Annotated in this window: 36 protein-coding genes and 2 tRNA genes (2 of these 38 cut by a window edge); 25 read left to right on the top strand and 13 right to left on the bottom strand. The window is 48.0% G+C overall.

Going from position 1 to position 57,671, the window contains the following annotated elements:
- Positions 1–4,213 carry the 3' portion of an FG-GAP-like repeat-containing protein gene (locus tag BLR32_RS26725; RefSeq protein WP_089836413.1) on the top strand. It extends 53 nt beyond the left edge of the window, so 4,213 of the gene's 4,266 nt are visible here — the last part of the coding sequence; its start codon lies off the left edge, out of view; its stop codon occupies positions 4,211–4,213.
- A gap of 181 nt (positions 4,214–4,394) precedes the next feature.
- On the opposite strand, the gene BLR32_RS26720 is transcribed toward BLR32_RS26725, so the two are convergent.
- Positions 4,395–4,468 (bottom strand) — tRNA-Arg (locus BLR32_RS26720).
- 476 nt (positions 4,469–4,944) lie between these two features.
- On the opposite strand from BLR32_RS26720, the gene BLR32_RS26715 reads away from it, so the two are divergent.
- Positions 4,945–5,484: a hypothetical protein gene (locus BLR32_RS26715; RefSeq protein ID WP_089836411.1), complete on the top strand. Its 540-nt coding sequence runs from the start codon at positions 4,945–4,947 to the stop codon at positions 5,482–5,484.
- Between the two features lie 246 nt (positions 5,485–5,730).
- On the opposite strand, the gene BLR32_RS26710 is transcribed toward BLR32_RS26715, so the two are convergent.
- Positions 5,731–5,804: transfer RNA gene (locus BLR32_RS26710), tRNA-Arg, on the bottom strand.
- A gap of 148 nt (positions 5,805–5,952) precedes the next feature.
- Between BLR32_RS26710 and BLR32_RS26705 the strand changes: the two genes are divergently transcribed.
- The 8 genes from BLR32_RS26705 to BLR32_RS26670 all read left to right on the top strand — a co-directional run bounded on the left by BLR32_RS26705 (position 5,953) and on the right by BLR32_RS26670 (position 12,168).
- On the top strand, positions 5,953–6,426 hold the full coding sequence (locus BLR32_RS26705) for a 23S rRNA (pseudouridine(1915)-N(3))-methyltransferase RlmH (protein ID WP_089836409.1): 474 nt from the start codon (positions 5,953–5,955) through the stop codon (positions 6,424–6,426).
- A gap of 45 nt (positions 6,427–6,471) precedes the next feature.
- Complete coding sequence (locus BLR32_RS26700) at positions 6,472–7,095, top strand: rhomboid family intramembrane serine protease (protein WP_245705528.1); 624 nt, start codon at positions 6,472–6,474, stop codon at positions 7,093–7,095.
- Positions 7,096–7,181: 86 nt separating this feature from the next.
- Positions 7,182–8,057 carry an STAS domain-containing protein gene (locus tag BLR32_RS26695; protein ID WP_089836407.1) on the top strand — a complete coding sequence of 292 codons (876 nt, stop codon included), beginning with the start codon at positions 7,182–7,184 and terminating at the stop codon, positions 8,055–8,057.
- Positions 8,050–8,448: an STAS domain-containing protein gene (locus BLR32_RS26690; protein ID WP_089836405.1), complete on the top strand. Its 399-nt coding sequence runs from the start codon at positions 8,050–8,052 to the stop codon at positions 8,446–8,448. The genes BLR32_RS26695 and BLR32_RS26690 overlap by 8 nt, the downstream gene beginning before the upstream one ends.
- Positions 8,429–8,839, top strand: a complete 411-nt coding sequence (locus BLR32_RS26685) for an anti-sigma regulatory factor (protein WP_089836403.1) — start codon at positions 8,429–8,431, stop codon at positions 8,837–8,839. Before BLR32_RS26690 ends, BLR32_RS26685 begins: the two co-directional genes overlap by 20 nt.
- Positions 8,824–9,849, top strand: coding sequence for an ATP-binding SpoIIE family protein phosphatase (locus BLR32_RS26680; RefSeq protein ID WP_089836401.1), 1,026 nt, complete (start codon positions 8,824–8,826; stop codon positions 9,847–9,849). Before BLR32_RS26685 ends, BLR32_RS26680 begins: the two co-directional genes overlap by 16 nt.
- A gap of 208 nt (positions 9,850–10,057) precedes the next feature.
- The gene (locus BLR32_RS26675) at positions 10,058–11,674 is read left to right on the top strand and encodes a sensor histidine kinase (RefSeq protein ID WP_089836399.1); all 1,617 of its coding nucleotides are present in this window, start codon (positions 10,058–10,060) and stop codon (positions 11,672–11,674) included.
- A gap of 41 nt (positions 11,675–11,715) precedes the next feature.
- Positions 11,716–12,168: a response regulator gene (locus BLR32_RS26670; protein WP_089836397.1), complete on the top strand. Its 453-nt coding sequence runs from the start codon at positions 11,716–11,718 to the stop codon at positions 12,166–12,168.
- A gap of 11 nt (positions 12,169–12,179) precedes the next feature.
- Here the strand turns inward: BLR32_RS26670 and tilS are convergent, their stop codons facing one another.
- Positions 12,180–13,517 (bottom strand): tRNA lysidine(34) synthetase TilS, encoded by a 1,338-nt coding sequence (gene tilS, locus BLR32_RS26665; RefSeq protein WP_089836395.1) that lies wholly within the window; start codon positions 13,515–13,517, stop codon positions 12,180–12,182.
- 10 nt (positions 13,518–13,527) lie between these two features.
- Positions 13,528–13,836, bottom strand: coding sequence for a tetratricopeptide repeat protein (locus BLR32_RS26660; RefSeq protein WP_089836394.1), 309 nt, complete (start codon positions 13,834–13,836; stop codon positions 13,528–13,530).
- 51 nt (positions 13,837–13,887) lie between these two features.
- Between BLR32_RS26660 and BLR32_RS26655 the strand changes: the two genes are divergently transcribed.
- The 4 genes from BLR32_RS26655 (at position 13,888) to ispE (ending at position 17,256) form a co-directional block, all read left to right on the top strand.
- Entirely contained in the window at positions 13,888–14,628 is a 741-nt protein-coding gene (locus BLR32_RS26655; protein WP_089836392.1) for an electron transfer flavoprotein subunit beta/FixA family protein, read from the top strand.
- Between the two features lie 69 nt (positions 14,629–14,697).
- Positions 14,698–15,663: an electron transfer flavoprotein subunit alpha/FixB family protein gene (locus tag BLR32_RS26650; protein ID WP_089836390.1), complete on the top strand. Its 966-nt coding sequence runs from the start codon at positions 14,698–14,700 to the stop codon at positions 15,661–15,663.
- A 104-nt stretch (positions 15,664–15,767) separates the two neighbouring features.
- A complete protein-coding gene (locus tag BLR32_RS26645; RefSeq protein ID WP_089836388.1) occupies positions 15,768–16,370 on the top strand; it encodes a bifunctional nuclease family protein in 603 nt (200 codons plus the stop codon).
- Between the two features lie 64 nt (positions 16,371–16,434).
- Complete coding sequence (gene ispE / locus BLR32_RS26640) at positions 16,435–17,256, top strand: 4-(cytidine 5'-diphospho)-2-C-methyl-D-erythritol kinase (protein WP_245705527.1); 822 nt, start codon at positions 16,435–16,437, stop codon at positions 17,254–17,256.
- 288 nt (positions 17,257–17,544) lie between these two features.
- Here ispE and rplT read toward each other — a convergent pair whose 3' ends face one another.
- Positions 17,545–17,889, bottom strand: a complete 345-nt coding sequence (gene rplT, locus BLR32_RS26635) for a 50S ribosomal protein L20 (protein ID WP_089836384.1) — start codon at positions 17,887–17,889, stop codon at positions 17,545–17,547.
- Positions 17,890–17,938: 49 nt separating this feature from the next.
- Complete coding sequence (gene rpmI / locus BLR32_RS26630) at positions 17,939–18,136, bottom strand: 50S ribosomal protein L35 (protein WP_089788140.1); 198 nt, start codon at positions 18,134–18,136, stop codon at positions 17,939–17,941.
- Between the two features lie 440 nt (positions 18,137–18,576).
- Here rpmI and BLR32_RS26625 point away from each other — a divergent pair, with 440 nt between their 5' ends.
- Together BLR32_RS26625 and BLR32_RS26620 are read left to right on the top strand one after the other, a co-directional pair.
- Positions 18,577–32,580 (top strand): T9SS type B sorting domain-containing protein, encoded by a 14,004-nt coding sequence (locus tag BLR32_RS26625; protein ID WP_143011603.1) that lies wholly within the window; start codon positions 18,577–18,579, stop codon positions 32,578–32,580.
- 139 nt (positions 32,581–32,719) lie between these two features.
- The gene (locus tag BLR32_RS26620) at positions 32,720–34,639 is read left to right on the top strand and encodes a carbohydrate-binding protein (RefSeq protein ID WP_218124257.1); all 1,920 of its coding nucleotides are present in this window, start codon (positions 32,720–32,722) and stop codon (positions 34,637–34,639) included.
- Positions 34,640–34,715: 76 nt separating this feature from the next.
- Here the strand turns inward: BLR32_RS26620 and serA are convergent, their stop codons facing one another.
- Positions 34,716–35,954: a phosphoglycerate dehydrogenase gene (gene serA, locus BLR32_RS26615; RefSeq protein WP_089836380.1), complete on the bottom strand. Its 1,239-nt coding sequence runs from the start codon at positions 35,952–35,954 to the stop codon at positions 34,716–34,718.
- A gap of 303 nt (positions 35,955–36,257) precedes the next feature.
- On the opposite strand from serA, the gene BLR32_RS26610 reads away from it, so the two are divergent.
- The gene (locus BLR32_RS26610; protein WP_089836378.1) at positions 36,258–37,445 is read left to right on the top strand and encodes a serine hydrolase domain-containing protein; all 1,188 of its coding nucleotides are present in this window, start codon (positions 36,258–36,260) and stop codon (positions 37,443–37,445) included.
- A 3-nt stretch (positions 37,446–37,448) separates the two neighbouring features.
- On the opposite strand, the gene BLR32_RS26605 is transcribed toward BLR32_RS26610, so the two are convergent.
- Complete coding sequence (locus tag BLR32_RS26605) at positions 37,449–38,429, bottom strand: cation diffusion facilitator family transporter (protein ID WP_089836376.1); 981 nt, start codon at positions 38,427–38,429, stop codon at positions 37,449–37,451.
- Positions 38,430–38,607: 178 nt separating this feature from the next.
- Between BLR32_RS26605 and BLR32_RS26600 the strand changes: the two genes are divergently transcribed.
- From BLR32_RS26600 to BLR32_RS26585, 4 genes are read left to right on the top strand one after another with little or no spacing between them, the layout of a single operon-like run.
- Positions 38,608–42,021 (top strand): SusC/RagA family TonB-linked outer membrane protein, encoded by a 3,414-nt coding sequence (locus tag BLR32_RS26600; protein WP_089836374.1) that lies wholly within the window; start codon positions 38,608–38,610, stop codon positions 42,019–42,021.
- A gap of 16 nt (positions 42,022–42,037) precedes the next feature.
- On the top strand, positions 42,038–43,495 hold the full coding sequence (locus tag BLR32_RS26595; protein WP_089836372.1) for a RagB/SusD family nutrient uptake outer membrane protein: 1,458 nt from the start codon (positions 42,038–42,040) through the stop codon (positions 43,493–43,495).
- Positions 43,496–43,515: 20 nt separating this feature from the next.
- Complete coding sequence (locus BLR32_RS26590) at positions 43,516–44,364, top strand: zinc-binding metallopeptidase (RefSeq protein ID WP_089836370.1); 849 nt, start codon at positions 43,516–43,518, stop codon at positions 44,362–44,364.
- Positions 44,365–44,374: 10 nt separating this feature from the next.
- A complete protein-coding gene (locus BLR32_RS26585; RefSeq protein ID WP_176842442.1) occupies positions 44,375–45,691 on the top strand; it encodes a DUF4302 domain-containing protein in 1,317 nt (438 codons plus the stop codon).
- A 55-nt stretch (positions 45,692–45,746) separates the two neighbouring features.
- Here the strand turns inward: BLR32_RS26585 and BLR32_RS26580 are convergent, their stop codons facing one another.
- The 5 genes from BLR32_RS26580 to BLR32_RS26560 all read right to left on the bottom strand — a co-directional run bounded on the left by BLR32_RS26580 (position 45,747) and on the right by BLR32_RS26560 (position 52,888).
- Positions 45,747–48,782, bottom strand: a complete 3,036-nt coding sequence (locus BLR32_RS26580) for a sensor histidine kinase (protein WP_089836367.1) — start codon at positions 48,780–48,782, stop codon at positions 45,747–45,749.
- A gap of 18 nt (positions 48,783–48,800) precedes the next feature.
- Positions 48,801–49,193 carry a response regulator gene (locus BLR32_RS26575; protein ID WP_089836365.1) on the bottom strand — a complete coding sequence of 131 codons (393 nt, stop codon included), beginning with the start codon at positions 49,191–49,193 and terminating at the stop codon, positions 48,801–48,803.
- Positions 49,194–49,324: 131 nt separating this feature from the next.
- The gene (infC, locus tag BLR32_RS26570; protein ID WP_089836363.1) at positions 49,325–50,023 is read right to left on the bottom strand and encodes a translation initiation factor IF-3; all 699 of its coding nucleotides are present in this window, start codon (positions 50,021–50,023) and stop codon (positions 49,325–49,327) included.
- Between the two features lie 207 nt (positions 50,024–50,230).
- Positions 50,231–52,171 carry a threonine--tRNA ligase gene (gene thrS, locus BLR32_RS26565; protein WP_089836361.1) on the bottom strand — a complete coding sequence of 647 codons (1,941 nt, stop codon included), beginning with the start codon at positions 52,169–52,171 and terminating at the stop codon, positions 50,231–50,233.
- A 153-nt stretch (positions 52,172–52,324) separates the two neighbouring features.
- On the bottom strand, positions 52,325–52,888 hold the full coding sequence (locus BLR32_RS26560) for a DUF3347 domain-containing protein (protein WP_089836359.1): 564 nt from the start codon (positions 52,886–52,888) through the stop codon (positions 52,325–52,327).
- Positions 52,889–53,001: 113 nt separating this feature from the next.
- Between BLR32_RS26560 and BLR32_RS26555 the strand changes: the two genes are divergently transcribed.
- The 4 genes from BLR32_RS26555 to BLR32_RS26540 form a co-directional block, all read left to right on the top strand.
- Positions 53,002–54,987, top strand: coding sequence for an ABC-F family ATP-binding cassette domain-containing protein (locus tag BLR32_RS26555; protein ID WP_089836356.1), 1,986 nt, complete (start codon positions 53,002–53,004; stop codon positions 54,985–54,987).
- A gap of 81 nt (positions 54,988–55,068) precedes the next feature.
- Complete coding sequence (locus tag BLR32_RS26550) at positions 55,069–55,755, top strand: response regulator transcription factor (RefSeq protein WP_089836354.1); 687 nt, start codon at positions 55,069–55,071, stop codon at positions 55,753–55,755.
- The gene (locus BLR32_RS26545; protein WP_089836352.1) at positions 55,752–57,155 is read left to right on the top strand and encodes a sensor histidine kinase; all 1,404 of its coding nucleotides are present in this window, start codon (positions 55,752–55,754) and stop codon (positions 57,153–57,155) included. Before BLR32_RS26550 ends, BLR32_RS26545 begins: the two co-directional genes overlap by 4 nt.
- Before the next feature lie 96 nt (positions 57,156–57,251).
- A protein-coding gene (locus tag BLR32_RS26540) for an efflux RND transporter periplasmic adaptor subunit (RefSeq protein ID WP_089836350.1) crosses the window boundary here: on the top strand, positions 57,252–57,671 show its 5' portion. Its footprint extends 246 nt past the window's final position; 420 of the gene's 666 nt are visible here — the first part of the coding sequence; its start codon is at positions 57,252–57,254; its stop codon lies off the right edge, out of view.

Here is a 57,671-nt window from a genome sequence, read left to right as displayed (position 1 = left end):
ACCCTGTACCTTGTTTTTGGCTTTTGCCAGCGCCCAAAAACCTGTTATCGCCAGCTTTTCTCCTGCATCTGGTCCTGCCGGAACAATCGTCACTATCACGGGTTCAAATTTTGGTTCAGTTGCCTCGGAAAATATTGTCAGCTTTGGTGCGGTCAGAGCGCAGGTGTTGAATGCCAGTAGCACACAGCTTTCCGTTAGCGTTCCTGGTGGCGCCACCTATCAGCCGATCACTGTTGTGACGAATGGCCTTACCGCCTTTTCGGCACAGCCTTTCATGGCGACCTTTCCCTCTCACGCAAACGTTTTCTCGGCGCTCTCATTTGCTCCGGCAGTCGATATCCCAACCGGGCCGATACCCTATTCAGTGGTGATTGCCGACTTTAACGGGGATGGACGTACGGATGTGGCCACGGCTAACTATGATACCGGCGATGCTTCTTCGGTCACGATATTGCAGAATAGCGGTGGAAATGGGAAGCTGGCTTTTGCTGCTAAATTTAACTTAGCGTTGCCCGCGAACTCGGGGGCCTATTCCATTACTGCTGCCGATCTTGACGGAGATGGAAAACCTGAGCTCATCGTCGCTAATAACTTAAGTTACACTGCTTCTGTATTCAGGAATACCAGCAGCGTCGGAGCGATATCCTTTGCGGCAGGTATTCAGTTTGCCACGGGAAACGGCACATTCAGCGTCAGCGTGGGCGATCTGGACGGAGACGGCAGGCCCGATCTGGCCGCCAGCAACTATTTGGCCGGTACTGTTTCGCTTTTAAGGAATACCAGTGTCTCCGGGACGATTTCGTTTGCACCTGCGATCGATGTACGGACGGATGTTGGCCCAAAATTCGTGTCTATCGGGGACCTCGACGGAGACAATCGTCCCGATCTGGTAACTGCCAACGATTTGAGTAAGACCATTTCCATTCTACGAAATACCAGTAGTCAGGGTAGCTTGTCGTTTGCCACTATGCAAAACGCAAGTGTAAGCGGAGCGCCCGACAATGTTGCCATTGGCGATCTCGATGGAGACGGTAAAAATGACCTTGCCGTGTCCGACAATACCAATAGTTTGCTTCACCTGTACCGAAGCACGGGCAATTCCGGAAGCATTGCGCTGGCGGATGGTATCGATCTTTATCAGCCTTATCCAACAAGATTCGTTAGCATCGGAGATCTCAGCGGCGACGGGAAACCTGACCTGGTCAGCGCTACCCAATTCGGCGTTTATCTTTACCAGAACAATTCTACCAGCGGTACGATCTCATTTGTCAACCCCTACTTCTATTATGTGTATACTCCTGGCACCCTGCAGGTAGGAGACCTGGACGGCGACAATCTACCCGATATCGTAGCAAGCAATATGGTTGCCAACGGTATATCTATCTTCAGGAACCGGATACCCTATCCTCATATAAGTTCGTTCTCTCCGGCTACGGCCGCCCAGGGACAAACCGTATCGATCAAAGGATCGAATTTTACCGGAACGTCCCGGGTCGATTTCGGGGGAATGCCTTGCACCTCGTTTGTTGTGGACGGTGATACAAGCATAACAGCCGTTGTGGGAGGAGGCGTATCGGGGCATATTACAATTACTAACGGTGTGGGGACGGATAGTGCCGATAATTTTGTCTTTGCCGGCCCACCTGTCGTAAGTTCATTCACTCCCAATATAGGTTTTGTGAGTGCTTCTATATCCATTACGGGCTATAATTTCACTGGCTGCACCGGTGTCAGTTTTGGTGGCCGGCCTGCAGCATCTTTCACTGTCGTGTCGCCCACCAGCATCACAGCCCTTGTAGATAGCGGCGCCACGGGCGATGTAGCAGTGTCGACGCTTTATGGCACCGGAACAAAAGCAGGATTTACTTTCATCCTGCCGCCGGTTATTTCGTCGTTTACACCTTCTTCAGCAAAGAATGGAGATACTGTAATAATTACGGGTGAGAATCTGGCGACCGCCACGAATGTTTCTTTCGGGCCTTTGCCAGCTGGCTCTTTTTCAGTGGTGTCGCCCACCTCGATCAGCGCCGTGGTCGCCGCAGGTTCAACCGGTGCGGTTACGGTCAGGACAATCGGCGGGTCGGCCAGTCTGAACGGATTCAAATTTATAACCGGTCCTCCACCTGTGATCAGTTCATTTAGCCCGGTGTCCGGTTCAACAGGGACAACGGTTGTCGTTCAGGGCTTGAATTTTAATACCACAGCGGCCAATAATGTCGTTTATTTTGGGGCTTACAGGGCTCAGGTTAGTGATGCTTCGGCCAACTCTCTGACGGTGATTGTCCCCGCGGGAGCCCAATTCGGTCCGATAACGGTCATCAATACCGGTAATGGTCTTCAGGCTGTTTCCCAGGGATTTTTCACACCGCTGTATAGTAAGACAGTTGCCATCGACAGCAATACATTTGTGTCTATGCAGCATTTTAACGATGACTACCAATCCTGGAATAGTACCCTGGCAGATTTTGACGGAGATGGGAAAATGGATGTAGCTGGAGAATCGCTCAGCAGTACTGTTTCAATCAAGAGAAATACGAGCTCGCCGGGAGATCTCTCATTTGCTCCGGAGCAGCATTACCATATCACGTCTCCCTATGCCGGCGGTAGCTTTGTAGGGCCTATAACCGCAGCGGATATAGACGGGGATGGGCGGATGGATATCGTTGCAGTAGATTATATTGTGAATGACCTCTGTTATATCGGCGTGCTGCGGAATACGAGTACGCCCGGGCAGATCAGTTTTGAAGATGAGGTTAAATTCGAAGCGGTGTACAATGCCTTTGCCCTGACCGTTGCAGATGTGGATGGAGACGGTCGGCCGGATATCCTTGTTCAGGGACAGGGCGCTTCCGGCGTTCTGCTGAACAACAGCAGCATCGGGGTAACATCCTTTTTACCCCAGCAGGATTTTCCTTTCGGGGCAATTGCCGCCTGTGGCGACTTTAATAACGACGGTAAAATCGATTTGGTAAACAGCGGTGATTATTTTTCCAGCCATCCTTTTTCAATTCTGGAAAACACCAGTTCGGTCGGGATGCCCAACTTTACAAGAATACCTCTTTTCACCCCTGAGTATGAGCATGATCCTATCCGCGTTTCCGTTGCTGATCTGGACGGCGATGAAAAGCTCGATCTATTGATCGCTAATGGGGATGGCGCCAACTTTGGTTTTAGGACTACCTGTCGTAATACAGGTACGGGCAGTACTATTTCATTCGACGTAAACGAGACTGCACTTCCAAAGGTCATTCAAACTGGTGTAGCCGGGGATGTTGATGGGGATGGAAAACCGGATATGGTCGTAAGTAATGCCTATGATTTAACGGTCGGGGTTGCAAGGAACACCAGCACTCCCGGGAATATCTCCTTTGCCGATAATTTCTGGAATCCTTCAAGGATGTGGTCAAGTGTCCTGAATGTAGCGGATATGGACGGAGATGGAAAGGCGGACCTTGTTATGAGCGGCTATGGCAGCGATTTAGGTTTTTCGGTGCTATTGAACAGTGGAGGCCAGCGTCCTTCGATAAAGGCAGTTGGAGATGCCGCTTTTTGTAAGGGAGACAGCGTTCTATTGGTGTCTTCCCTCCCTTATTCCAATCAATGGTATGAAAATGGGCTAGCCATTCCTGGCGCCAATAATGAGTCGCTGATGGTGCACAACGGGGGTACTTACACGACTGCTACCAGTACATCGGAACCATCGGATGCCCTGCTCGTGACGGTTCGTCCTATTCCGGACAAACCGTCCATCTCCTGGAGTGCCACGGCAGGTATGGTTTCATCCGCAGGCGTGGGCAACCAATGGTACACAGACAGCCCAAGGGCTGTTATTAACGGCGCTGTCGCCCCCACATATAAGCCGGTTACGGAGGGTTACTATCTGGTACAGGTTACCCAGGACGGCTGTGTCAGTCCGTTCTCTGATGCATATCATTATTTGTTCAATGGCCCCGCCGGTACGACGTCGAACGGTGCGGTGAAGGTTAGCCCTAATCCGACCGTGGATTTTATTACAGTAATGATCCAGGCGGATACTACGGATATATATACCGCAGAGTTGTTTGGCATGGATGGACAGGCTAGGTTGACTGTCTCACCGATAGTGAGTGGAGATAGGATTGATTTGTCGGGACTGCCGCCAGGTATGTACTTTTTGAAGGTGACGGGAACCAGTGGGAAATTTCGGCGGGGGGTTACAGTGATAAAACGATAGGATAATGTTCCTGCATCGATAAACTAAGCCAGGCTTGCTCACATTGAAACCCGAAACGCATGCTTCCTATTACGTTGGGGCGTGTGTGTGAATTGGAAATAAAATACGGAAATGCAGGCCTGGCGATAGTTTCAACATAAAATAAAAAGGGGATAACTACGTATGTAATTATCCCCTTTTGTGACTCCGTCTGGATTCAAACCAGAAACCTTCTGATCCGTAGTCAGATGCTCTATTCAGTTGAGCTACGGAGCCATTCCCGTGATTGGGATTGCAAATGTAGAGAAAAAATTGAAATGACCAAAAAGATTTTCAATCTATTTTGAGTCCTATGGAATGCCTTAAAAGGATCTGCTTACATGAGAAACACGACACATAAAAAAGAAAATCTTCATACGACCAAATTCTAATTTCCCCTCCCCTCGCATCTCCATCCTGAACCGAATGGCTTTAACAATTCGGAATCCGCATATCAAAATGAAAGACCTCCCAGGCGTGGTTCCTCCTTTCTTCGGTACCGAAGTACTACCTATGACTTGCGATGAACTTACTAAAAGGGTATTAAGACGACATTTAAAGGACATAAAAAGGGTATCTATATATCATTACGATATTGAAGTAATATCAAGGTAACCTTTTAATACTATTTTAGTGACCATTTAATAAATAATAGGTATATTCGAGGTATACGAACAGTACACTTGTAACTATTAACCTCAAAAAACCTTTTCATGGCCATTGTTACAGACAATGTTCTCCTGAAACTTGTACGGGGCACCCTCGGCAAACAATTCACGATCTACGAACGGAATGGGCAGATTATTATGGCGACGAAACGCGGCCCTTCAAAGAAAAAGCCTACACAAAAGCAGTTAGAAGCAAGGCTTAAGATGAGCATAGCTTCGGCACGTGCGCAGCGGGCGTTGGCCGATCCGGAGGTGAAAGCCTACTATGCATCGCTGGCAGGGCCAGGACAAAATGCCTATAATGTAGCAGTGAAGGATGCTTACCGCAGTCCTGAGGTCCAAAGTATCAGATTAGAAAATGAGGAGGTTGTAGTGACTGCCAAAAATGAGTTCCGTGTAGCAGAAGTGGAGGTAACGGTAGTAGACGCTGCCGGTGTTGTTAAAGAGAGCGGGCTGGCAGTTTTAGGCTGGAACGGAGTAGATTGGCATTATAAAGCCACTGCGCTGCCTGCAGGCGGTAAAGTCAGAGTGTCGGTGGTAAGTCTGCCCGAGAAGCAAACGGTGAAGGAATTGCTGCTTACGTAAAAAACGTCTTCACGTTTGCCAAGGGTCTCTTTCTCGTTGGGTTTTGTTTGCACAGCTGAAATATTCTCCTTTGCGCGAAAGCGCGAATTATCCTGCTATGAGTTATTTCCTCGTTAAAGTGGGTAGGCGTAGCTTTGCTCCCCAGGTTTTCAACTTGATCCCGAATGCGCTTGATCCAGGATCTGGATGCTTTATTCAATGTAACCAGTGCAAAAAAAAGCCCCACATGAAGTGAAGCTTTTTTTGTGACCTCGTCTGGATTCAAACCAGAAACCTTCTGATCCGTAGTCAGATGCTCTATTCAGTTGAGCTACGAAGCCATTCCCGTGATTGGGATTGCAAAGGTATGAATATTTCCGTAATCGCCAAATATTTTAAATATTTTTTTTGTTTGATTCATAAGCAGCGGGTTACGTACATTTACCAGCCGCTTAGTGGACGGGACATTTATCAAAAATAAGCCTAAAGGTGAAAATACAACTCTGGAGTATCGGAAAGGAAAACGACCCTTACATAAAGGATGGCATCGCTGTTTTTCAAAAGCGTTTGCAGCATTATGTAGATTTTGAGCTGAAACTGATACCCACGGTAAAACAGGCGGCCAGTCTCTCCATTCCTGAATTAAAGAAACAGGAAGGTAAAATGATCCTGGATATGCTCCAGCCGCAGGATTATCTTGTTGCCCTTGATGAATATGGTAAACTGCAGACGACACTGCAACTGGCTGATTTTCTTCAACAAAGGGCGAATGCTGCTACAAGACAGGTCATTTTCCTGATCGGAGGCGCCTTCGGACTCGATGCCAGCGTACTCGAAAGAGCACAGTTCAAATTATCGCTCTCTCCCCTCACCTTCCCTCACCAGCTGGTCAGACTTATCATGACCGAACAACTTTACAGGGCTTATACCGTATTGAACAGGGAGAAATATCATCATCAGTAAAAAATCAGTATAATTACATTCTCATCAATTAAACTATTCGTTAGAATGGAACTGGACATGACAATCAGCATAGCGATCATCATTCTCACCTGCATCATTTCTATTACATCATTTAACAATGACCGGCGTATAGATGACCTGAGCATGTGGCCGTACATGGTAAAAGAAAAGAATCAGTACTACAGGTTCATCACATCCGGATTTGTACATGCGGATTTTATGCATCTTGGCTTCAATATGTTCACCCTCTTTTTCTTTGGTAGCTTCATTGAAAAGATGTTTCTCCTCGTATTCAACGGCAAGTTATATTATCTGCTGTTTTATGTACTGGCACTCATTCTTTCAGATATTCCCACTTATCTCAAGCATAGGAACAATAGTGGTTACAGGACTATTGGCGCATCAGGCGCTGTTTCAGCAGTAGTATTTGCGGCTATTCTTTTTCAGCCCTGGGCTAAGATCCTGGTGTTCTTTATTCCCATGCCTGCAATCCTTTACGGTATAGTATATCTCGGCTATACGATTTATCTCTCCCGCCGTGGCAGTCATGACGGTATTAATCATGATGCCCACCTATGGGGTGCAGTATTTGGCATCCTTTTCCCGTTAATATTTGAACCAAGGATTGGTTTAATTTTTCTTGATCAGCTGATGCACGGCTATAGATGAGATAACAGCTTCATCCTTTTCCGGTTTGCTTTTTGCCAGAGGTACAATGGACAATTTGTACCAATACAGCAAAACAAGCCACACGCATGAAGCTAGACACAGCTAAAATTTTACAGAAAAGGAAAAAGCAGATTCTCGAATTGTGGATGAAGAATCAATTAGTGGATTTTTCTCTACGGGAAGACCTTATGTCGAACGAAGAACTGTCAGTACAGTCAGAAGAACTTGTAAATGTTTTATTACAAACTTTAAGCAATGACAACCTGGAAGATGTACAATCTGCATCTTTCGAACCACTGTATGAAGTCCTGGAAACTATTTCCCGTTCCCGTGCTAAAATGGGCTATTCTCCCAGGGAGACCGGCACCTTTGTTTTTAGCCTGAAAGATGCCCTGCTCAACGTACTCCAGCAGGAGATCAAAAATGATCCTGTTCAGCTGCTTGACGAGAGCATGAAAGTGAGTAAACTGATCGACAGCCTTGGTATTGTTACTTTTGAAACTTTCATTAAAGGGAGAGAAGAAGTCATTCTGCGCCAGACTGATGAAATAGCGGAGATCTCCACTCCTGTTATCCGCGTATGGGATGGCATTGTAGCCATGCCTATCATTGGTACACTGGACAGCGCCCGTACACAGGTAGTAATGGAAAACCTGTTGCAGGAAATTGTTGCTACATCCAGCAGCATTGCAATCCTGGATATTTCAGGTGTGCCCGCTGTGGATTCTCTCGTTGCACAGCACCTCCTAAAAACTGTAAGCGCTACCCGGCTGATGGGTGCAGAGTGTATCATCAGCGGTATCCGTCCTGAAATAGCTCAGACTGTCGTTCACCTCGGTATAGACCTCTCTGGTATTGTTACGAAAGCAACCCTCGCCAGCGCGTTAAGGCATGCCTTTTCGCTGCTGCAGCTGGAGGTCAGAAGACCAATTGTAAAAACAAAAGCAGGCATTGATGGATAAAATACCGATTCTTAAAATTGGTCATTTTCTCATGGTGGCCATTCAGGTGGATTTGTATGACCGGCTTGCACTCGGCCTGGAATCAGACCTGGTGCAGGCGGTAAGTAAAACAGGCGCCAAAGGCGTGTTGATAGATATTTCATCTGTTTCCATAGTCGACTCTTTTATGGGCCGCATACTGGGGAATATAGCCGGCATGAGCAAGATACTGGATGCTGAAACAGTGATAGTTGGCATGCAGCCTGCTGTAGCTATAACGTTGGTAGAACTGGGTTTACCATTGAAGGGTGTGCAGACAGCGCTGAATGTCGAAAAAGGCATGGAACTCCTGCAGAAAAAAATACAGATCACCGAAGAAGAAGAAATTGAAGATGATAGTACTCTCCAGTGACAATATGCGTATAGCGAAGGAACTGGATATGGTGGTCTTCAGAAACAGGTTGAAAGAGTTTGCTGTCAAAATCGGCATGAGCCTTGTCAATCAGACAAAACTGATCACTGCCGCCAGTGAACTTTCCAGGAATATGCTCCGTTACGCCGGAGGTGGTGCAGTGCTCATTGAAATAGTAAACGGCCAGCGACAAAATGGGGTGCGCGTCACCTTTTCAGATACAGGTCCGGGTATACCCGATATAGACAAGGCCATGAAAGATGGCTTCTCTACCGGTAAAAGCCTTGGATTGGGACTACCGGGAGCCAGGCGTCTGGTGAACGATTTTGATATTAAAAGTACGGTGGGTAAAGGAACTACCATCACAATCACTAAATGGAAGAATGGGTAACCGGACGGCATATCAGTTTCAGTTTAGATGACAGAAGCTATCTGGCCATTCTGAAACGTGAGGTGCACCGTCTTTCAATACAATGCGGACTGACAGACAAGAGAGTGGCCGAGATCGATATCGTCGTTGCTGAAATAGGATCCAATATCATCAAACATGCAGGAGGCGGAGAAGTACTGGTGATGCTTACCGATACTCCCCAGCCAGCTATAGAGATCCTGGCCATAGATAGTGGTCCCGGTATTACAGATCTGGCCAGAATGATGCAGGATGGAATATCAACTGCCAAAACGCTCGGCCACGGACTGGGAGCCGTCAAACGTCTGTCAGACTTCCTTCAGATCTATTCTGTAAAGGGCTGGGGTACTATACTGGTATCAAGGTTCTTTATCAAACCGGCAGAACAATATCCCCCCAAACCCGGTGCTGAGATCAGGACCCTACTCATTGCAAAACCGGGAGAAAGGGTATGCGGTGATGACTATTATGTTCGCTCTGACAGGGCCGGCATAAGGGTTTTCCTGGGAGATGGACTGGGTCATGGCGTGGAAGCGAATAAAGCCGTTGCTGCTGCTGTCCATTCTTTTCGCTACTGTATGCTCTCCGACCTGGGCGAAGTACTACGCCAGATGCATGACGATGTAAAACGTACCCGCGGCCTTGTAGGCACTATAGCAGTTTATAGTAATAAAACCCAGACATGGAAGATCTGTGGAGTGGGAAATATACATGCACGTATGCTGACAGCTGCCACATCCAGGACCTATCTTCCGTACAATGGTATCATAGGACATAACATGCCCCGTACTATAAACGAACAGGAAACAGCTCATATGCAGGGAAAAGATCAGGTGCTCATTCTGTGCTCCGATGGGATAAGGACCCGCTGGGACATGATGAAGTATCCGGCCATTTTCAGGTATGATATGTCAGTACTGGCTGCCGCTATCTATAAGGATAATGCACGTAAGACTGATGATATGTCGATAGTAATTGTTAAAGTGAAGTAGCGATAAACACAGATCACGCTGGAAACTGGTATGGATCCGGTATTGGTGCATAAAGGCATCATGACTGATGATATGTCGATAGTAATTGTTAAAGTGAAATAGCGATAAACACAGATCACGCTGGAAACTGGTATGGATCCGGTATTGGTGCATAAAGGCATCATGACTGATGATAGTCGATAGTAATTGTTAAAGTAAAATAGCCGCAATGCAGGAAATAACCCGGATCACGCTGGAAACTGATATGGACCTGGTACTGGTGCATAAACGCATCATGAAACTCGGAGAGCTGGCCGGACTATCCCTTGCATCACAGACCACCTTTGCAACTGCCGTGTCTGAGGTGTCAAGACATGTCATAGAGTATGGATACAATGCCGTTCTTATACTGGCTATCAGAAGTGATATAAAGGAACCGGAACAGTATCTCGTTGCACAGGTGCTGGACGGGAATCCGAATCTTACAGAGAAGATCAACGAGAACCTGGTGTATGCCAGGAGACTCGTTGATCGGTTCTCTCTCGAACGTGAAGACAAAGGGATTGAGATCATGCTGGAATACAGGATCCCTGGGATACAGAAGATCAATAACGGCAGGATCCGGCAATGGATATCCGCTTTCAGCGTGGAATTGCCTTTATCTCCGTACGACGAGATAAAACGTAAGAACAAACAGCTGCTGGAACTGGCCGAAAAGCTAAAGGAAAGTGAAACACAGTACAGGGAAGTAACCAATGCCCTTCCGTTGATGATATTCAGCCTGAACGACGAGGGTCAGGTTCTTTACGCTAACAGCTGGATGAAATCGTTTACGGGTTATGATATCAGTGAACTGAACGAAAGTAAATGGCGCCTGGTGGTCCGCGAGGAGATCTTTGCCCGCGCATGGGAACACTGGTACATGCACCGGACGGCAAACAAACCACTGAGGAGGGAAATAGAACTGAAGAATTATGCAACGCAGGAATATATCTGGCACCTGCTTTCCCTGGCGCCGATGATCAATGAGAACGGAGAAACATTGTACTGGATAGGCTCCCTGGTAGACATTCATGCACAAAAGGTCATGGAACAGACATTGAGGGACAATAAAGAACTGCAGGAAACAAAGTTGCTGCTGGAAGAAAAGATCAGAGAACTGAACCGCAGCAACCAGGAACTGGAACAGTTTGCCTATGCGGCATCACACGACTTACAGGAGCCACTGCGAAAGATCGTTTACTACAGCGACTACCTGAGCAGGTATTATACAGAACTGATAGACGACAGGGGAAAGCTTTTTCTGGGCAATATGATAGGCGCCAGTCAGCGAATGACGCGGCTGATCCATGATCTGCTGAACTTTTCGAGGATATACAGGGAGAGCCTGCACCTGGTGAAAACAGATATGAATGTACTTGCTGCTGAAGCCATGAAGGATCTGGATGTAGCCATCAAAGCAAAATGTGCACGCATAGATGTGGCGCCTCTGCCTGTGTTATCGGTATATCCGATGCAGATGCGCCAGTTGTTTCACAATATCCTGTCCAATGCGCTCAAGTTCTCCGACGAACAGCGTCTACCTGAAGTGAAAGTGTATGCAGCAATGAGAGAAACACAGATACAATTGATTTTTGAAGATAACGGGGTGGGATTTGAAGAAAAATACCTGGATAAAATGTTCAGCTTATTCCAACGGTTACACTCCCGCGAAAAATATGCAGGCACCGGTATAGGACTGGCTATGTGCAAGAAGATCGCAGATCTGCACAACGGGTCCATTACCGCCAGCAGTACACCGGGAAGAGGTGCAAAGTTCATTCTGACCTTACCACTGGTGGCATAGCGGGACATTAGTTTTTTATCTAAAGAAAGAATTTATTAGTTATGGAGAGTATTGTGAAGATATTACTGGCAGATGATGACATGGAGGATCGTTTCATCATGCAGGATGCCTTTAATGCGATTAATCTGCCGGAGGTGCCCCTCCTGGTAGAAGATGGAGAGAAGGCACTGGAATACCTTGCTAATACACATGCAAGCGCAGGCGTTATGCCTTCTCTTGTGGTACTTGATCTCAATATGCCACGTCTCAGTGGTACACAAACCTTGCGGGAACTGAAAAGCCAGCTCGCCTATAAAGACATTCCTGTAATTATTTTCTCTTCTTCACTAAATGTGATAGAAATGCACGAGTGCAAACAACTGGGAGCATTGTCTTACATGGTAAAACCATTTACGTATGAGGAGTATCTTTCTTCAGCGCAACATTTTTATGATTTCTGTCTGAAGAAACATTCCTTTCCCGAGTTCAATAGCCTCATCAATAATTTCAAATAAAAGGGAAGCCTTTACAGGGCTTCCCATTCTATCGTCAGGAGTTCTTTTGTCTGATCAGTGATCTTAAACCTGTCATCTATCCGCAATCCTACTACCCATACTACCCGCTTTGCCGATTCGAGTACCCAGGTATTCTCTTTCTGCGGCAGCGACAATTTCTGATCGATAAAAAAGCGGCTTAACTTCTTTTTCTTTCGCATACCTAAAGGATAGAAATAGTCTCCCTGTTTCCATTTTCTAAGTATTAAAGGATACTGCAACGAATGCCTGTCCAGGCAGGCGATATTGGAAGCCGCAGGAATAATGGTTGTCTCTTTCCTTTCGTTTGTTTTCAGTCTGAGTACACCACTTGCTGTGGCTACAGCAGTACGATCTTTTTCAATCACAATAACCGGCGCTTCTTCTTCCGCCAGCCGTGTAACAAGTAACCATTGCCTGTCGCGTATAATACGGTGCGAGCCTGTCTCTACCAGTTTCCCGGAGCTGCTGTTCAGCAATTCCAGTACCTGTGGCAATTGTGCGGGTGTACAGCCATATTGCCTGAATATTTCCCAGGCAACAGTTTCCATAGGAATTGTTTTCTGCAGTTTCAGCACTGGTATCATGTACATGTTCCCCTTCTCCTCCACCAGCCTTTTGATATGTTTCTCAACCGCCTGTGCGTATAGTATTTCCGCTTCGCGGAAACGCGCTATGCTGCCTGCGATATTGCCAACCACACCAGGATAGGCTTCCTGTATGACGGGAATCACCTTATGTCTGAAAAAATTACGTGTATATTTGGTCGTAATATTGGAGCTGTCTTCCACGAAGTCAATATTATGTTCGTCAGCATAAGCCTGCAGTTCTGCTTTCCGGGCAAACAACAGGGGGCGCACCAGGTATGCCTGTTTTGGTAGAATGCCGTGAAGACCAGCAATACCGGTACCTTTGCAGAGGTTCATCAGTACTGTTTCTGCGCTATCCTGCATATGATGAGCCGTTACGATAAAATCACAGCCGGCCTTCACCATAGTCTGTTCCAGCCATTCATAACGCAGCTGACGGGCTGCTACCTGGATGGATACACGATGTGCCGAACTATAGCCCAGGGTATCGAAGCGTTTCCTGTAAAAGGATGCCTGCAGACTGTCTGCCAGGTTTTCCACGAAAACCTCGTCCCGGATGGATTCGTCTCCTCTCAGCTGAAAGTTACAATGAGCGATGGAGATATTAAATCCCGCGGCCCTGAAAAGATGGGCCATGACTACGGAGTCCACTCCCCCGCTGACGGCCAGCAGCATTGAGTGATCACGTGTGAACAGCTGCTCCTTTTCTATATAAGCAATAAACCCTTCGAGTAAATTCATGTAGTGGTTGTTAAATGAGATCATCCAATGCAGCCTGTAGTTCGTTATACGCGTGCCTGTCATTGGCTTCTTTGGCCATCTGCATGCCTTTCTCAAATACGGCAATGGCTTCCTGCGGAAGGCCGGCCCGTTCCAGCAGGCGCCCCAGGTGATAATAGGAGCCTACATAACCTGGTTCATATGCCAGCAGCTCTTCAAACAGTGACCTGGCGGCGCTATCATCGCCGATTTTGATATATTCAAGGGCCAGCGCATGCTTAAGAAAGCTGTCATTCGGGCTGTCTTTAAGAAATTCCTTTATCCTGGCTATTCTATCCATTATTTAAATATATTTGCTCATACCGCTTTTAAAAACAAAACAGTTTAGGCCATGAAGATTTTAGTTTGTATCAGTAAAACTCCGGACACGACTGCAAAAATAGCTTTCACAGACAACAACACGAAATTCAATGAAGCGGGTGTACAGTTCATCATCAACCCCTACGATGAATGGTATGCCCTTGTCCGCGCTTTGGAATTGAAAGAAACCCTGGGAGCCACCGTACACCTCATCACCGTTGGCGGCCCCGATACGGAGCCAATCATCCGCAAAGCGCTGGCATTGGGCGGAGATGAGGCATACCGTGTTAACACAGACAGCCAGGATAGTTTCTATATCGCCACACAGATCGCGGAACATGCCCGCAAACAGGCCTATGACCTGATCTTTACAGGAAAGGAAACCATCGATTATAACGGCGCAGCCATTGGAGGTATGGTAGCTGAACTGCTGGATCTTCCCTATGTGTCTATCGCAGCAAAATTTGAGCTAAACGGCACTGAAGCAACGATCAACCGTGAAATAGAAGGCGGAGAAGAGGTTGTAAAAGTAACACTGCCTGTTGTTGTATCCTGCCAGAAAGGAATGGCAGAACAACGTATCCCCGGTATGCGTGGTATCATGGCAGCCCGCACCAAGCCGCTGGCAGTAGTAGAACCTGTTGCAGCAGATGCACTGACCACCGTCAGCAGTTTTGAATTACCACCGGCAAAAGCAGGTGTGAAACTCATCAGCCCCGATAATGTGGATGAACTGGTGAAATTACTGCATGACGAAGCAAAAGTGATCTGATCGCTGAACTGCATGCAACAACCTCTCTTTTAAGCTCCATTTTTAAGTATTTAAATTCTACGTCAACACATGTCAGTTTTAATATTCGCAGATCAGGCGCACGGCAAGATAAAAAAAGTAGCTTTCGAAGCAGTACAATATGGTGCAAAAGTAGCACAGCAACTGGGCACTACAGCCACCGCACTGGTGCTGGGTACAGCAGCTAACGAAGAGCTGGAGGCATTGGGCAATTATGGCGCAGCCAAAGTACTGCATGTTGCAGATGCCCGCCTGAATGAAGTGGAAGGAACAGTATTTACTAAGATCATTGCTGAAGCGGTAACATCAGAAGGTGCGCAGGTAGTGATATTCGGACATAACTTTGACGGCAAGGCAATAGCGCCCCGTGTAGCTGCCCGCCTGAAGGCCGGCTTTGTATCCGGAGCTGTATCACTTCCAGACACCAGCAATGGTTTTGTGGTAAAGAAAAGCGTATTTTCCGGCAAGGCATTTGCCAACGTTAATATTAACTCCGCAGCGAAGGTGATCGCCATTATGCCTAATACCTTCGCACTGGAACCAACAGATGCAAAAGCGGCTGTAACAGCCTTCTCTCCTGCCATCAGCGATGCTGATTTTAAAGTGAAGGTCAGCAGCGTGGAAACAGTAAGTGGAGAGGTACCGCTCACAGAAGCGGATATTGTGGTAAGCGGCGGCCGGGGCCTTAAAGGACCGGAAAACTGGGGGCTGGTGGAAGATCTGGCAAAATCACTGGGAGCAGCCACCGCATGCTCCAGACCTGTGGCAGACACCGGCTGGCGCCCGCATCATGAGCACGTAGGACAAACAGGATTGACCGTACGTCCCAATTTATATATCGCAATCGGTATTTCCGGCGCTATCCAGCATCTGGCCGGGGTGAACGGAAGTAAAGTGATCGTGGTCATCAATAAAGACCCCGAAGCGCCTTTCTTTAAAGCAGCTGATTATGGTATCGTAGGGGATGCCTTCGAGGTAGTTCCGAAATTGACTGCTGCCATAAAACAATTGAAGTAAGTAAGCCGCCAACTGGCGCTTACTTATTATCTGTTTTTTAGATAAGGAATATTTTTTCTAACTTCACGTTCTTATAAAATATTCAGCGACAACGCAGGACAGATATGAGAAAAATAGAACTGGAAATAGTTGCTTTATCGCACAGCATTACGCAAACACATTCTTACGCCGTAGTATTAGGAGAGGTGAACGGTTTGCGCCGTCTTCCTATTGTAATTGGCGGGTTTGAAGCACAAGCTATCGCTGTGGCCTTAGAAAAAATGCAACCCAGCCGCCCACTTACACATGATCTGATGAAAAACTTTATGAATGCTTTTAATATAGAGCTGCATGAAGTAGTGATCAGTAACCTGCAGGAAGGAATTTTTTATTCTAAGTTGATCTGTTATAGTAATGAAGAAACCATAGAGATAGACTCACGCACCTCCGATGCATTGGCGCTGGCTGTACGTTTTGGCTGTCCGATCTTTACTTACGAAAATATTCTTAACAGCGCAGGTATCCTGCTTGACGATCCTGCCGGTAAGAAAAGCGGTGTAAAACCCGTTACTCCCACTATCTCAGAACATGAAAAAGGAGCGGAAGATGATCTCAAAATCCTGAACCTGGACGAGCTTACGCAGCTGCTGCAGGAAGTGCTGGAACAGGAAGATTACATCCGCGCCATCGCTATCCGCGACGAGATCAACAGCCGTAAGAGCCGCTGATAAATATCCTTGCATTTACTATTACAAAATAAACGATCCATAAACCATAGCGCTCCTATGGTTTATGGCTTTTTATACCATGATCGTCTTCCCGAACTGTAAGATCAACCTGGGCCTGCATGTGGTCAACAAACGGCCTGACGGCTTCCATGAACTGGAAACAGTGTTCTATCCGCTACCGCTGACAGATGCCCTGGAAGTGATCAGTCCCGGTAGCCTGCAATTTGCTACCAGCGGTATTGCTGTTCCGGGCAACAGTGCAGATAATCTCTGCCTGAAGGCCTGGCGCCTGCTAAAACAGGACTTCCCTACCCTTCCGGAGGTTGACATTCATCTGCATAAAAACATTCCTATCGGGGCCGGATTAGGCGGAGGATCTGCTGATGCGGCTTTTATGCTACAGTTGCTGAACAACCGTTTTCAATTAGGTATTACGGAAGAGCAGTTATTGATCTATGCCGCTCAACTGGGAAGTGATTGTCCTTTCTTTATACGTAACAAAGCCTGTTATGCTACCGGCCGAGGAGAGATCATGACGCCTATTGACCTGGATCTTTCCGCCTGGTCATTTGTATTGATATACCCGGGCGTTCACATCAATACGGGCTGGGCATTCAGCCGCATTATACCAAAGGCGCCGACATTATCATTAAGGGAAAACATTCTGCAACCGGTGGAAACATGGCAACATACTATTACAAACGATTTTGAAGCGCCTGTACTGGATGCACATCCTGAGCTTGCAGCCATTAAAGAAAAGTTATATACCGAGGGAGCTGTATATGCGAGTATGAGTGGAAGCGGGTCAGCATTTGTGGGGATCTTTCCTAAAAACAAAATAGCCAGTGTTTCGTTCAAGTCCAGCTACAAAGTGTTTATCTTATAATCGTCATCCGATCATGTAGCGGAAGCCGTCTACATTTGAATATTTATCTTTAAACCGCGATAAAACTATTTTACGGAAGCTATAAGCGTTTGTAAGGATCCTTCTTCAGAGAAAAGCTGGTAATTGCCTGCGTCCAACATTAGCCGCAAAATATCTATGTTATCATCAGGATTCGCACTTTCAGGAGAAGTAGTCAGTATCTGGGAAGTGGGCTCGCCTGAAAACAAGATAGCCGGCATTGCACTCAACACCGGCTACAAAGTATTTATTTTCGCAATCGCGATCCGCTTATTTAACGGAAGCGATCAGGCTCTTGAAAGTTGCTGGTTCATTCATTGCCAGATCAGCCAATACCTTCCTGTTCAGGTCGATATTCTTTTCAGACAATTTATGGATAAACTCAGAGTAAGTCATACCTTCTGCTCTTGCAGCAGCGTTGATACGTGCGATCCACAGCTGACGGTAGTTTCTTTTCTTCAGTTTACGGCCTACATAGCTATATGTGAGACCTTTCTCCAATACGTTCTTGGCTACGGTATATACATTTTTCCTTTTACCGTAGAAGCCTTTGGCCTGCTTTAATATTTTCTTCCTGCGGGCCCGGGAAGCAACTGCATTTACTGAACGAGGCATTATAGTGCTTTTTGATCAGGTTAATAATTAATTACAACACCACATCTCATTATCTGAGAGCAAGCATTCTTTTTACCAGGTCCAGGTTAGCTGAACTAACAAGGCTGCTACCTCTCAGGTGGCGTTTTCTTTTGGTAGACTTCTTGGTCAACAGGTGACTTTTGAAGGCATTATACCGCTTAATCTGTCCGCTCCCGGTCACCTTAAAGGTTTTTTTCGCCCGGGAATGAGTCTTTACTTTGGGCATCTTACATCAAATTTGGTCTGCAAAGGTAGGTAATTATTTCAAACAACAAATGGCCAATATAAAATAATTATTAACGTCCTAAGGGTGTGGATAACTTTTAGGCTATTAATTAAACTTTTTTTTCACCCTGTTAAGATACTGAATATCAAATTCCCCCCACACTCCTATTTCCAATTATTCTTCCATTTATCGCTTTAGAATATATACACATTTTTTATATTTCCTATATTAGTTCTAATTTTAATCTTAAAATAGTCTCATTTCTTAGCCATATCAAGTAAAAAAATGATCAAGCCTATGGAAACACTTTACACTTCTCAAAAAGCCATTCCGGTGCAGGATTGGACATCCTATCGATCGGTAAGACATTGTAAATCTGTCAGTTGGCGTGACGTCTAAATCACATCATTTCTGATACTCTTTTCACAAAACACCTACTGATGAAAAAGATTCTAATCCTATTATATATGATGATGTGCTGCGCTATCGGAATAGTGCAGGCGCAGACCATATATGTTAACACACCGGATACGGTCTGTATCTCAACCGCCAGTAGTACGGCGGGGCAGACCAAGTACCTCAGCGTCAACGCGATGGTCGTTACCTCTAACAGATATAAGGTAACGGAGCAGGCATCGTGGGCAATAAGCGGCCCTACTGCCAGCGCAGCTGACTATGAAGTCCTCTACACAGGTAATACGTCTGCGGTAACGAAGGCGGATAAACTGACGAAGACCAAGTCGCTGACATTGCAGTTTCTCGTGCCAGGTACCTATAACCTGACGATCACCCTGCCGTATACGGACAATGGGGTCGCCAAAACATCCGTTCAGACCCGGAAGATCGTTGCGATGGACTGTACAATCAGTACATGCGGTAGCAACGAAGCGAATGACAAGCCGGGCTTCTTTGAAGACTTTGGCACCTTACCGGGTTCCGGTATTGTTCGTCGAGCCTACCCTATTAATGGTGTAGTAACCTACGACTACCAGGGTACCGGAGATCTGGCGGATAACTATTATTCAATATCTAACAACACACAGCTGAAAGGCGACTGGGTAAACAACACCGACCACACCGGTAATAGCCGTGGTGGTATGCTGGTTGCCAACTCTGCCTACGATCCAAGGAGATTTTATCAGAAGACCGTCACAGGGCTTTGTAAAGGATCCGTGTATAATTTTAGTGCCTGGTTGATAAACATCAACCCTATTGGCGTTTTTGAAAGTGGTTGCGTTTCCGGTTACAGATATGCCGGTGTAACCTTCCAGGTAGTGAATGCTGCCAACCCTAGCCAGATCCTTGCTAACTTCCCGACTTACAACGTGTCGATGGACCTGAGTGCTCCTCAGGGCAGCTGGCAGAAATATGGAGGTTCCTTCACGGTTCCTTCGAACATAGACTCAGTTAAAGTACTTATCATTAACAACAAGCCTGGTGGTTGTGGTAACGATATCGCGATTGATGATATCGAATTCGCATATTGTAGCCCGACTATCACTGCTTCTATCAAAGGTAAAACTGATAATCTGGCGGAGGTTGTCTGCGAAGGCGCTCCCATCACACTTACATCTAATTATACTCCTGCCAACTATTTCGTAAATCCGGCCTACCAATGGGAAATGAGTGATGACGAAGGTCTCACATGGATAAACGTACCTTTTGGTACCAATACCTCAAAAGATCTCGTGATCGGTCCGGGCCAGTTGAAAGGTACCAGGACCGTTCCTACGTCTTACCGTTTCCGCGTCCGCATTTATGAAACCGGGAGTGATGCCGTCACGTGTGCCTCGCCCTCGGAATACGTCCGGTTGACGATACTACCAATGCCAACGCTGTACCTGACGAAGAGCCAGGTCTGCGCGGGTGCATTTGTTGAATTACAGGCATCCGGAGGTTTCGACAGGTTTACCTGGAGAGACTTACCAGGATATGTAGGCGCTACCCGTACGATCCAGGTAACCGGTGACACCACTATTATGGTGTATGGTTATGTGGATTATGCTGACGGACATACGTGCGTGGACTCAAACACAGCGTTTATCAGTTCTATTGATAAACCTATCGTAGATGTAATTTCTACTTCACAGAATATCTGTGCCGGTTCTTCTGTTGATATCCGTATCAACGACGCGCTGGCCGGACAGGTAATCGAATGGTACCAGGGTCCTGATGCTGGCGGTAACCTTACGCCACTGCACCAGTATGATGGTATGACCGAGCTGACACAGGTTCAGATCAACACACCTGCAGAAGGCGTCTTTACTGTAATAGTAAGAGATCCCGGTAATGTCTGCCAGGTACAATCTGCTCCATTCATTGTTAATGTAACACCTGTACCGGTTGCTAATGCCGGACCTGATCAGCTGGCATGTGCCAGTGTGAACACCACGGGTAACTTTACTATGGCTGCATTGCTGAATAGCGGCGAAAGCGGTACATGGACTATAGATACGCTGTGGGGACCTGGTGCAGATCCTAGTATTACTGCCGCTGACTTCAAAAACTATGCGAGTATTATGTTCCCTAATCTCAAGGGAACAAGGGTAACACTGAAGAAAGGTGGTATCACGGTAAGATTCAAGTGGACAGTGAAAGCTACTGCCAACACAGCCTGCTCCAGCAGCGACTTTGTTGAAGTAACCCTCCTGTACGATCCAACTTTCAGTGACGCGGGTCGTGACACAACACTGTGTGCCACCAATGTCTTTACGATGAATGCCAGCCAGCCGGATGGTACATTGACCGGGCCGTACGCGGAAACCGGTACATGGAAACTTATCTCTGGTAATGCTACCATCGCAAACATTCATGCATATAATACAACAGTTACCTCCAACGCAAATCCGCAGGATATTGTGCTGACATGGTCTATCACGAATGCTGCGAACTGTACGCCAAGTGTGGATACTGTTATATTACATAAAACTGCCCGTCCGGTAATTTCACTGAAGCCATCTATTATTACCTGTAACACATCCGGTACATTCTCACTGGATACACTGTCTACAAGTGGTAACCCGGATACTTACAGTATTACTGCCGGCGTTCCTGCCCTGCCAGGATTTACAGCGATTAACAACCAGCCTATCACTGCATGGCCGGTGGTAATTAACTACCCTGTGGGCACTGCACGTGGCGTATATAACTTCAACCTGAGCTACAAGAACAGCCTGAATGCAGGTTGTGATTCTACCGTTCCTTTCTCTGTGAGCGTAGAAACTCCTCCTGTTGCTCCGACTGGTATTGCGGTGGGTTCACCGAATATCTGTACTTCCGGTACAAGTACGCTGTCTGTTGTGGGTGGAAGCCTGGGACAGAAAGCTGACGGTACACCAAACGGAACATGGGTATGGTATGCCGGAGGTTGTGGAGTAGGTGCTCCAATAGGTACCGGTACTTCAATTACCGTAGCAGTGAGCGCTACCACCACTTATTATGTACGTGCTGAAACTACCGGTGCATGCTCCAACACTACCTGTGCGAGCGCTACCGTGACTGTATTCCAGGCGCCAAATCCTGCCGCTGCAGGTCCTGACCAGACCAAGTGTAACACTACCGCCTTCACAATGGCTGCCAATGCAGCTTCTGTAGGTACCGGTACCTGGACACTGCCTGGCGGTACTACTGCTACTATCACTGCCGGTCAGGCGAACAGCCCAACCGCTGTAATTAACGTTCCTGCCGGTGTAACTGTAACGGCTACCTGGACTATCACAAATGGTGCATGTACTACTTCAGATCAGGTAGTATTAACTAATAATGCACTGCCAACAGCTGCTGCAGGTCCTGATCAGACTAAGTGTAATACCACTGCCTTCACAATGGCGGCTAATACACCTGCTGTAGGTACCGGTACATGGTCACTGCCTGGCGGTTCTACTGCTACCATCACTGCTGGTCAGCAGAACAACCCAGCCGCAGTAATTAATGTACCTGCCGGTGTTACCGTAACAGCTACATGGACTGTAGTAAATGGTACCTGTTCCGTTTCAGATGCCGTTGTGCTGAAAAACGATGCACTGCCAACAGCTGCTGCAGGTCCTGACCAGACTAAGTGTAATACTCCTGCCTTCACAATGGCAGCTAATACACCTGCTGCCGGTCAGACCGGTACATGGACACTGCCTGGCGGCACCACTGCTACTATCACTGCTGGTCAGACAAACAGCCCTACCGCTGTTATCAATGTACCTGCCGGTGTAACTGTAGTAGCTACATGGACTGTCGTAAATGGCACTTGTAGTGTTTCTGACGCGGTAACGCTGAAGAACGACGCGACACCAACTACTCCTGCTGCTGGTGCTGATCAGACAAAATGTAACAATACATCCTTCACACTGGCTGCTAACGCACCAACCGTAGGAACTGGTGCATGGAGTGTGGTTTCTTCCACTCCTGCCGGATTTACCTTCCCTGCGGCAAGCGTAAACAACCCAACAGCTACTATCACTGTACCTGTTGGTTCAACAGTAACATTGCGTTGGACGATCACCAACGGTACCTGCTCTCTTACAGATGACGTGGTACTGAAAAATGATGCTCCGCCAACTACAGCTGCTGCTGGCGCTGACCAGGCAAAATGTAATACGCCTTCCTTCACACTGGCTGCTAACGCACCAACTGTTGGAACAGGCGCATGGAGCGTAGTTTCTTCTACTCCTGCAGGTTTCACTTTCCCTGCAGCGAGTGTAAATAATCCAACCGCTGCTATCACTGTACCTGCCGGTACTACGGTAACACTGCGCTGGACTATTACTAATGGCACATGTACTTCTACTGATGATGTGATACTGACTAACAGTGCACTGCCAACTACTCCTGCTGCTGGTGCAGACCAGACTAAATGTAATACACCTTCCTTCACACTGGCTGCTAACGCGCCAACTGTTGGAACTGGTGCATGGAGCGTGGTTTCTTCTACTCCTGCTGGATTTACCTTCCCTGCTGCGAGCGTGAATAACCCAACTGCGACCATCACCGTACCTGCCGGTACCACTGTGACCCTCCGCTGGACGATCACTAACGGTACCTGCGTATTGACTGACGATGTTATATTAAAGAATGACGCTGCGCCAACTACATCTGCTGCTGGTCCCGACCAGTCTAAGTGTAACACGCCTGCTTTCACACTGGCTGCTAACACGCCAACTGTGGGTACAGGCGCATGGAGCGTAGTTTCTTCTACTCCTGCCGGATTTACTTTCCCTGCTGCTAGTGTAAACAACCCAACTGCTGCTATCACTGTACCTGCCGGTACTACGGTAACACTGCGTTGGACCATCACCAATGGTACATGTACTTCTACTGATGATGTAACACTCATTAACTATGTAGCGCCAACAGCTGCTAATGCTGGTGCAGATCAGAGCAAGTGTAACACTACCTCCTTCACAATGGCTGCCAATGCAGCTTCTGTAGGTACCGGTACATGGACACTGCCTGGCGGTACTACTGCTACTATCACTGCTGGTCAGCAGAACAGCCCAACCGCGGTAATTAATGTTCCTGCCGGTGTAACTGTAACTGCTACATGGACTATCACAAATGGTGTTTGTACCACTTCCGATCAGGTGGTGTTAACTAATGATGCACTGCCAACAGCTGCTGCTGGTCCAGACCAGACTAAGTGTAATACCACTGCCTTCACAATGGCAGCTAATACACCTGCTGCCGGTCAGACCGGTACATGGTCACTGCCTGCTGGTTCTACTGCTACCATCACTGCTGGTCAGCAGAACAATCCAGCTGCGGTAATTAATGTACCTGCCGGTGTAACTGTAACAGCTACATGGACTGTAGTAAATGGTACCTGCTCCGTTTCTGATGCCGTTGTGCTGAAAAACGATGCACTGCCAACTGCTACTGCGGGTCCAGACCAGGCAAAATGTAATACCCCTGCCTTCACAATGGCAGCTAATACACCTGCTGCCGGTCAAACCGGTACATGGACACTGCCAGGCGGTACTACTGCTACCATCACTGCGGGTCAGGCAAACAGCCCAACTGCGGTGATCAACGTACCTGCCGGTGTAACTGTAACAGCTACATGGACTGTAGTAAATGGCACCTGCTCCGTTTCCGATCAGGTAACCCTGACAAACGATGCACCGCCAACTACTCCTGCTGCTGGTGCAGACCAGACAAAATGTAACACTCCTGCCTTCACACTGGCTGCTAATGCACCAACCGTTGGAACAGGCGCATGGAGCGTAGTTTCTTCTTCTCCTGCAGGATTTACCTTCCCTGCGGCGAGCGTGAACAACCCAACTGCTGCCATCACTGTACCTGTTGGTTCAACTGTAACGCTGCGCTGGACCATCACTAACGGTACATGCTCTCTCTCAGACGACGTGGTACTGACAAATGATGCTCCGCCAACTACAGCTGCTGCTGGTGCTGACCAGGAAAAATGTAATACACCTGCCTTCACATTGGCTGCTAACGCACCAACTGTGGGTACCGGTGCATGGAGCGTAGTTTCTTCTACTCCTGCCGGATTTACTTTCCCTGCGGCGAGCGTGAACAACCCAACCGCGGCGATCACTGTACCTGCCGGTACAACTGTAACGCTGCGCTGGACCATCACTAACGGCAGCTGTACTTCTACAGATGACGTTACCCTGATAAACAACGCTCAGCCAACAACTCCGGTTGCTGGTCCTGACCAGGAAAAATGTAACACACCTTCCTTCACACTGGCTGCTAACGCACCAACTGTTGGAACAGGTGCATGGAGCGTGGTTTCCTCTACTCCTGCCGGATTTACTTTCCCTGCGGCAAGTGTGAACAATCCAACTGCAGTTATCACTGTACCCGCCGGTACTACTGTAACACTGCGCTGGACTATCACCAACGGTACCTGCTCTCTGAGCGACGATGTGATCCTCACCAACGATGAGGCACCAGCTGCCGCTAATGCAGGTCCTGACCAACAGGAATGTAATAATACATCCACCTTCACCCTGGCGGCTAATGCTCCGTCTGTGGCCGGTGCAACCGGTACATGGACCGTGGTATCTCCTGCCAGCTTTACTTTCCCTGCGGCTCAGGTGAACAACCCAACCGCAAGCCTCAGCATCCCTGCGGGTACAGTCCTGACATTGAGATGGACTATCACCAATGGTGTATGTACTACCAGCGATGATTTGGTGATTACCAACTATCAGTTACCTGACGTAGCTAATGCGGGTCCAGACCAGGCTAAATGTGCTGGTACAGACTTTGTAACAGCTGCAAATACGCCAACTGTGCCTGGTGCTGTAGGTACCTGGACTGTTATTAGTGGTGCTGCTACTATCGCGGCTGGTGAAGAAAACCTGGCTGCGGCGCATATCACTGTTGCAAACGGTGCTACCGCTGTTCTCCGCTGGACTATCAAAAACGGTCTCTGTGAAAACTTCGATGAAGTATCACTGACCAACTTCCTGACTCCTTCTCCTGCTAATGCAGGCCCTGATCAGCGTGATTGTAACATTCCTACATTCATTATGACAGCAAACGCTCCGGATGTTCCTGGTGCTACCGGTACCTGGACACTGGCTGCCGGATCTCCTGGTACTATCACTCCTGGTGATGAAAACAAACCAAATGCTGTGATCAACGTACCAACCGGTGCTACCGTAACAGCTATCTGGACTATCACCAATGGTACCTGTCCTTCAGTTGACACCGTGCTGCTGACAAATGATGAAATGCCATCACCTGCTGCTGCGGGTCCTGACCAGGAAAAATGTAATACTCCAGCCTTCACAATGGCGGCCAACGTACCATCTGTAGGCGTAGGTAAATGGAGCCTGACAGCAGGCACCACTGCTTCCTTCGCTGTGGCAGACAGTACTAATCCAAATGCAGTAATCAACGTACCTGCGGGTGTGACTGTAACTGCAACATGGACTATCACTAACGGTACATGTGTAACTTCTGACGATGTTATACTGACCAACTATGCAGCACCAGCTCCTGCTGCTGCCGGTCCGGATAAGGCACAGTGTAACACACCTGCCTTCACAATGGCTGCTAACGCACCAACTGTGGGAACCGGCCTCTGGACACTGCCTGCTGGTTCTACTGCAACTATCACTGCTGGTCAGCAAAACAGCCCAACCGCTGTAATAACTGTACCTGTTGGTACTTCTGTAGTGGCTACCTGGACCATCACAAATGGTGTTTGTACCACTTCCGATGCAGTAACATTAACTAATGATGCACTGCCAACAGCTACTGCTGGTCCAGACCAGGCACAGTGTAATACCACTGCCTTCACCATGGCAGCCAACACGCCTGCTGCTGGTCAAACCGGTACATGGACACTGCCTGCTGGTACCACTGCTACCATCACTGCTGGTCAGCAGAACAATCCAGCTGCGGTAATTAATGTACCTGCTGGTGTAACTGTAACAGCTACATGGACCGTAGTAAATGGTTCCTGCTCCGTTTCCGATGCGGTAACGCTGACAAACGATGCACTGCCAACTGCTGCAGCTGGTGCTGATCAGACTAAGTGTAATACCCCTGCCTTTACAATGGCAGCTAATGCACCTGCTGCTGGTCAAACCGGTACGTGGACACTGCCTGCTGGTACAACTGCTACCATCACTGCAGGTCAGCAGAACAGCCCAACCGCTGTAATCAATGTTCCTGCTGGTGTTTCAGTAGTAGCTACATGGACTGTAGTAAATGGTACCTGCTCCGTTTCTGATGCGGTAACACTGACAAACGATGCGCCACCAACTACTCCTGCTGCTGGTGCAGACCAGACTCAATGTAACACTCCTGCCTTCACACTGGCTGCTAATGCACCAACTGTGGGAACAGGCGCATGGAGCGTGGTTTCTTCTACTCCTGCAGGATTTACCTTCCCTGCTGCGAGTGTGAATAATCCAACTGCTGCCATCACTGTACCTGCCGGTACAACAGTAACGCTGCGCTGGACTATCACTAACGGTACCTGCGTGTTAACTGACGATGTGGTACTGAAAAATGATGCTCCGCCAACAACTGCTGCTGCTGGTGCTGATCAGACTAAATGTAATACGCCTTCCTTCACACTGGCTGCTAACGCGCCAACTGTTGGAACTGGTGCATGGAGCGTAGTTTCTTCTACTCCTGCAGGATTTATATTCCCTGCTGCGAGCGTAAGCAACCCAACCGCTACCATCACTGTACCTGCTGGTACTACAGTGACTCTCCGCTGGACGACCACTAACGGTACTTGTTCTACTACAGACGATGTAACACTGGTTAACAATGCACTGCCAACAACTCCGCTTGCTGGCGCCGATCAGACCAAGTGTAATACACCATCCTTCACATTGGCGGCTAACGCGCCAGTTATAGGAACAGGTGCATGGAGCGTGGTGTCTTCTTCTCCTGCCGGATTTACTTTCCCTGCAGCGAGCGTAAACAACCCAACTGCTGCCATCACCGTACCTGCCGGTACTACTGTGACCCTCCGCTGGACGATCACCAATGGTACCTGCGTATTGACTGACGATGTGGTATTAAAGAATGATGCTCCGCCGACTACATCTGCAGCTGGTCCTGACCAGTCTAAGTGTAACACACCATCCTTCACGCTGGCTGCTAACGTGCCAACTGTGGGAACCGGTGCATGGAGTGTAGTATCTTCTTCTCCTGCAGGATTCACTCTCCCTGCGGCAAGTATAAACAACGCGGCAGCTACTATCACTGTAAATGCCGGTACTACTGTAACACTGCGTTGGACCATCACAAACGGTAGTTGTACTTCTACTGATGATGTAACACTCATCAACTATGTAGCACCAACTCCTGCTGCTGCCGGTCCTGACCAGGAAAAATGTAACACACCAACCTTCACCATGGCTGCTGCTGCACCATCTGTAGGCGTGGGTAAATGGAGCCTGGTAGCCGGATCTACCGCTTCCTTCGCGGTGGCTGACAGTTCCAACAGAAATGCAGTGATCAACGTACCTGCTGGTCAGTCAGTTCAGGCGATCTGGACCATCACCAACGGTGTATGTACCACTACTGATACTGTAAGACTGACCAACTATGTTGCACCAGCTCCTGCTGCTGCCGGTCCTGACCAGGCACAGTGTAACACTCCTGCCTTCACAATGGCTGCTAACACGCCATCTGTAGGTGTGGGTAAATGGAGCCTGCCTGCTGGTTCTACTGCTTCCTTCGCGGTGGCAGACAGTACTAACCCGAATGCAGTAATAAATGTACCTGCCGGTGTAACCGTAACAGCTACATGGACTATCCGCAACGGAGTATGTACTACCAGCGATAATGTAACACTGACCAACTATCAACAGCCAACTGCTGCTGCCGCTGGTCCTGACCAGGAACAGTGTAACACTCCTGCCTTCAGAATGGCCGCTAACGCACCATCTGTTGGTGTAGGTAAATGGAGCCTGTCTGCCGGAACTACTGCATCATTCGCTGTATCCGACAGTACTAATCCAAATGCTGCCATCACAGTACCTGCGGGTGTGACTGTAACAGCTACATGGACTATCAGAAATGGTAACTGTGTAACTTCCGATGATGTTGTCCTGACCAACTACGTACAGCCGGCTAATGCCAACGCTGGTGGTGATATGACGCATTGCGATAACGACCGTTTCGTAATGGCCGCCAACACTCCTTCTGTTGGTACCGGTACATGGAGCCTGCCCGCGGGTACAACTGCAAGCATCGCTGCTACTGACTGGAACAATCCGAATGCTGTGATCACAGTACCTGCGGGTGTAACTGTAACAGCTACATGGACTATCAAAAACGGTACTTGTACCACATCTGATAATGTGATCCTGACCAACCACCAGATGCCAGCTAACGCAGCTGCCGGTGCTGATCAGACTCATTGTGACGATCCAAACTTTACAATGTCGGCTAACATACCGTCTCCTGCTACCGCTACCGGTACCTGGACCATTGTAAGTGGTACGGCTACTATCGCTGACATACACAGCGCATCTACGAAAGTGACAGTTCCTGCCGGTGGTACCGTAACCCTCCGCTGGACAATCACTAACGGAACATGTACTTCAACTCCTGATGAAGTGGTGCTGACTAACCAGGGCGCAATCCTCGGTAACACCATCACCGCAGATCAGCTGCTTTGTGCTAACCAGACTCCTGCTACACTGCAGGGCGCTACCCTGAGTGGTGGTAACGGTACCTTCACTTACCAATGGCAGGTGAGCATCACAAATGCTACTACCGGCTTCGTAAATGTGGCTACCAACGGCACAAATGCAACTTATACTCCTCCAATGATCACACAGAATACCTGGTACAGACGTGTGGTAATGTCAGGTGCATGTACAGGCAACATCAGCAACGCAGTAATGCTGACCCTGATGAATGTTCCGCCTGTTGTGATATCCGTACCTGGTCCGCTGACAGTGGATTGCGTACAGGGTACTGACTACACTACCAAATTCGGTACGCCGGTATTCAGTCACGCTCCTTACAACAACGAGCCACTGACTGTTACTCATAACGATGTAACTGTAACTGTTGACGCTTGTACGTTCACGATCATGCGTACCTGGACAGCAACTGACCGTTGTGGTCTGACCACTCAGGCACAGCAGACCATCACAGTGGTAGACAGAACTGCTCCTGTATTCACAGGTACAGCTCCTGCCAACGTCACTGTAGAATGTGATAAAGTGCCTGTAGCAGTAACACTGACAGCAAATGATGCTTGTGCCGGTGCGCTGACCATCACTCCGATCGAAGTAAGGGTTGATCAGCCAGGTGCATGTGCGAGCAACTATCAGCTGATCCGTAAATGGGTAGCTGTGGATGCCTGCGGTAATGCAAGCGATACACTCAGACAGGTGATCACCGTAAGGGATATGACACCTCCTGTATTCAGCAACCCTGCTCCTGCCAATATCACTGTTGATTGTGATAAGGTACCTGCAGGACAGCCGCTGACCGCTACTGACAACTGTACGCCTGGTACCATCACTGTAACACCGGTTGATGTACGTAAGAACCTCTCCGGTAGCAGATGTACTGACAACTACCAGATCATCCGTACCTGGACAGCGACTGACCTTTGCGGTAACAAAACCGTACTGACGCAGACCATCACTGTACAGGATACTATCAAGCCAAGATTCTCAATGTCACTGCCTCCGGCTATCACTGTTGATTGCGATAAAGTACCAGCAGTAGCCACTATAACAGCCACAGACAACTGTACTGTTTCCGTAGCAGTGAAGGTATCTGAGAAGAAAGAGTTCCTCTCTTCTGTATGTACCAGCAACTATAGATTAACACGTACCTGGACAGCCATGGACAATTGTGGTAACACTGCCACTATGCAACAGGTGATCACTGTACAGGATACTACAAGGCCGGTATTCACCGTAATACCTCCTGCTGATACCACAGTAAGCTGTGATGCAGTTCCTGCTCCGCCTACTAACCTGAAGGCAACAGACAATTGCAGCGCTGTGAAGATCTCTTACACCCAGACACGCGAAACCATCGCCGGTGCATGCGCAAGCAACTACCGACTGATCCGCATCTGGACTGCTAAAGACCAATGTAACAATACCGCGACTATCCAACAGGTAATAACAGTAACGGATACCACCAAACCAGTGATCGATCCTGCTCCGGCAAACGTAACACTGAACTGTGGTGATGCTATCCCGGCTGCTGCTACCCTGTATGCACGCGACAACTGTGATGCTACCTTCCCTAAGAAGGCAACAATGACACAGGATCCGTTTACAGTTGACCTGTGTGCCGGTTATACCATCACAAGAAGATGGACCATCTCCGATGCATGTGGTAATGCGGCTATCGAACGTGTGCAGACTATCACTGTGAATCCTTGTCCTAAACCGGCACTGGATCCTCAACTGCCTGCTAACTGTTCTGACAACACCAAGTTTGCTGTTATGCTGCAGAACAAAGTAAACAGACCTAAATTCACCCTGGTGAGCGTAGTTCCTGCTACCGCAGTAAGCACACCGCTGACACAGAGCAGCAACGTGTTCGACCTGAATGGTGCTACACAGGCTACCTTCATCGTAACCGACGGTGTAACAGGTTGTGTATCTGATCCGATCACTTACGACCTGCAGTATGTAACCAAACCAGTGGTTGATCTGGGCGCCGATGTAGCTATCTGTCAAGGTAGCAGCATTACCCTGGACGCTGGTATCGCAAACGCTGCTTACGGTATCCGCTGGTCAACAGGTGCAACTACCCAGACCATCGACGTAACAACCGCCGGCACTTACACAGTAACTGTTTCAAATGGTATCTGTACTACTACAGACGCTATCAATGTAACAGTGAATATGCCTCCTGTAGTGAACATTCCGGATACTGCGATCTGTGAAGGCCAGTCCGTGAAACTGAACGCTTACGTACAGGGAGCTACCTATGTATGGAGCACAGGTGAAACTACCGCTTCAATTACGGTTAACATGACAGGCACTTACAGTGTAGACGTTACACTGAATGGCTGTACCACTCATGAAGAAGCAACGGTAACAGTTGGTACGCCTCCTGCTATCACGCTGACTGATGATACAGAAATGTGTCCGAATGAAACCCTGATGCTGACGGTTGAACCTGATGGTGGTAGCGTACGCTGGAGCACCGGTGAAACGACCAACTCTATTGTTGTAACTAAAGCAGGCACCTATGAAGTAACCGTAACCCGCGATGGTTGTGTGGTGAACGATCAGGTGACTGTAACTGAAAGACCTGACCTGGATATTGACCTCGGACCAGATAGAGAGTTCTGTACCGGTGGACGCGTGGTAGTAGATGCCAGCAACCCTGATGCGATCTCTTACCTCTGGAATGATGGTGAAACCACTCCAGTCAGAGAAATAGTAATGCCTGGTAAATATGTAGTGTCTGTTATGGACAGGTTCTGTTCAAGAATAACCATGGATAGTGTGAATGTAACTGTGGCTGGTATTCCTGAAACACTCCTCGGTCGTGACACCACACTGTGTATCGGTGAAGACCTGACACTGAAAGTAAATGCGGGTGCTGGTAACACAATCCGCTGGCAGGATGGTTCTACCGGATCTACTTACAAAGTAACCGGCCCTGGAATCTACACTGTAACAGTGTCTAACGAATGCGGATCCGTATCCGACCAGATAGCTGTAAGCTACAAACCTTGTGAGGCAGAGCCACACTTCCCAACCGGCTTCACGCCGAATGGTGATGGACATAACGATATCTTCAGACCAGTCGTTAGAGGTCCGATGTACGATTACGACTTACGTATCTACAACCGTTGGGGTGAGCTGATCTTCCTCAGTAAAGACCAGAAAACCGGATGGGATGGCCGATACAAAGGTGCCCTGGTTGAAAATGGTACTTACGTTTGGATGCTGACCTATAAGAAGGTTATGGGTGGTGCAGTGAATATCGTGAAAGGTGAAGTAACCGCTATCAGATAGTAGAAGTGTAAAGTACAATAGGCAAAGGCGTCCCGGTTATTCCGGGGCGCCTTTCTTTTTGTCTGATATATTAATTTTAGTTAATTTGGACCTGATAGGTACTTATACCACCCTCGTAATAACTATTAAATTGTCCCTCATGACAACCTGCAATTTCCATTACAAGCGGGTAATGCGTGCGTTCGCATTATTCGTATTTCTGCTGCTGTCTGCAGTATTCCACGTCCAGGCGCAAACCCCGAAATTCCGGGTGATCGCTTTTTATCACGGCACTTATGATCCGGCGCACATCGCCTTCGTAAAAGAGGCGAACCAATGGTTCCCACAAATTGCCGCCCAGTATGGATTCTCTTACGAAGCCACTACCAACTGGGACAATCTGAACGCCAGTTTCCTTTCACGCTACCAGGTGGTGCTCTTCCTGGATGACCTGCCGGCTTCCGCATCGCAGCGCTCCGCATTCCAGACGTATATGCAGAATGGCGGCGGCTGGATGGGCTTCCATGTCTGCGCGTACACCGACAATGCTGCCGCCTGGAGCTGGTATCACAACACCTTCCTGGGTACCGGTAATTTCCAGACCAATACCTGGGGGCCTTCAAGCGCTACGTTGCGTGTAGAAGACCGTACGCATCCAAGTACAACGCGCCTGCCGGTAACATTTACCTCCGCAGTCAGCGAGTGGTATGGCTGGCAGAACGACCTGCGCAACAACAGCAACATCAAGGTGCTTGCCTCTGTAGATCCTGTAAGCTTTCCGCTGGGATCACAGGCCGGCAACATCTGGTACAGTGGTTACTATCCCATCATGTGGACCAACAAGAACTACAAGATGCTGTATGCCAACTTCGGGCATAACGCGATGAACTATTCTACCAACACACAAACGTCATCGACTTTCGCCAGCGAGATCCAGAACAGATTCCTCATTGACGGATTACTGTGGCTGGGTGGTGCAGAAACAGGCCCTGCTCCTGCCATTCCGCTTCCAGGCACCGTACAGGCAGAGAACTACACAAACATGAGCGGTATCCAGACAGAAACTACTACCGATGCCGGTGGTGGACAGAACATCGGTTATACCGATGCAGGCGACTGGCTGGATTACAAAGTGAATGTGCAGACTGCGGGCACTTACACGGTAGATTTCAGGGTAGCCAGCGAATCACTCGGCGGCGCTATCGAACTGAGAAAAGGCGATACATTACTGGGTGGCATTACCGTACCGGCTACCGGCGCATGGCAAACCTGGACCACCGTAAGCACTACAGTAAATCTGCAAGCGGGAGAACAAACCCTGCGCATACAGGTAGCTGCAGCGGGTTTCAATCTTAACTGGGTGAAATTCTCTACCGGCACTAATCCTCCTTCCGTAATCCCTGTCGGCCAGGTGATCACCCTGAGAGGTAGCAACGGCATGTATGTAAGCGGTGAAAACGGCACCAAAGCCATGACCTGTACCAGAACGGCCCCGCAGACCTGGGAACAATTCTCCGTACTGGATGCAGGCAACGGTAAAGTAAACCTGCGCAGCATGGGTAAATTCGTTTCCTCTGAAAACGGTACCAAGGCGATGACCTGTAACCGCACAACAGCTGCTTCCTATGAAGCATTCGACTGGATCACCAATGCCGACGGTACTATTTCACTGAGAGGTAACAATAGCATGTATGTATCTTCTGAAAACGGAGAGCAGGCTATGAATTGTAACCGTCCAACAATTGACGGTTGGGAGAAATTCAATTTCACAGTAGTGGGTCCCGTAGCAGCAGCAGCCACCCTGGCAGTATCCGCTCCTGCGGAAACTGCACAGCCAACAGCAGGAATTGTGTACCCGAATCCTTTCGGCACACAACTCAACTATACCCTGCCGGCTAAGATCTCTTCCCACAATGTTGCCATCTATGACCTTTCCGGAAGACAGGTATTGCGTGCTGTTGTGAAGTCTAAACAAGCCACTTATTCCCTGAATGTGAGCAGCCTTCCAAGAGGCATGTACATCCTGGATATTTCCAGCGGTACCTATCATCAACGAGTGAAAGTACAGAAAGCTGAATAAAGCATCCTTAGCAGGATTAAAAAAGAAAGGGAGTTCGTCAAAGACGGACTCCCTTATATTTTTAAGACGCTTGCTCTTAATACAACAGTCTCGTCTTGATCGTGTGGTTCACTTCCTTCAGTAAGGAGAATGCTTCCTTAGACAATTTGCTGTCCACATCCAATACCACATAACCAATGCTATCGTTTGTTTTCAGGTACTGACCCAGGATGTTGATCTTATTCTGGGACAGCAGCGTATTGATCTCAGACAGTACGCCTGGCACGTTCTGGTGAATGTGCAGGATACGGTGAGTGTGGTCAACAGCCGGTACGCTGATGGCAGGAATGGTATGGGAACCAAAGCTCGCACCTTTTTCCAGGTAGTTCAGCATTTTAGCGCTCACGTCCAGGCCGATGTTGTGCTGTGCTTCTTCTGTGCTACCACCGATATGCGGCGTCAGGATCACATTGGGCAGCTTCTGCAGCGGCGTGGAGAAAGCGGCGCCATTCTTTTCCGGCTCCACCGGGAATACGTCAATAGCCGCACCTGACAGCTGTCCGCTTGTCAATGCGTCTTTCAGGTCATTCAGTTCCACCACTTCGCCACGGGCGTAGTTGATGAAGATGGCGCCTTTCTTCGCATATTTCAGCGTCTCCTTATTGATCATATTAGCAGTGGTCTTGGTAGACGGCACGTGCAGGGAGATGATATCCGCCATTTCAAACAGGGCTTCCAGGGTACGCACCTGTACGGCATTACCCAATGGTAGTTTGGTTTCCACATCGTAGTAGAATACGTTCATCCCCATTGCTTCTGCCAGTACGCTTACCTGGCTGCCGATGTTACCATATCCTACGATACCGAGCGACTTACCACGCAGTTCGTAACTGCCTTTCGCCTCTTTCATCCAGACACCTTCATGCGCGGCAGCGTTCTTGTCGGGGATACGGCGTATCAGCATAATGGACAGACCTATCACCAGTTCCGCTACAGAGCGGGTATTTGAATAAGGTGCATTGAATACTGCCACACCCATCTCACGGGCACTCTTCAGATCTACCTGGTTGGTACCGATACAGAAGCAGCCGATTGCCTGCAATTTCTGAGCGGCCTCCAGGACCTTCTTTGTGACCTGGGTTTTGGAACGGATCCCCAGCAGATGGACATCTTTTACTTCACGGATCAGATCTTCCTCGCCTAATGCGCCCGATAACCTTTTTACGTTAGCATATCCTGCCGACGTAAACTCCGCTACGGCCGCGTCGCTGATATTTTCCAACAATAAAATATTGATCTTCTCCTTCGGATAACTTGTCAACTTTTGCTGATCCATGGTTATATTTTATGTGTTACCAATTGCAATAAACAATTGGCTTAATAATTGTAATATGGCCAAACGAAGGCACAAACCTAAAAGATGTTCAGCAATAATCAAACAGTCTGTCCTTCAAATTTGATTTCGTCAAAAATTATATCGTATTTGGGCCTTTTTTGACCGTTTTAGAGGATTAAATCTTAAAATACCTTTAAAATCTCATTTTCGGAACCATTTTTTTTGTGTAACAGCTCATTAGGGCCTAATTTTAGCGCCTTTATAATTAAGTAAGCAGAAACAGAATCGAGACTAACTAGCAGAATGAAAGCAGCTTATATTGTATTGACTATCTCAGGGATTGCTTTATATGCCATTACCGCGTGCCAGAGCAATGCGGCCAATAGTTATCGTAATACCAAAACAACAGATACTCCCCGGACAGAAGAATTAAGCGAAGCAGCGCTCGCTGTCCTCAATTCACCGGTTACCAAAGCACAGCAGACAGAACTGACCGCTTTTTATCAGAATATGGTCCGTGCCGGTTTCAATGGCGCCATGCTTGTAGCCAAGAAAGGCGTGGTGATCTTTGAACGCTACCATGGCCTGGAAAACTACCGGAACAGGGCTTCTGCCATGAACGACAGTTCCTCCTTCCAGCTGGCTTCCGTATCCAAAACCTTTACCGCCATGGGCATCCTCTGGCTGATGGAAAAGAAGCAACTGAGCCTAACTGATTCCGTACAGAAGTATTATCCGCAATTTCCATATAAGGGTATTACGCTCCAGATGTTACTGTCTCACCGCAGTGGCCTGCCGAATTACCTCTACTTCTGCGACAGCATCTGGCCCGACAAGGACAAGTTCCTTTCTAATGACGATGTGATTCAACTGATGGTTGCCCATCGTCCGCGTCTCCAGCATACACCAGGCACACATTTCCAGTATTGTAATACGAACTATATGTTGCTGGGGTCTATTATTGAAAAGGTAAGCGGACAAAAGTACGCCGACTTCATGCAGCAGACCTTCTTCGGTCCCCTGGGTATGACCAATACTTTTGTGTATGCACCTGCTACCGCTGTACGTCCTCATCAGACTGCCAGTCATAAATACAATGGTCAGCTGGAACCGGATACTTACTTTGACGGCGTAGTGGGCGATAAAGGCATTTATAGCACCGCAAGGGATATGCTCAGATGGGACCAGGCCCTTTACAGCGGCCAGCTGTTCAGCGATGAAACAATTAAAGCTGCTTACACTCCTTATAGTCATGAGAAACCGGGTATCCGGAACTACGGACTGGGCTGGCGGTTAATGGTCTATCCTGACAGCAGCGAAATAGTCTATCACAACGGCTGGTGGCATGGCAACAATACCGTATTCAACCGTATCATTAAAGATACTTCCACTATCATCATCCTGGGTAATAAATACAATCGTAACATCTATCGTGCAGTGAAACCAATAAGCGCCATCCTGGGACATGGCACTGAAGACGGCGAGGAATAATAACTACTCTCCGTGTTTCCTGTTTGGCAGCACGTTCTCTCTTTTCCATGTGATCAGGCCAGTAAAACGGTCCTGTCTTACCGGGCATTCTTTCAGCTGACAATAATGACAGCAAAGCGGGATACAGGGGTCTGTATGTATAAAGAATTCAACTTCTCCTGAGGAAAATTCAATATTGACCATCCGTTCCAGGGCTTTCAGCTCGTCGTGCGCATCGCTGAGTTCCAGGTAATACGGCAGGGTCAAATGACAATCGATATGATAATTGTTCCCATACTGCTGCACTCTCATATTGTGTATGTCGATCCAGTTGGCGTGCCGGTGAGCGCTCAGGATCTCAATCACCCTGTCTACTACACGCATATCTGTTTCATCCATCAGGCCTGAAATAGAAGTTCTCAGTAACTGGTAACCTTTCCGTAAGATCAGTACTCCCATCAGCAGGGAAGCCAGCGGATCTATCCATTGCAGACCGGTAAAATGGATTAACAGCAGGGCGGCTATCAGTCCCAGGCTGCTGTACACATCCGTCATGATATGTTGGCCATTGCCGGCTATCGTCAGAGAAGATAATTTTTTACCCTCCCGTACCAGGAATAATCCTAACACCAGGTTGGCAAGTGTAGTACCGCCAATCAACCATACTCCCTGATCCAGTTTGTCCAGCGACGTTGGGTTGAAGAAATACTGAGCAGTCTTGAAAAGAATAAGAACACCCGCAATAAAAATCATAGCGCCCTCAAACCCGATAGAAAAGAACTCAACTTTCCCATGTCCATAAGGATGGTTCTCATCCTTTGGCTTACCCGTCAGATAAATACTGTAGCAGGCAAAAGCTCCGGCAACTACGTTAATAATGGATTCCAGCGCGTCAGATAAGATAGCGACAGAGTTGGTCATGAACCATGCTACGAATTTGGTTCCCGTCAAAATAAAGCTGACAATCAGTGATACCAGTATAACGCGTAATTCTCTTCTCTGCAAAACGTGATGGATTGATCCACAAAGAAAAGGAAAATATTGCGTAAGTTAGTAGAGGGTTCTGTGACCGATACTGTATGTAGAATAGCGTTGAATTATCCTTAGTATAGCAAATAATCCTGAGTATTATAGTATAATCGTTTTTCTTTCAGCTCCTTTATGAGCAACCAAAATCTGTAGTATGTACATTTTAAACCCAAAAGCAAAGTGGTTGTGCCTGCTCGTATGTAGTGCATTCTTCGAAATCCATGCAAATGCGGCTCCCCTGACCAGTAAAGCTGTCTCACCAGGCAGTTACGGACTATTCCAGCAGCAGCAACCTGCCACGGAAACTGTTACCGGTATCGTCCGCGTGTACGGCAAAAACGGTCGACCGGAAGCCGTTCCCGGAATCAATGTCATCGAAAAAGGTACTGTCAACGGAACTGTCACAGATGCCGCAGGCGCCTATACGCTAAAGGTAAAAAAAGGCGCTACCCTTACCTTTTCTATGGTCGGCTATAAGTCCCGTGAAATGAAGGCTTCTGCCGCTACGCCTGTCAATCTTATCCTGGAAGAAGACATCAGTGCACTGAAGGAAGTAGTGGTAACCGGTTACCAGACCATTGACCGTAAACTCTTCACCGGTGCCGCCACCAGTGTAAAGGCATCCGACGTCAAGCGTGATGGTATTGCAGACGCAAGCCGTATGCTGGAAGGTCAGGTGGCTGGTGTGACGGTGCAGAACGTGTCGGGCACCTTTGGCGCGGCGCCTAAAATACGTGTGCGTGGCGCAACTTCCATTACCGGCGACAATAAACCACTCTGGGTGGTGGATGGTGTGGTGCTGGAAGATGTGATCAACGTCTCCAACGAACAGCTCTCTACCGGTAACCCTGCTACCCTGCTGGGTTCCTCAGTTGCCGGGTTAAACACAGACGATATCGAGAGCTTCCAGATCCTGAAAGATGCCGCCGCCACCTCACTCTACGGCGCCCGCGCTATGAACGGCGTGGTGGTGATCACGACCAAAAAAGGTAAGGTCGGCAAGCCCGTTATCTCCTATACCGGCAACTTCTCCAGTTATCTGAAGCCTACCTATGATCAGTTTGACATTATGAAATCGGATGATCAGATGGCATTCTACAATGAACTGGCCCTGAAGGGATGGCTGAATCACTCAGATGCCACCCGTGCCGAAAATGGCGGTGTCTATACCAAAATGTACAATCTCATTGATACCTATAATGCTACAAACGGCCAGTTCGGACTGTACAACAGTCCGGAAACCAAACGCCAGTTCCTGGAAAGGTATGCGAAGGCCAATACCAACTGGTTCGATGTGTTATTCCGCAATTCCTTTATGCAGGAGCACTCCCTGAGCGTTTCCTCCGGTACGGATAAATCACAGCTTTACGTTTCCACCAGCTTCCTGCAGGACCAGGGCTGGACCATAGCAGATAAACTGAAGCGCTTTACGGGCAACGTAAGGGCCAATTACAATGTCAGCGACAAAGTATCTTTCGGGTTTATCACACAAGCCGTGATCCGTGACCAGCGGGTACCGGGCACGCTGAACAGGACCAGCAACGCGGTAACCGGGCAGTTTGACCGCGACTTTGATATCAACCCTTACAGCTACTCACTCAATACCAGCCGCACCCTTACCCCTTATGATGAAAGCGGCAAGCTGGAATATTTTACACGCAACTTCGCTCCTTTCAATATCGTGAATGAGCTGAGAAATAACAACATTGATCTGAGTCAGCTCGATATCAAACTACAGGGCGATTTCTCCTATAAGATCCTGAAGAACCTGAAATATACTTTCCTGGGCAACATCCGTTATGTGAAGTCGTCCCAGGAACACAAGATCAGGGAAAACTCCAACATGCCGCAAGCCTACCGGGCTGCCGGCGATGCCACTATCCGGGACAGGAACCGTTTCCTCTACCGCAATCCTGACGATCCGGAGGCAGAACCGGTGGTAGTACTGCCTTATGGCGGTATTTATACAACAGAAGATGATTATCTGGTCAGCTATTATTTCCGTAACACAGTGGAGTATAGCAAGAACTGGAATGACATTCACCTGTTCAACTTCCTTGGCGCACAGGAACTTCGCTATGCCAACCGGCAGAACCGGCAGTTCGATGGTTATGGTTACCAGTTTGACAAAGGCGGTGTGCCCTTCATAGATCCCAATATCATCAAACAGAATGTTGAAAATAATTTCAACTATTACAGCATAGGCATGAACTATGACCGCTACCTGGCATACCTGGCCAATGCTGCTTACTCCTACAAGGGAAAATATAATTTTAATGCCAGCATCCGGTACGATGGTTCCAACCTGCTGGGAGAATCCCGCACAGCGCGCTGGCTGCCTACCTGGAATGTGAGTGGTTCCTGGAACGTAGATACAGAAGATTTTATGAAGAACCAGAGCACCGTTAACAGGCTGACTCTCAGGGCCACCTATGGTCTTACCGGTAGTATGGGTGACGCCAGGAACTCCAGTGTAGTGTTGCAGAACCGCAGCACCAACCGTCCATATCTTTCTGAAATAGAATCATCCATTTACATCCAGAGCCTGGAAAACTCAGAGCTGACCTGGGAGAAACAATATGAAACCAACGTGGGTATTGACGCGGGCCTGTTCCACGATAGACTGACCATTACAGTGGATGGTTACCTACGAAAGGGCTTTGACCTGATAGGTCCCATCCGTACTTCCGGTATTGGCGGGGAAAGCATTAAGATTGCCAACTATGGCGACATGAAATCCCACGGTGTGGAAGCGACCGTTGCCTATAATATCCTCAACGAATCCAAATGGGGACTGCGTACCCAGCTAACCGTGGGTTATAACAAAGGCAAGATCACCAAACTGGAGAACATCCCTATCATCTGGGACCTCGTAGTGGCAGAAGGCGGCGCAACAGTAGGACATCCTGTACGCGGCCTCTATTCCATTCCGTTTGAAGGCCTGAACCCGAAGGACGGTACGCCGCTGTTCACTAACCAGGACGGCGCAAAAAGCGGTAATGTATACCTGCAGAGTGACAAGATAGGCAACCTCGTGTACAACGGCCCGGTGGATCCTACACTGACAGGAGGCTGGTACAATACCCTACGCTACAGCAACTTTGCGCTGTCGGCCCTGGTGACTTACAGTTCTGGCAACAAGATCCGCCTGAATCCAGGTTTCAAACAGAAGTACACTGACCTGGACGCCAGTTCAAACGACTTCCTGAACCGCTGGACATTACCTGGTGATGAAAACCGGACAAATGTGCCTTCCGTAATAGACAAGTTGACTGAGTCCCAGCTGAATGGCGCCTCCCCTTACAATAACTACAACTACTCTACCGCCCGTGTGGCTGATGGGGATTTCGTAAGGCTGAAACAGGTATCTCTCTCCTATAATCTGCCTCCGAAAATGATACGCCGTGCAGGGTTTAATAATCTGTCTGTCAGCCTGGTAGCCAATAACGTATGGCTGATCTATTCAGACGACCGTCTGAATGGCCAGGACCCGGAATTCTTTAATTCAGGCGGTGTAGCCCTGCCTATACCAAGACAGTTCACATTCTCCCTGAAAGCAGGCTTATAAAGTAAAACACTGACAGATGAAAAAGACAACCTACTATATATTTGCAGTCACCGTACTCCTCTCCGCAGGATGTAAAAAATACCTGGAACAGGTGCCCGACCAGCGTACCCAGCTAAATACGGTGGAAAAGGTCGCTGAGTTGCTGACCACTGCCTATCCGCAGGCGGATTACGCCACTTTTACTGAGGCAGCTTCTGATAATGCAGCTGATAAAGGCACCGGCGGTACATTGAGTGAAGAAATCAATACCAACCCCTTCTTCTTCCGGGATGTAACAGAAAGGGCCCAGGGCTCACCAGACTACTACTGGAACGCTTGTTATAGCGCCATTGCCGCGGCTAACCAGGCGCTGGATGCTATCAGTAAGGCCGATAATCCTGCCGACTACAACGCACAGAAAGGTGAAGCGCTGGTAGCAAGGGCTTATAACCATTTCATGCTGGTAACCCTGTACTCCAAGGTCTATGATGCCACCACTGCCAGCCAGGATCCGGGTATTCCTTACGTAACAACCCCGGAAAAGGTGGTAAATGGCAAATATGAAAGAAAGACCGTTGCCTACGTTTATGAACAGATAGAAAAGGATCTGCTGGAAGGCATGCCTCTGATCGACAATACGTCCTACAAAGTGCCTAAATACCATTTCAACAAAGCCGCAGCCAATGCATTTGCTGCTCGTTTCTACCTGTACAAAAAGGATTATCAAAAGGTGCTCACGTATGCTGACAACGTATTTCCCGGAGGTAATATCAAATCTAACCTACGGCCATGGGTAACAGTATACAGTCAGCTGACAGGTACAGAAATGCAAGCCATCTATACAAAAGCAAGTGAGACGGCCAATCTCCTGCTGGTAGAAGCGCCTTCCGACTGGGCACGCTCCTATGGCCGATATCGTTATGGCCTGAGAACAGACCTGGTATATTCCCTGTTCGTATTCAGGAATGTAACCGGTGCGAACTGGGTACAACCGCTATATTATTCCGGCGGCAATACGGAGAACTGGCTGGTATTGAAATTCCGGGAACTCTTTGTACGCTCCAGCGCCAATGCAAACATCGGCGTGCCTTATACTATCTTCCCGCTCTTCACAGCAGAAGAAGTACTATTCAACCGTGCGGAAGCCAATATCTACCTTGGCAACCTTGCAGCAGCCAAACAGGACCTGAACGACTACGCCAGTATGCGCATAGAAAATTACAGCGCTAACTTCAGGATTACAGACGCCAAACTGTCCAGCTACTATGGCACATCTGATATAAAGACTGCCCTGATCAATACTGTGCTGGATTTTAAACAGGCGGAATTCATCCAGGAAGGTATGAGGTGGTTTGATATCCTCCGTTATAACATTCCCGTGACCCATTCCAACGTGGCGGGTGAATCTGAAACACTCACCCCGACTGATCCCCGCCGGCTGTTCCAGCTCCCGCAGGAAGTGAAGCTGGCAGGTATTGAACTGAATCCCCGTTAATCCGCTTAAACTAATTGACTATGAAACAAATGCATATAAAATTGTTACTGGCCTTTATCTTCTTCGGCAGCCTTATGGCCTGCTCCAAGGACGATAAAATAGACAGTGTGAACATCCCCGGACTGGGTGGTGAGACCTGGGAAAAAGGACCCCTCGATTTCTGGATAGATTCGGTATATACCAAACCGTATAATATTGAAGTGAAGTACCGTTTCGAGCGGTACGAACTGACACTGAACAAAACGCTGGTACCTGTTAAGGAGGAAAAAGTGGAACCGGTTATGTCTACCATTCTGAAGACCTGGGCGGCGCCATATATTGCGGAAGCTGGTGAAACCTTCTTCAAAACCTATTGCCAGAAACAGTTTGTGCTGGTAGGTAGTCCGGAGTTCAATTCCGACAATACGATCACGCTCGGTACTGCCGAAGGAGGCCGCAAGATCGTATTGTTCTGGCTCAATGATTTTACCCTCACTAACAAACCTTTCGTGCGGCAGATGCTGCACACTATCCACCACGAGTTTGCACATATCCTGCATCAGACCATTCTGTATCCTGTAGAATACAAACGGATCTCCACCGGTTATACCGGCAGCTGGAGTGACTATACGCTGGATGAGGCCCTGGAAAGAGGCTTTATCACACAATATGCCCGCAGTGCGCCAGACGAAGACTTTGTTGAAATGGTATCTACTATGCTGGTGGAAGGCAAAAACGGTTATGAGGCCATTGTCGCTTCCGCTCCGACAGATGCACAGGCGAAATTCAGACAGAAGGAAGAGATCATTGTCCGTTACTTTAAAGAGAGCTGGAACATTAATTTTTACAGTCTGCAAACCCGGGTACAGGATGCAATTAATCATTTGTAAAACAGGAAACATGCTTCATAACAGACTATATATCATCCTGCTGGCGATCCTTTTTGCAGGATGTTCAAAAGATAAAACCACTTCGCTCTTCGGGGAGAAACCGGAAGAGCGTATGGAGAAAGCCCTGGCAGAATATAAGGCCACACTTACCGGCAGTACCTATGGTTGGAAAACGGTAGTTTACCCTTCCGCAGGCGGCGCTTATAGCTTCTTTTTCCGCTTCGGCACCAATGACCGGGTTACCATGTACAGCGATGTTTCTCTGGAAGCTGCTGCCAGTGGCAAAGAAAGCACCTACCGTCTGAAAGCAGTGCAAAGGCCCTCCCTGTTGTTTGATACTTATTCCTATTTGCACCTGCTGTCTGACCCTGATCCGAATGTTTATGGCGGAGAAACAGGATCCGGCTATTCAGTTGATTTTGAATATGCTATAGACAGTGTTTCTGCTGATACTATCAAGCTGACGGGCATCTCTTTCGACACAAAGATGATCCTCGTAAAAGCCACCCAGGCAGAAGCGGAAGCATATGCTGCGGGTAGTTATGCGAACCTGATCGCTGATATGGAAAACTATATGCTGCAGAACCCCTGGCTGTATCTCCAGTTTTCCGATGGGAAGAAACTGCAGGTGAGCGTCAACACTTTCACCAAGACCTTTACTCTCATCTATATCGATGATGCAAACCAGGTGCAGCTGTTGTCCAGTCCTTACTATTATACGCTGAATGGCATCTACCTGCAAAAGCCGATCACTTATGGAGGCAAGACATTCCAGGAACTTTTCTGGGACAGCACGCAGCAAGTCTTTTATGTGACTATTGATGGTCAACGGATAGAAGTAAAAGTCGCTCTCACTTCAGTTGTGCCGATGCACCGATTGCTGGGAGTAGACTTTTCTTCCCTGATCGTACCGCCGCAGGAACTGCCGGGATGGTCTGCCAGCTTTACAACCATCTATACTGGTATTGCCAATTCATTAATAAATGGCCCTTACGGACTGACCCTGTATTATTCTGAGTTTGCGTTTGACGTTACTCAGCAGACCATGAACGTGGATGTATATATCATCCAGAATAATACGCTCTACCTGGCGCAATACCCGTTCACTTATACCAAGACTGCTGATGGGGTATTCAACTTTACAGGACAGACTTTCGGAGGTAATGCGGCACTCATTGCCGATGATATGAAGCCCCTGTTGGATTACATCCGTAATGACCGCTTTACGATGGATTTCATTGTAGATACACAGGGAGGAAACGGAAGACTGGGGCAACTGAAAAGTGTAGAACATCCTGATTTCTACTTTACTGGATTCCCGCAATAAAATACATCATTCATAAAAAATGCCGCGACAAACATCGCGGCATTTTTTATGACTTTTACTGATCTGCGGGTAATATGACTATAAATGTAGCACCTTCATTTAAGCTTCCTTCAGCCTTGATTGCACCACGATGGTTCTCCACGATCTTCTTACAAAGGGCCAGACCTATGCCTGTACCGGCATATTGTCGTCCTTCATTCAGGCGCTGGAAAATAGTAAAGATCTTTTCCGCGAACTTCTGTTCGAAGCCTATACCATTATCCTTGAATTCCAGTTTAACATAGTCAATATCATCCTGTAATCCGGAATAAGACGCGCGTTCGGATGCCTGTAGTGGAGTCCCTGTAATAGTGATAACCGGTTGTTTTTCAGAGAACTTCAGGGAGTTACCTATCAGGTTGGTGAACAACTGCACCAACTGTAAGGGAATACCTTTTACCGGTGGAAGTTCATTGCTTTTAATAATGGCCTGTTTCTGTTCTATGAGCAGATCAAAGTCCGTTTTCACCTGTTGCAGGATGGCATTGAGGTCTGTAGAGACGAACTGTACGTCTCTGCCGGATAAGCGTGAATAATTCAGTACATCATTGATCAGTTGCGTCATACGTGCCGCAGAAGACTGGATCTTGTCGAAATAGTTATTTACAGGCGTGCCCTTCTGCAGCCCCATCTGCAACAGCTCAGAGAATGTCCTGATCTTACGCAGGGGTTCCTGCAGGTCATGACTGGCGATGTATGCAAACTGCTCCAGTTCTGAATTCTTACGCAGCAATTCGGCCGTACGCTCTTCTACTTTCTTTTCCAGTTCCTCTGCACTATGTTGCAAGATATCTATCGCCTGTTGATGTAAACGGGAGATCCTGATCTGTGCACGTACTCTCGCCAGCAGTTCCTTTGCAGAAAACGGTTTGATCAGATAGTCGTCTGCCCCGATATCATACCCCTCAATTTTGGCTTCTTCCCCTGCCCTTGCAGACAACAATATTACTGGTAATGAACTGATTGCGGAGTCGTGCTTAATATGATTTAAGAGCTCGATACCGTCCATCTCAGGCATCATAATATCACTGACTACAAGTTCCGGAAGCTGCGCTGTGATTTTCTCCAATGCCTCTTTGCCATTGGCGGCCGTATCCACCCAATAATGTTTTTCGAGCAGGCGTTGCAGATATTCCCGCATATCAGCATTATCATCAACAACAAGAACACGGGGCTTTTCTTCTCCGGCGGGCACATTGCCATTCATACTGGTTCCGTTCCCGCGGCCCAGGTGAAATGCTTCCTTGATATATGCCTCGCTCAATCCTGATATATACAGCTCATAGTCATTTTTCACGATGTGGTCTGCGGGCAGATGAGCGCAGCCCAGTGGAATGCGAACCGTAAAGGTAGTTCCCTTGCCATCTTCACTTTTTACATTGATATCGCCACCATGCAGCAGCACCAGCTCTTTCACCAGTGAAAGACCGATACCAGTTCCTTCAAAAGTACGTCCCCTTGTAAATTTGACCCGATGAAAGCGTTCAAACATATGAGGGATCTCCTCCGCCGGAATACCGACGCCTGTATCCTGTACACGCAGTATGGCGTTGTCGCCATCCTGCTCGAGCGAAAGCGTAATGCTACCACCTAATGTGTATTTAAATGCGTTCGATAACAGGTTGAGAATGATCTTTTCCCACATGTCCCTGTCTACATACGCGTCAGTTGTCAGGGGATCGCAGTTTACATGAAACTGTAGTCCTGCATGCTCTATTGCCGCCCTGAAAGTGCTGGCTATATCCTCGGTAAGCGAAGAAAGGTTGACGGGAGAATAGTGCGCCTGTACCCTATCTGCCTGAATGCGACTGAAGTCCAGCAATGTATTGACCAGGCGTAAAAGGCGCAAAGCGTTCCTATGTGTTGCCATTACATGTGCTTCCTGGTCCGGGTTCAATGTACCTTCCTTCTGCGCCAGTAGCTCTTCCAGTGGTCCCAGCATGAGCGTGAGTGGCGTCCTGAATTCATGGCTGATATTACTGAAAAAGGCTGTCTTGGCCCGGTCTATTTCCATGAGTGCTTCTGCCTTTTTTCGGGCTTCCTCCATGGCATGCACATTCACGATACTACTGGCTACCTGGTCGGCCACCAGCTGGAAGAAACTACGGTATTTATCATCCAGTTGCCGGTAAGGGCTTAATCCCACTATCAGCAGCGCAAAAGGGCATGCCTGTCCGCTTTGAATAATGGGTATTACTAATGCCTGATCCGGGCTAATGGTCCACTTACCGGAAGGTAATTTCCCGTACTTATCCTTTAATCCAGTGACAACCAGCGATTTATTTGTATGGATAGCATGCTTGAATTTCCAGTCGGCGGCCAGGGTAGATTCGATCTCCAGGGATGGAGGCAGTACGGTATCTGCAAGGGAAGCATCTGTCTTGCCCACCATTTCAAGGATACCAGCCTTCAGGTCTGCCTGGTAAATACATGCAAAAGGAAAGTCGGCCGGATTCTCTTTGAGAATGGTAATAGCCCTGTTGTAGACAGCTGTGTCGCTCTCACTATCCAGGAGATGTTTACCCAGGTCTTTCAGGGTCATCAGCTGTCTTTCGCCAACAATACGCTGGGTATCGTCGGTATTGGCGCAAATGATACCACCGATGCCGCCGGTGCCTCCTGCATCACCTGGCACAGGACTATAGGAAAAGGTGTAATAGGTTTCCTCGGGATATCCGTTACGTTCCATGATGAGTAAGAGGGACTCATCATAGGTACCTTCATTTTCCTGCATGGCAGTCGCCGCACGGGGCCCAACCTGGTCCCATATTTCCTTCCATACTTCGCTGGCTGGCATACCGAGTACTTCCGGGTGTTTTCCACCCAGTATACTTCTGTAAGCGTCATTGTAAAGATTGATCAGATCAGGTCCCCACCAGACAAACATGGGTTGCCGGGAGGTGAGAATAATCCGTATACAGGTCTTCAAACTTTGGGGCCACATCTCCACAGATCCTAACGGGGTCTCAGACCAATCTCTGGAGCGTATAAGTTCCCCCATCTCGCCGCCGCCGGTGAGAAATTCGGGGATTACAGTCTTCGTTAGTTCCATAAATAAGCTTAATCAACCCTATTCCTTTCTCAAAACTTGCTCCAATTTTTTTGTGAGTATAGAGATGCTGGGAGGCTTCACAATGTAATCTGTGGCCCCGAGGAGCTTTGTTTCAGTAATATCCTTCTGTTCGGAGGAAGTGGAGTATATGATAATAGGGATATCGTTCAGATGCGGAATTTTCTTTATTTCTTTGAGGCATTCCCTGCCATTCATGCGCACCATATTAAGATCGAGAAAAATAAAATGTGGAGTAAATCCTCTTTCCTTGCGCAGCTTGTTAAGGGCATCTACACCGTCGCTGGCGGTGATGCAGTCAATATCTTCATCTATTGCATTGAGCGCCAGGGAAAAAATTTCCTGGTCCTCATGATCATCGTCAATCAGAAAACAAATTATTTTCTCCTGCATAATGTGTCAAAACTTACCCAATATAAAAATTTTTGGGTACTCATCCATTACCAGATCCATAAAAAAAACCCGGAACGCAAGGTTCCGGGTTCATTTGATATAATTGCACCAAGTAAATAAAGCGTATTGAATTATGCCTGCTGATCAGGCTTACCTTCAGAAGACGCAGTTGCGGGACGAGGCTCTCTCGGTTCCCTTGGTTGCTGTGCGCGTTCTTCTTTGGCCTCTCTGCTATCCATTTTCTTTTTCGCACTCTTAGGGGCGAAAATAGCGATCATACGCTTACCTTCCATGGTCGGCATACCTTCCAGGGCACCTACTTCTGCCAGCCTTTCAGCGAACTTCAGCAGGATCAGCTCACCACGCTCTTTAAACATGATAGCGCGGCCCTTGAACTGTACGTATGTTTTTACTTTATTACCGTCTTTGAGGAACTTCTCAGCGTGTTTCGCTTTGAAGTCAAAGTCGTGATCGTCTGTATTTGGCGTAAACCGGATTTCCTTTACCTCGCTCTTGTGAGCTTTGGCCTTCATCTCTTTTTCCTTCTTCTTCTTTTCGTAAAGGAATTTATTATAATCGATGATACGGCAAACCGGGGGAACGGCGTTCGGGGAAATTTCTACGAGATCCAATCCCTGTTCTTCCGCCATACGCAGGGCCTCTTCCGTTCGGTATACCCCAACTTCTATATTCTCACCTACTAATCGCACTTCAGGTACACGTATCATTCTGTTTGTACGGTGTTCCTGTTGCTGTTCTCTTCTAAAATTGGGGTTTCTGCCCCTGTTGTTGTTGTTACTGTTAAAACTTGGTCTGGGTCCTTGTGGCATTAAAAAAAATAAAGTTACAAATTAATAATTGTCTGTAGTCGTCCATAGTCCATGAACAATGTCTTAATGATTTATCTTCCGTCGGGAGGATTGGATCTGCAGACAAGTATCTGTTATCTATGGACTATAAAAGCAATTAACGTACCCGAAAATACAAAAGTTCAATTAGTTAAAAATATATTTTATGACCTTTTGTAGTGAAATGACTTATTCGAATGGTTTCCTGCTGACTACTTCCTCTTTTACCAGTGCCATGAACTGTTCCAGATCCATTGCACCGAGGTCGCCTTTAGCTTGTCTGCGTACCGCAACTTTGCCTTCAGCAATTTCCTTCTCACCTAAAACGAGCATATAAGGAATTTTTGCAAGTTCGGTTTCCCTGATCTTTTTCCCTATCTTCTCATTGCGGTCGTCAATTTCTGCGCGAATTTCCGCATTTTTTAGCAATTCTGCTACTTTTTCTGCATACGCCTGGTTCTTGTCACTGATAGGCAGGATCTTCACCTGTGTAGGTGTGAGCCACAGCGGGAATTTACCGGCGCAATGCTCTATCAGTACCGCTATGAAACGCTCCAGTGAACCAAATGGCGCACGGTGGATCATTACAGGGCGGTGCTTCTGATTATCTGCACCTACGTATTCCAGTTCAAAACGCTCCGGCAGGTTGTAATCCACCTGGATGGTACCGAGCTGCCATTTACGGCCCAGGGCATCCTTCACCATGAAGTCCAGTTTCGGACCATAGAACGCAGCCTCGCCGTATTCTACTACCGTTTTCAGCCCTTTCTCAGCAGCTGACTCGATAATAGCCTGCTCTGCCAGGTTCCAGTTTTCTTCTGATCCGATATATTTTGCCCTGTCTTCCTGGTCGCGCAGGGAGATCTGGGCGGTATAATCTGTAAAGTTCAGGCTTGAGAATACATACAATACCAGGTCGATCACCTTGATAAACTCTTCCTTCACCTGGTCAGGGCGACAGAAAAGGTGTGCGTCATCCTGAGTAAAGCCACGTACACGGGTCAGACCATGGAGTTCACCGTGCTGCTCGTAGCGGTATACGGTACCGAATTCCGCAAAGCGTACCGGCAGGTCTTTATAGCTTTTCGGGCTGGCTTTATAGATCTCACAGTGGTGCGGACAGTTCATCGGTTTCAGCATGAACTCCTCACCTTCTTCCGGCGTATGGATCGGCTGGAAGCTGTCTTTACCATATTTCTCATAGTGACCGGAGGTTACATACAGGTTCTTGTTACCGATATGCGGTGTTACTACCGGCATATAACCACTTTCGATCTGTGCTTTCTGCAGAAAGCTTTGCAGGCGTTCGCGCAGCATGGCACCTTTTGGCAGCCATAAAGGCAAACCCAGGCCCACCTTTTCTGAGAAAGTGAACAGTTCCAGCTCTTTACCCAGCTTACGGTGGTCACGTTTTTTAGCCTCCTCCAGCAGATGCAGGTATTCATCCAGCTCTTTCTGGGTAGGGAAAGTGATGCCGTAAATACGGGTCAGCATTTTGTTCTTCTCATTACCACGCCAGTAGGCGCCGGCAATGTTCGTCAGCTTGATAGCCTTGATAAACCCTGTGCTGGGAATGTGAGGTCCACGGCAAAGGTCTGTAAAGTTACCCTGTGTATAGAAAGAGATCGTACCATCCTGCAGGTCCCTGATCAGTTCCAGCTTGTACTCATCATTCTTTTCAGTGAAATATTTTTCTGCATCGGCCTTGCTTACTTCACGGCGTTCGTAAGTGCTGTTCTGCTTTGCCAGTTCGGCCATCTTGTCGCTGATCTTCTGCAGATCTTCGTCGGAAATGCTGCGTCCTCCCAGGTCAATATCGTAATAGAACCCGTTTTCGATAGCGGGTCCGATACCAAACTTCACACCCGGATACAGGGCCTCCAGCGCCTCCGCCATGAGGTGGGCGGAAGAGTGCCACATGGTAGCCTTACCATCCGCATCTGTCCATGTCAGTAACTGCAGCGTGCCATCCGTTGTAATTGGTCGGGACGCATCCGTCACCTGACCATTGAATTTTGCGGCCAAAACTTTACGTGCCAATCCCTCGCTGATGGATTTGGCAACATCCATTGCAGTTACTCCTGCTTCATACTGACGAACTGCGCCATCCGGTAATGTAATGTTGATCATACGATTTGAGCTGTTAACCTACAGCTATTGCTGTTGCTTTTATATTGATTTTAAATAGCCTGTAAAATCGGCTTGCGAAGTTAAGAAAAATGACGGCATTTTTGTATATCAAATGTAATGGCCCTCACTGCATTCTTACCTCAGGTGGCTTTCTTAATAGCGTAAACTGTCTGTAACCTCGACACAGCCCAGCATTCCGTTGCCAAAATAAGGATTCTGCTTCTTACTGCTCCTGCTCAGCCAGTACGCTCCCCGGTCGTTAAATGCCATCGGGCAATACTGCCGGTAGATTGTCTTTCCTTTCAGTCCCGTGGTCTGGACAATGTCGTACAGCATATCCGAAACCGACTCAAAACCAGCTCTTTTCTCCTCCAGCTCCTTTTCTCCCAGTAACCCGCTTAGCTCTGCGCTGATACTGCCGGTGGCAGTATGAAGCACTCCCAGTCTGGCAGAATCCACCTGGAGCAGCCCTAAAGGAAGGCTGTCGATATGCTGCTTCAGGATAGCCGCCCATTTGTCGGTATAGGTCGCATTGCCCTGCGACAGGCCATCGGTCAGGTCATAATAGGCATCCATGGTTACCTGCAGGGAATCATAGAATTCCGTGGCATAGGGCGCTTTCAGCGGACCATTGTCCGCCTGGGTGGCGGCAGGTGGTTTTGCTGCTTCATTACAGGCAAAGAATGCGGTGATAACCAGAATTATAGCTGACCTCATGTTTTATTTTGCTTTTGCGTCCAAAGATAATCGAAACAGTCGATAGAACTACTCACCGGACTATGGACTCTCCCCTAAAAGCACTACCTTTGCACCTTCAATTTTATTTAGCAATGCTAATCGCACTACAGGATATAACTTTTGAGTTTGGCGCAAGAGCCATCGTTGAAGACGCTTCATGGCATATTGTACCGGGCGACCGTGTGGGTCTGATCGGGATGAATGGTACCGGTAAATCTACCATTTTACGTGTGATCAACGGTGAGTATACCGTTTCGAAAGGAAGTGTTAACAAGATCAAAAACCTCTCTCTCGGATTCTTTAACCAGGACCTGCTCAGCTTCGAATCAGACGAATCTATCCTGAATGTGGGCATGACCGCCTTCGAGCAAGCCCTGAAGCTGGAAAAAGAGCTGGAACGCATTACTAAAGAACTGGAGACCAACGAGAGTGAAGAAATCCTGATGGAATATGCCGACAAACTCCATGAGTTTGAGGTACTTGACGGTTATAATATGCGGCATAAGACCGCCCAGGTACTGGAAGGCCTCGGCTTCTCCACTGCCGACCTCGAACGTCCTTACAGCCAGTTCTCCGGAGGCTGGCGTATGCGTGTACTTCTGGCTAAACTGATCCTGCAGCAGCCGGATGTTCTGATGCTCGATGAGCCGACGAACCACCTTGACCTCCCTTCCATTGAATGGCTGGAGAAATACCTGCAGAGCTACAACGGCGCCGTGATCATCGTATCGCACGACCGTTACTTCCTGGACAGAATGGTGAATAAAATAGTAGAACTCTATCAGCAGCAGTTACACCACTACGCAGGTAACTATGAAGCCTATGAAGTGGAAAAGGAACTCCGTCGTGAAATGCAGCAGAGCGCCTACGAAAATCAGCAGGACTACATCCGCCAGCAGGAACGCTTTATTGAGCGCTTTAAGGCGAAGGCTTCCAAGGCAGCCCAGGCACAGAGTATTGCCAAACGCCTGGACAAACTGGAAAGAGTAGAACAGGTAGATAACGGTCCTTCCAAGATCCGTATCAACTTTACCCCTGATAAAGTACCTGGTAAGATCATTACCACCCTGAATAATGTAACCAAACGTTTTGGCAACCTCACCATCCTGGAAAATGCCAGTGCTGAGATCAACCGTGGCGACAAGATAGCCCTGATCGGGGCCAACGGTAAGGGTAAATCCACCCTGCTCCGCGTGATAGCTGGTACAGAACCAATGGAAGGTGAGCGTATCGGCGGACATAACGTCGTTCCCAGCTTCTATGCCCAGCACCAGCTGGAAAGCCTGGACCTTAACAGCGAGATCCTGGATGAACTGAAGAACTTCGGCAGCGGACGCTCTGAGGTGGAACTCCGCTCCCTGCTGGGTTGTTTCCTCTTTACCGGTGATGACGTTTATAAAAGGATCAAGATCCTGTCCGGAGGTGAGAAAGCACGTGTGGCACTCGCTAAAACGATCATCAGCCAGGCCAACTTCCTGCTATTGGACGAGCCGACGAACCACCTGGATATGAACTCTGTCCAAATGCTGATTGACGCACTCGGACAGTACGACGGTACTTACGTACTCGTATCCCACGACCGCTATTTTGTAAGCCAGACTGCCAATAAGATCTGGGAGATCGTAGACGGCCAGATCAAGGAATTCAAAGGTACCTATGCTGAATGGGAAGAGTACAAAAAGCGCCAGGCCGAAAACGCTAAACAACTTGCTAGCGCCGACAAGAACGCCAACGAGTCAAAAAAAAAAGAAGTAAAGAACGAGCGGCCAGCGAATAACAATAACGCCAACAACAATAATAACAGCAACAGCCAGCAGAAGAACGCTCCTATAGACAAAGACAAGCAAAAGGAGTTGCAGAAACACAAACGTCAGTTCCAGCAACTGGAAGAGCAACTGGCCAGCCTCAATAAAAAGAAGGTGGCCCTGGAAACTTCCATGAACGACCCGCAGACTTATTCAGATAAAAAGCGTTTCCAGCAACTGGAAACTGAATATGCTCAATTAGGTAAGGAACTGAAGCAGGTGAACGAGGATTATGAGAAGGCTTTCGAGAAGCTGATGGAGCTTGAGGGTTAATACAACAACCGCCCGAAATAGAACAATACAATATACAGGCATAACTCGTACCTTCAATAAGCGAACTAACCAGGATAACATATGCAACGCATACTCGTAGTAGAAGACGAAATCAAAGTAGCTAATACCGTCAAAAAGGGATTAGAGGAAAACGGCTTTGAAGTCGATGTTGCCTATGATGGCAGAATGGGCAAAAGCCTGGGCGCCAGCAATAACTACGACCTGGTGATCCTGGACCTCAACCTGCCCCACGCCAACGGCTACGAAGTATGTGAAGTGATCCGCCGGAAAAATAACGCCATCCCAATCATCATGCTCACTGCCCTGGGCGGCATGGACGATAAAATGCAGGCCTTTGAGCTGGGAGCAGATGATTACCTGGTAAAACCATTCGACTTCCGGGAACTGATGGCCCGTATCAGGGTGTTCCTGAAAAGAGCCGGTTCTGAAGTACAGGAAAATACCCAGTATAAAATCGTGATCGGCGACCTGGAAATAGATCGCGAGAAGAAGGAAGTGACCAGAGCCGGTAAAAAGATCGCCCTGACAGCCAAGGAATACCAGCTCCTGGAATTCCTCGCCCTGCACAAAGGCAAAGTGATCTCCAAACTGGTCATCGCAGAAAAGGTATGGGATATCGACTTTGATACCGGTACCAACGTGATAGAAGTATACATGAACTTCCTGCGGAAGAAGATCGACAAAGACTTTGACAATAAGCTGCTCCACACAAAAACAGGAATGGGATATTACCTTGCCGAAGAGTGAAAATCAAATATAAAATAGCGCTCTCCTACTCTATTTCAGCATTTGTATTGCTGAATACCTTCGCCATCCTGGCTTATTATTTCTCTGCACAGTCACGTAAAGCGGAATACCTGGAACGCCTGGAATACCGTGCCCGTTCCATTGCCAACGTCATCATTGAAGATGACCATGTAAAGGTAGACCTCCTGCGGAAGCTGGATAAAACTACGTTTCAGGACTTATACAAGGAAACCATTCTCGTTTACGACCCTGCTTACGACCTCCTTTATTCCAATATAAAAGATACTGCTATCCGCACCTCCCGTCACCTGCTCGACTATATTAAAAAGAACGGCGAGTATAGTCATGAGCGTGATAACGGTGAGCTGGTAGGCGTATACTATACGGAAGGCAAAGTCTCTGTGATCGTACTGGTCACCTCCTTTGACAAATACGGTCATCAGAACCTACAGAACCTCCGGCAGATCCTCATTATTGAGATCATTGTAGCCGTCATCCTGCTGGTAGTGATCGGCTATGTCTTTGCAGGGGGAATGGTCAGACCCATTGACAACCTGGTACGACAGGTACGCACCATCAACGCCAGCAACCTCCAGGGTATGACGGTAACCGCTAAGGGAAGGGATGAAATATCCCAGCTGGGAGCCAACTTCAATACCATGCTGAAGCGCCTGAGCAATGCTTTTGACCTGCAGAAGAGTTTTGTGAGCAATGCCTCGCATGAACTGAGAACACCGCTGGCCTCCATTATCAGCCAGTTACAGGTGGCCTTATCAAAGGAAAGAAGCGCCGAAGTGTACCAGGATATCCTGACATCGGTACTGGAAGATGCACAGCACCTGTCAGACCTCAGCAACGGACTCTTACAACTGGCACAATCAGGTTTGGATGAACAACAGTTCGTCTTTACAGAGGTCAGGATAGATGAGCTGCTGCTGGACATGAGCAACCTGATCAAACTGAAGCGTGCACCGGCCAGTCCCGGTGCTGAAGCGCAAAAATCTGCCCGGGTTGACATCAGCTTCCTGAAAGTACCTGAACTGGATACAGAGCTGATCTGCGAGGGGAATGAAAGCCTCCTGAAGGTACTCTTCCTGAACCTGCTGGATAATGCCCTGAAGTTCTCGGCAGACAATACCACCTTCGTCACCATCGACTTTACGCCTAAAAATATACAGGTACAGGTAAAAGATAACGGTATAGGTATCGCTCCGGAAGATCTGGAGAAGATCTTCGAACCCTTTTACCGGGGCTCCAATTCACACCAGGTACGCGGCCATGGCCTCGGACTATCCATTTGCAAAAGGATCGTCCAGCTGCACAAAGGCCAGATCGTGGTTTCATCCATACAGGGACAAGGCACCACTTTTACTGTAACCCTGCCGCACCAGCATCAATAACTTATTCATTCCCCTACATTTTAATCTCTTTTTAATTGTCCTTAAAGCCCTCTTTAAGTAGGATTGCAGAGCTTTGCACTAATTCTGAAATACGTCATGAAATGCATCTCCTTCATCCTCGTCTTATTTGTTGCCAGCCTATGCCTGACAGCATGTAAGCATCCGGAGATCGACGGAGGTGTCCAGAAGAAGACGTTTGTGCTGAGTGATACAATGTTGAAAACGATCAGAATAGATACCGCCAGTCTCAAGCCCGTACAAAAGGAGCTGCAGCTGCCGGGAAAAATACTCCGGAACAATAAGACTGCCCGCAAGACAGATGTACTGATAGATGTAGCAAAGGCCGATCTGAAGAATGTGAAAGAAGGTAATGAGGCAGAGATCATCACGGCAAGCCTTCCCGAGAAAGTGTTTTATGGAAAAGTGGAGACGGTCTATCCGGCAAAAGATTCATCAGCAGGGAGAATTGATATACTGCTCACCATCCCTGAGGCATTGCTCAAACCTGAGATGAAA

It is taken from the genome of Chitinophaga filiformis (assembly GCF_900102545.1).
In the GTDB taxonomy this organism is placed as follows: Bacteria; Bacteroidota; Bacteroidia; order Chitinophagales; family Chitinophagaceae; genus Chitinophaga; species Chitinophaga filiformis.
Note: the sequence above shows the minus strand (reverse complement) of the source record. Positions and strands in the feature narration are given on the sequence as shown.

What these genes read in the sequence shown, in the direction of transcription:
- BLR32_RS26685 (WP_089836403.1), top strand. Translation starts at nt 8,429, where the DNA reads ATGATAGTACTCTCCAGTGACAATATGCGTATAGCGAAGGAACTGGAT.
- BLR32_RS26695 (WP_089836407.1), top strand. Translation starts at nt 7,182, where the DNA reads ATGAAGCTAGACACAGCTAAAATTTTACAGAAAAGGAAAAAGCAGATT.
- BLR32_RS26575 (WP_089836365.1), bottom strand. Translation starts at nt 49,193, where the DNA reads ATGCAGGAGAAAATAATTTGTTTTCTGATTGACGATGATCATGAGGAC.
- BLR32_RS26600 (WP_089836374.1), top strand. Translation starts at nt 38,608, where the DNA reads ATGTACATTTTAAACCCAAAAGCAAAGTGGTTGTGCCTGCTCGTATGT.
- serA (WP_089836380.1), bottom strand. Translation starts at nt 35,954, where the DNA reads ATGGATCAGCAAAAGTTGACAAGTTATCCGAAGGAGAAGATCAATATT.
- BLR32_RS26690 (WP_089836405.1), top strand. Translation starts at nt 8,050, where the DNA reads ATGGATAAAATACCGATTCTTAAAATTGGTCATTTTCTCATGGTGGCC.
- BLR32_RS26560 (WP_089836359.1), bottom strand. Translation starts at nt 52,888, where the DNA reads ATGAGGTCAGCTATAATTCTGGTTATCACCGCATTCTTTGCCTGTAAT.
- ispE (WP_245705527.1), top strand. Translation starts at nt 16,435, where the DNA reads ATGGCTTTTTATACCATGATCGTCTTCCCGAACTGTAAGATCAACCTG.
- BLR32_RS26675 (WP_089836399.1), top strand. Translation starts at nt 10,058, where the DNA reads ATGCAGGAAATAACCCGGATCACGCTGGAAACTGATATGGACCTGGTA.
- BLR32_RS26555 (WP_089836356.1), top strand. Translation starts at nt 53,002, where the DNA reads ATGCTAATCGCACTACAGGATATAACTTTTGAGTTTGGCGCAAGAGCC.
- BLR32_RS26590 (WP_089836370.1), top strand. Translation starts at nt 43,516, where the DNA reads ATGAAACAAATGCATATAAAATTGTTACTGGCCTTTATCTTCTTCGGC.
- infC (WP_089836363.1), bottom strand. Translation starts at nt 50,023, where the DNA reads ATGCCACAAGGACCCAGACCAAGTTTTAACAGTAACAACAACAACAGG.
- rpmI (WP_089788140.1), bottom strand. Translation starts at nt 18,136, where the DNA reads ATGCCCAAAGTAAAGACTCATTCCCGGGCGAAAAAAACCTTTAAGGTG.
- BLR32_RS26660 (WP_089836394.1), bottom strand. Translation starts at nt 13,836, where the DNA reads ATGGATAGAATAGCCAGGATAAAGGAATTTCTTAAAGACAGCCCGAAT.
- BLR32_RS26585 (WP_176842442.1), top strand. Translation starts at nt 44,375, where the DNA reads ATGCTTCATAACAGACTATATATCATCCTGCTGGCGATCCTTTTTGCA.
- BLR32_RS26650 (WP_089836390.1), top strand. Translation starts at nt 14,698, where the DNA reads ATGTCAGTTTTAATATTCGCAGATCAGGCGCACGGCAAGATAAAAAAA.
- BLR32_RS26655 (WP_089836392.1), top strand. Translation starts at nt 13,888, where the DNA reads ATGAAGATTTTAGTTTGTATCAGTAAAACTCCGGACACGACTGCAAAA.
- BLR32_RS26620 (WP_218124257.1), top strand. Translation starts at nt 32,720, where the DNA reads ATGACAACCTGCAATTTCCATTACAAGCGGGTAATGCGTGCGTTCGCA.
- BLR32_RS26700 (WP_245705528.1), top strand. Translation starts at nt 6,472, where the DNA reads ATGGAACTGGACATGACAATCAGCATAGCGATCATCATTCTCACCTGC.
- tilS (WP_089836395.1), bottom strand. Translation starts at nt 13,517, where the DNA reads ATGAATTTACTCGAAGGGTTTATTGCTTATATAGAAAAGGAGCAGCTG.
- BLR32_RS26610 (WP_089836378.1), top strand. Translation starts at nt 36,258, where the DNA reads ATGAAAGCAGCTTATATTGTATTGACTATCTCAGGGATTGCTTTATAT.
- BLR32_RS26680 (WP_089836401.1), top strand. Translation starts at nt 8,824, where the DNA reads ATGGAAGAATGGGTAACCGGACGGCATATCAGTTTCAGTTTAGATGAC.
- BLR32_RS26625 (WP_143011603.1), top strand. Translation starts at nt 18,577, where the DNA reads ATGAAAAAGATTCTAATCCTATTATATATGATGATGTGCTGCGCTATC.
- BLR32_RS26550 (WP_089836354.1), top strand. Translation starts at nt 55,069, where the DNA reads ATGCAACGCATACTCGTAGTAGAAGACGAAATCAAAGTAGCTAATACC.
- BLR32_RS26645 (WP_089836388.1), top strand. Translation starts at nt 15,768, where the DNA reads ATGAGAAAAATAGAACTGGAAATAGTTGCTTTATCGCACAGCATTACG.
- rplT (WP_089836384.1), bottom strand. Translation starts at nt 17,889, where the DNA reads ATGCCTCGTTCAGTAAATGCAGTTGCTTCCCGGGCCCGCAGGAAGAAA.
- thrS (WP_089836361.1), bottom strand. Translation starts at nt 52,171, where the DNA reads ATGATCAACATTACATTACCGGATGGCGCAGTTCGTCAGTATGAAGCA.
- BLR32_RS26580 (WP_089836367.1), bottom strand. Translation starts at nt 48,782, where the DNA reads ATGGAACTAACGAAGACTGTAATCCCCGAATTTCTCACCGGCGGCGGC.
- BLR32_RS26670 (WP_089836397.1), top strand. Translation starts at nt 11,716, where the DNA reads ATGGAGAGTATTGTGAAGATATTACTGGCAGATGATGACATGGAGGAT.
- BLR32_RS26715 (WP_089836411.1), top strand. Translation starts at nt 4,945, where the DNA reads ATGGCCATTGTTACAGACAATGTTCTCCTGAAACTTGTACGGGGCACC.
- BLR32_RS26595 (WP_089836372.1), top strand. Translation starts at nt 42,038, where the DNA reads ATGAAAAAGACAACCTACTATATATTTGCAGTCACCGTACTCCTCTCC.